General features: G+C 64.2%; 42 protein-coding genes, 1 tRNA gene and 1 pseudogene (1 of these 44 running past the window's edge). 31 read left to right on the forward strand and 13 right to left on the reverse strand.

The window, feature by feature from the left end; all coding sequences use genetic code 11:
- The 11 genes from ACFPO9_RS22635 to ACFPO9_RS22685 all read left to right on the forward strand — a co-directional run.
- Positions 1 to 68 (forward strand): EF-Tu C-terminal domain-related protein (locus ACFPO9_RS22635; protein WP_199734358.1); only part of this gene is annotated, 68 nt, incomplete at its 5' end.
- A 108-nt stretch (positions 69 to 176) separates the two neighbouring features.
- Positions 177 to 252, forward strand: a tRNA-Trp gene (locus ACFPO9_RS22640).
- 37 nt (positions 253 to 289) lie between these two features.
- The gene (gene secE, locus ACFPO9_RS22645) at positions 290 to 679 is read left to right on the forward strand and encodes a preprotein translocase subunit SecE (RefSeq protein ID WP_379775271.1); all 390 of its coding nucleotides are present in this window, start codon (positions 290 to 292) and stop codon (positions 677 to 679) included.
- Entirely contained in the window at positions 679 to 1,293 is a 615-nt protein-coding gene (gene nusG, locus ACFPO9_RS22650) for a transcription termination/antitermination protein NusG (protein WP_379775273.1), read from the forward strand. The genes secE and nusG overlap by 1 nt, the downstream gene beginning before the upstream one ends.
- Before the next feature lie 111 nt (positions 1,294 to 1,404).
- A complete protein-coding gene (gene rplK / locus ACFPO9_RS22655; protein ID WP_230029707.1) occupies positions 1,405 to 1,836 on the forward strand; it encodes a 50S ribosomal protein L11 in 432 nt (143 codons plus the stop codon).
- Entirely contained in the window at positions 1,837 to 2,532 is a 696-nt protein-coding gene (gene rplA, locus ACFPO9_RS22660) for a 50S ribosomal protein L1 (RefSeq protein ID WP_230029708.1), read from the forward strand.
- Between the two features lie 246 nt (positions 2,533 to 2,778).
- A complete protein-coding gene (gene rplJ / locus ACFPO9_RS22665) occupies positions 2,779 to 3,315 on the forward strand; it encodes a 50S ribosomal protein L10 (RefSeq protein ID WP_379775276.1) in 537 nt (178 codons plus the stop codon).
- A gap of 54 nt (positions 3,316 to 3,369) precedes the next feature.
- Positions 3,370 to 3,744 carry a 50S ribosomal protein L7/L12 gene (gene rplL / locus ACFPO9_RS22670; RefSeq protein WP_056439748.1) on the forward strand — a complete coding sequence of 125 codons (375 nt, stop codon included), beginning with the start codon at positions 3,370 to 3,372 and terminating at the stop codon, positions 3,742 to 3,744.
- A 289-nt stretch (positions 3,745 to 4,033) separates the two neighbouring features.
- Positions 4,034 to 8,143, forward strand: coding sequence for a DNA-directed RNA polymerase subunit beta (rpoB, locus tag ACFPO9_RS22675; protein WP_379775278.1), 4,110 nt, complete (start codon positions 4,034 to 4,036; stop codon positions 8,141 to 8,143).
- A gap of 124 nt (positions 8,144 to 8,267) precedes the next feature.
- The gene (gene rpoC, locus ACFPO9_RS22680) at positions 8,268 to 12,515 is read left to right on the forward strand and encodes a DNA-directed RNA polymerase subunit beta' (protein WP_379775280.1); all 4,248 of its coding nucleotides are present in this window, start codon (positions 8,268 to 8,270) and stop codon (positions 12,513 to 12,515) included.
- A 145-nt stretch (positions 12,516 to 12,660) separates the two neighbouring features.
- Positions 12,661 to 13,335: a hypothetical protein gene (locus ACFPO9_RS22685; protein ID WP_379775282.1), complete on the forward strand. Its 675-nt coding sequence runs from the start codon at positions 12,661 to 12,663 to the stop codon at positions 13,333 to 13,335.
- 99 nt (positions 13,336 to 13,434) lie between these two features.
- Here the strand turns inward: ACFPO9_RS22685 and ACFPO9_RS22690 are convergent, their stop codons facing one another.
- A complete protein-coding gene (locus tag ACFPO9_RS22690; RefSeq protein ID WP_379775284.1) occupies positions 13,435 to 13,914 on the reverse strand; it encodes a hypothetical protein in 480 nt (159 codons plus the stop codon).
- On the reverse strand, positions 13,911 to 15,290 hold the full coding sequence (locus ACFPO9_RS22695) for a DUF3696 domain-containing protein (RefSeq protein WP_379775287.1): 1,380 nt from the start codon (positions 15,288 to 15,290) through the stop codon (positions 13,911 to 13,913). Before ACFPO9_RS22695 ends, ACFPO9_RS22690 begins: the two co-directional genes overlap by 4 nt.
- 101 nt (positions 15,291 to 15,391) lie before the next feature.
- Here ACFPO9_RS22695 and ACFPO9_RS22700 point away from each other — a divergent pair.
- From ACFPO9_RS22700 to ACFPO9_RS22710, 3 genes and pseudogenes are all read left to right on the forward strand, one after another.
- Positions 15,392 to 15,703 (forward strand): annotated as a pseudogene (locus ACFPO9_RS22700) (hypothetical protein); the annotation flags it as partial.
- A gap of 454 nt (positions 15,704 to 16,157) precedes the next feature.
- Positions 16,158 to 18,995 (forward strand): outer membrane beta-barrel protein, encoded by a 2,838-nt coding sequence (locus ACFPO9_RS22705; RefSeq protein WP_379775290.1) that lies wholly within the window; start codon positions 16,158 to 16,160, stop codon positions 18,993 to 18,995.
- A gap of 75 nt (positions 18,996 to 19,070) precedes the next feature.
- A complete protein-coding gene (locus ACFPO9_RS22710; RefSeq protein WP_379775292.1) occupies positions 19,071 to 19,652 on the forward strand; it encodes a cysteine hydrolase family protein in 582 nt (193 codons plus the stop codon).
- Here ACFPO9_RS22710 and ACFPO9_RS22715 read toward each other — a convergent pair.
- Entirely contained in the window at positions 19,640 to 20,122 is a 483-nt protein-coding gene (locus ACFPO9_RS22715) for a hypothetical protein (RefSeq protein WP_379775295.1), read from the reverse strand. The two genes, ACFPO9_RS22710 and ACFPO9_RS22715, sit on opposite strands and share 13 nt — an antisense overlap.
- A gap of 180 nt (positions 20,123 to 20,302) precedes the next feature.
- On the opposite strand from ACFPO9_RS22715, the gene ACFPO9_RS22720 reads away from it, so the two are divergent.
- The 5 genes from ACFPO9_RS22720 (at position 20,303) to ACFPO9_RS22740 (ending at position 26,032) form a co-directional block, all read left to right on the forward strand.
- Complete coding sequence (locus ACFPO9_RS22720) at positions 20,303 to 20,887, forward strand: helix-turn-helix domain-containing protein (RefSeq protein ID WP_379775297.1); 585 nt, start codon at positions 20,303 to 20,305, stop codon at positions 20,885 to 20,887.
- Entirely contained in the window at positions 20,884 to 21,393 is a 510-nt protein-coding gene (locus ACFPO9_RS22725; protein ID WP_379775300.1) for a GNAT family N-acetyltransferase, read from the forward strand. Before ACFPO9_RS22720 ends, ACFPO9_RS22725 begins: the two co-directional genes overlap by 4 nt.
- Before the next feature lie 71 nt (positions 21,394 to 21,464).
- Positions 21,465 to 22,022, forward strand: a complete 558-nt coding sequence (gene sodC, locus ACFPO9_RS22730) for a superoxide dismutase [Cu-Zn] SodC (RefSeq protein WP_379775302.1) — start codon at positions 21,465 to 21,467, stop codon at positions 22,020 to 22,022.
- 148 nt (positions 22,023 to 22,170) lie between these two features.
- A complete protein-coding gene (locus ACFPO9_RS22735) occupies positions 22,171 to 24,810 on the forward strand; it encodes a hybrid sensor histidine kinase/response regulator (protein ID WP_379775305.1) in 2,640 nt (879 codons plus the stop codon).
- Positions 24,811 to 25,015: 205 nt separating this feature from the next.
- A complete protein-coding gene (locus ACFPO9_RS22740) occupies positions 25,016 to 26,032 on the forward strand; it encodes a helix-turn-helix transcriptional regulator (RefSeq protein WP_379775308.1) in 1,017 nt (338 codons plus the stop codon).
- A 364-nt stretch (positions 26,033 to 26,396) separates the two neighbouring features.
- Here the strand turns inward: ACFPO9_RS22740 and ACFPO9_RS22745 are convergent, their stop codons facing one another.
- The 3 genes from ACFPO9_RS22745 to ACFPO9_RS22755 form a co-directional block, all read right to left on the reverse strand.
- On the reverse strand, positions 26,397 to 28,019 hold the full coding sequence (locus ACFPO9_RS22745; protein ID WP_379775311.1) for a M28 family peptidase: 1,623 nt from the start codon (positions 28,017 to 28,019) through the stop codon (positions 26,397 to 26,399).
- 195 nt (positions 28,020 to 28,214) lie between these two features.
- Positions 28,215 to 30,560: a M28 family peptidase gene (locus tag ACFPO9_RS22750; RefSeq protein WP_379775314.1), complete on the reverse strand. Its 2,346-nt coding sequence runs from the start codon at positions 30,558 to 30,560 to the stop codon at positions 28,215 to 28,217.
- A gap of 77 nt (positions 30,561 to 30,637) precedes the next feature.
- A complete protein-coding gene (locus ACFPO9_RS22755; protein ID WP_379775317.1) occupies positions 30,638 to 31,309 on the reverse strand; it encodes an energy transducer TonB in 672 nt (223 codons plus the stop codon).
- A 197-nt stretch (positions 31,310 to 31,506) separates the two neighbouring features.
- Here ACFPO9_RS22755 and ACFPO9_RS22760 point away from each other — a divergent pair, with 197 nt between their 5' ends.
- The 5 genes from ACFPO9_RS22760 (at position 31,507) to ACFPO9_RS22780 (ending at position 38,268) form a co-directional block, all read left to right on the forward strand.
- Entirely contained in the window at positions 31,507 to 32,157 is a 651-nt protein-coding gene (locus ACFPO9_RS22760) for a response regulator (RefSeq protein WP_379775320.1), read from the forward strand.
- Between the two features lie 73 nt (positions 32,158 to 32,230).
- Positions 32,231 to 33,109, forward strand: coding sequence for a hypothetical protein (locus tag ACFPO9_RS22765; RefSeq protein ID WP_379775323.1), 879 nt, complete (start codon positions 32,231 to 32,233; stop codon positions 33,107 to 33,109).
- Positions 33,106 to 34,611: a sensor histidine kinase gene (locus tag ACFPO9_RS22770; protein ID WP_379775327.1), complete on the forward strand. Its 1,506-nt coding sequence runs from the start codon at positions 33,106 to 33,108 to the stop codon at positions 34,609 to 34,611. Before ACFPO9_RS22765 ends, ACFPO9_RS22770 begins: the two co-directional genes overlap by 4 nt.
- A 38-nt stretch (positions 34,612 to 34,649) precedes the next feature.
- On the forward strand, positions 34,650 to 36,338 hold the full coding sequence (locus tag ACFPO9_RS22775) for a M14 family zinc carboxypeptidase (protein WP_379775330.1): 1,689 nt from the start codon (positions 34,650 to 34,652) through the stop codon (positions 36,336 to 36,338).
- 220 nt (positions 36,339 to 36,558) lie between these two features.
- On the forward strand, positions 36,559 to 38,268 hold the full coding sequence (locus ACFPO9_RS22780) for a PQQ-dependent sugar dehydrogenase (protein WP_379775333.1): 1,710 nt from the start codon (positions 36,559 to 36,561) through the stop codon (positions 38,266 to 38,268).
- 117 nt (positions 38,269 to 38,385) lie between these two features.
- Here the strand turns inward: ACFPO9_RS22780 and ACFPO9_RS22785 are convergent, their stop codons facing one another.
- The 3 genes from ACFPO9_RS22785 to ACFPO9_RS22795 form a co-directional block, all read right to left on the reverse strand.
- Positions 38,386 to 40,200: a DUF885 domain-containing protein gene (locus tag ACFPO9_RS22785; RefSeq protein WP_379775336.1), complete on the reverse strand. Its 1,815-nt coding sequence runs from the start codon at positions 40,198 to 40,200 to the stop codon at positions 38,386 to 38,388.
- An 80-nt stretch (positions 40,201 to 40,280) separates the two neighbouring features.
- Positions 40,281 to 41,420, reverse strand: a complete 1,140-nt coding sequence (locus ACFPO9_RS22790; protein WP_379775339.1) for a branched-chain amino acid ABC transporter substrate-binding protein — start codon at positions 41,418 to 41,420, stop codon at positions 40,281 to 40,283.
- 52 nt (positions 41,421 to 41,472) lie between these two features.
- Positions 41,473 to 41,958 carry an Lrp/AsnC family transcriptional regulator gene (locus ACFPO9_RS22795; protein WP_230029733.1) on the reverse strand — a complete coding sequence of 162 codons (486 nt, stop codon included), beginning with the start codon at positions 41,956 to 41,958 and terminating at the stop codon, positions 41,473 to 41,475.
- Positions 41,959 to 42,121: 163 nt separating this feature from the next.
- On the opposite strand from ACFPO9_RS22795, the gene ACFPO9_RS22800 reads away from it, so the two are divergent.
- Both ACFPO9_RS22800 and ACFPO9_RS22805 read left to right on the forward strand, forming a co-directional pair.
- Positions 42,122 to 44,212 carry an aminotransferase class V-fold PLP-dependent enzyme gene (locus tag ACFPO9_RS22800; protein WP_379775341.1) on the forward strand — a complete coding sequence of 697 codons (2,091 nt, stop codon included), beginning with the start codon at positions 42,122 to 42,124 and terminating at the stop codon, positions 44,210 to 44,212.
- Positions 44,213 to 44,363: 151 nt separating this feature from the next.
- The gene (locus tag ACFPO9_RS22805; protein ID WP_379775343.1) at positions 44,364 to 45,251 is read left to right on the forward strand and encodes an outer envelope protein; all 888 of its coding nucleotides are present in this window, start codon (positions 44,364 to 44,366) and stop codon (positions 45,249 to 45,251) included.
- Here ACFPO9_RS22805 and ACFPO9_RS22810 read toward each other — a convergent pair whose 3' ends face one another.
- Complete coding sequence (locus tag ACFPO9_RS22810; protein ID WP_379775345.1) at positions 45,252 to 45,737, reverse strand: Lrp/AsnC family transcriptional regulator; 486 nt, start codon at positions 45,735 to 45,737, stop codon at positions 45,252 to 45,254.
- 75 nt (positions 45,738 to 45,812) lie between these two features.
- Here ACFPO9_RS22810 and ilvB point away from each other — a divergent pair, with 75 nt between their 5' ends.
- From ilvB to ACFPO9_RS22825, 3 genes are all read left to right on the forward strand, one after another.
- Positions 45,813 to 47,549: a biosynthetic-type acetolactate synthase large subunit gene (gene ilvB, locus ACFPO9_RS22815; protein ID WP_379775347.1), complete on the forward strand. Its 1,737-nt coding sequence runs from the start codon at positions 45,813 to 45,815 to the stop codon at positions 47,547 to 47,549.
- Between the two features lie 117 nt (positions 47,550 to 47,666).
- Positions 47,667 to 49,316 carry a CehA/McbA family metallohydrolase gene (locus tag ACFPO9_RS22820; protein WP_379775350.1) on the forward strand — a complete coding sequence of 550 codons (1,650 nt, stop codon included), beginning with the start codon at positions 47,667 to 47,669 and terminating at the stop codon, positions 49,314 to 49,316.
- Between the two features lie 106 nt (positions 49,317 to 49,422).
- Positions 49,423 to 51,063 (forward strand): serine hydrolase, encoded by a 1,641-nt coding sequence (locus tag ACFPO9_RS22825; protein ID WP_379775353.1) that lies wholly within the window; start codon positions 49,423 to 49,425, stop codon positions 51,061 to 51,063.
- Here ACFPO9_RS22825 and ACFPO9_RS22830 read toward each other — a convergent pair.
- The 3 genes from ACFPO9_RS22830 to ACFPO9_RS22840 form a co-directional block, all read right to left on the reverse strand.
- Positions 51,041 to 51,949 carry a hypothetical protein gene (locus tag ACFPO9_RS22830; protein ID WP_379775355.1) on the reverse strand — a complete coding sequence of 303 codons (909 nt, stop codon included), beginning with the start codon at positions 51,947 to 51,949 and terminating at the stop codon, positions 51,041 to 51,043. The two genes, ACFPO9_RS22825 and ACFPO9_RS22830, sit on opposite strands and share 23 nt — an antisense overlap.
- A 2-nt stretch (positions 51,950 to 51,951) precedes the next feature.
- Positions 51,952 to 53,487 (reverse strand): S1C family serine protease, encoded by a 1,536-nt coding sequence (locus tag ACFPO9_RS22835; RefSeq protein ID WP_379775357.1) that lies wholly within the window; start codon positions 53,485 to 53,487, stop codon positions 51,952 to 51,954.
- 86 nt (positions 53,488 to 53,573) lie between these two features.
- Complete coding sequence (locus tag ACFPO9_RS22840; RefSeq protein ID WP_379775360.1) at positions 53,574 to 54,347, reverse strand: class I SAM-dependent methyltransferase; 774 nt, start codon at positions 54,345 to 54,347, stop codon at positions 53,574 to 53,576.
- Positions 54,348 to 54,748: 401 nt separating this feature from the next.
- Between ACFPO9_RS22840 and ACFPO9_RS22845 the strand changes: the two genes are divergently transcribed.
- Together ACFPO9_RS22845 and ACFPO9_RS22850 are read left to right on the forward strand one after the other, a co-directional pair.
- Complete coding sequence (locus tag ACFPO9_RS22845; protein WP_379775362.1) at positions 54,749 to 56,386, forward strand: TldD/PmbA family protein; 1,638 nt, start codon at positions 54,749 to 54,751, stop codon at positions 56,384 to 56,386.
- Between the two features lie 18 nt (positions 56,387 to 56,404).
- Positions 56,405 to 57,671 carry the 5' portion of a TldD/PmbA family protein gene (locus tag ACFPO9_RS22850; protein WP_379775364.1) on the forward strand. Its footprint extends 71 nt past the window's final position, so the window shows 1,267 of its 1,338 coding nt (coding positions 1-1,267); its start codon is at positions 56,405 to 56,407; the stop codon falls past the right edge of the window.

The raw sequence follows: 57,671 nt of genomic DNA on the forward strand, positions 1-57,671 counted from the left end.
TGCGCTTCGCAATCCGCGAAGGCGGCCGTACCGTCGGCGCCGGCGTGGTTGCCAAGATCATCGCCTAAGTAACAAGCAGCACCCTCGGGAGGAACGATTCTGTTCCTCCCAACAACAGAGTATTGCGCGGTGCAAGCGCACCGCGTATAATGCTCGATTCAGCTAGAAGTTTATGTAGGGGAGTAGCTCAATTGGCAGAGCGTCGGTCTCCAAAACCGAAGGTCGCGGGTTCGATTCCCTCCTCCCCTGCCACCGAATTCGGTGCCCAGCACCCGAAAGTAAATTAAGTATGTCTAATCAATCCGTGCAAACCGTCAGCACCTCGAATGACAAGTTCAAGGTAGCGCTGGCAGTGGTTGCTACGATTGCAGGCGTGGTTGGCTTTTTCATTCTGAAAAGCCAGAACAAACCAGCTCTGGTGTGCGCAGGCGCACTCGTGGCTGGTTTGGTCGTTGCCGTCCTGCTGTTGTGGACTTCCGCTACCGGCCGTGACTTCCTGGGCTTCGCCAAAGAGTCCGTGCGTGAGACGAAGAAGGTAGTCTGGCCGACCCGTAAAGAGGCAACCCAGATCACCATGGTGGTTTTCGGTTTTGTCCTCGTGATGGCGATTTTCCTGTGGGGCACGGATAAGATTCTTGAGTTCCTGATGTACGACGTGATCCTGGGGTGGAAACAATAATGAGCGATAACGTGCAGCAAGATGACGTGCCGGGCGATGCTCCGGCACAAGACGCTGGTGCGCCGCTGAGTACTCCGGTCAGCAACAAGCGCTGGTACGTCGTGCATGTCTACTCCGGCATGGAAAAGAGCGTCATGCGCGGCCTGCTGGAGCGCATCGAGCGCGGCGGCATGCAAGAGCAGTTCGGCCAGATCCTGGTCCCGACCGAAGAAGTGGTCGAGGTCAAGAACGGCACCAAGTCGGTATCCGAGCGCCGCTTCTTCCCGGGTTATGTGCTGGTCGAGATGGAAATGACCGACGAGTCCTGGCACCTCGTGAAGAACACGCCGAAAGTCACCGGCTTCATCGGCGGCAAGAGCAACAAGCCGACCCCGATCCCGGCCCGCGAAATCGACAAGATCATGCAGCAGGTGCAGGAAGGCGTCGAAAAGCCCCGCCCGAAAGTGCTGTACGAAGTGGGCGAGCAGGTGCGGATCAAGGAAGGCCCGTTCACCGACTTCAACGGCAACGTCGAGGAAGTCAACTACGAAAAATCGAAGGTGCGTGTCACTGTCACCATCTTCGGCCGCGCAACTCCGGTGGAACTGGAGTTCGGGCAGGTAGAGAAAGTCTAAAACGCCGAATCGGAGCGTCGCAGCAGCAAGGCGGAATCCGATAAGAGGAGCTCCGCCTGATAAGTGGTACAGGTGGAGCGCTACCACTCAATCGAGAGATTAGGAGCCATCATGGCAAAGAAAATCATCGGTTTTATCAAGCTGCAAGTGCCGGCTGGTAAAGCAAACCCGTCCCCTCCGATCGGCCCGGCCCTCGGCCAGCGCGGTCTGAACATCATGGAATTCTGCAAGGCGTTCAACGCCCGTACCCAAGGCGTCGAGCCGGGCATGCCGATTCCGGTGGTGATCACTGCCTTCGCGGACAAGTCCTTCACCTTCGAGATGAAGACCCCGCCGGCAACCTACCTGATCAAGAAAGCCGCTGGCATCACCAAGGGTTCGCCGAAGCCGCATACCGACAAGGTCGGCACGCTGACCCGTGCCCAGGCTGAAGAAATCGCAAAAACCAAACAGCCGGACCTGACCGCTGCCGATATGGATGCTGCCGTGCGCATCATCGCCGGCTCGGCACGTTCGATGGGCATCACGGTGGAGGGTATCTAAATGGCTAAGCTGTCCAAGCGCGTCAAAGAAATGAAAGCCAAAGTGGATCGTAACAAGGTCTACGCTTTCGACAACGCCGTTTCGATCATCAAGGAATTCGCGACCGCCAAGTTCGACGAGTCGATCGACGTCGCCGTCCAGCTGGGCGTGGATCCGAAGAAGTCGGACCAGGTCGTCCGCGGTTCCGTGGTTCTGCCGGCTGGTACCGGCAAGACCGTCCGCGTCGCCGTGTTCGCCCAGGGCGACAAGGCCGAGCAGGCGAAAGCCGCCGGCGCCGACATCGTCGGCATGGAAGACCTGGCTGAGATGGTTAAAGCCGGCAACATGCCTTTCGACATCGTGATCGCTTCGCCGGACACCATGCGTATCGTCGGTACCCTGGGTCAGATCCTGGGCCCGCGCGGCCTGATGCCGAACCCGAAGGTCGGCACCGTGACCCCGGACGTCGCTACCGCCGTCAAGAACGCCAAGGCCGGTCAGGTCCAGTACCGTACCGACAAGGCAGGTATCATCCACGCTACCATCGGCCGCAAGTCCTTCTCGGACGAGCAGCTGAAGAGCAACCTGGTCGCGCTGATCGACGCCCTGAACAAAGCCAAGCCGGCTTCGTCGAAGGGTATCTACCTGCGCAAGGTCGCTCTGTCGTCGACCATGGGCGCCGGCGTCCGTGTCGACCAGGGTACCCTGGCTGCCTAATCAGCAAGAATTTAGTCCCTACAAATTACCGTAGGGCAGATCTTTGGGCTGGCAGCGCGAGCTGCCAGGCAATCAAAGACCGTTGGGCCGAAAGCAGAAGTCGAGCCGGAGGTTAATAGATCACCCAACGCAGATGGCGAACCCGAACAAGTTTTGTAGTCGATGCTATGTCGTACTTCTTAACTTCGGACGCCGTGTTCGAACCGATGCGGGGGATGTCCCTCACATCATTTAAGGAGATTGACCGTGGGTCTTAATCTGAATGACAAAAAGGTCGTCGTCGAAGAAGTTAGCGCAAAAGTAGCAACCGCGCAAACCATCGTCGTCGCCGAGTACCGTGGCATCCAGGTTAGTGCTCTGACGAAACTCCGTGCAAATGCTCGTTCGCAGGGTGTGTACCTGCGTGTTCTGAAGAACACGCTGGCACGTCGCGCTGTGGAAGGCACCCAGTTCGCACCTCTGGCCGACAGCATGGTCGGTCCGCTGATCTACTCGATCTCGGACGACGCCGTGGCTGCCGCCAAGGTCATCAGCGACTTCTCCAAGACCAACGACAAGCTCAAGGTCAAGGGTGGTAACTACGCTGGTAAGAATCTGGATGTCGCTGGCGTCAACGCGCTGGCAAGCATCCCGAGCCGTGAAGTCCTCATCGCCCAGCTGCTGGGCGTCATGCAGGCTCCGGTTTCCGGCTTTGCACGAGTTCTGGCTGCCGTGGCAGCACAAAAAGGCGAAGGCGCCGCACCGGCTGAAGAAGCCGCAGCGGAACCGGCAGCGGCTGAATAAGCCCTGGCCTTTTTGCTCAAGTACTAATCACACACTAAATATTTGGAGTTTCAAATGGCAATTAGCAAAGAAGAGTTCCTGGACGCAGTTGGCGCAATGTCGGTCATGGAACTGAACGACCTGGTCAAGGCTTTCGAAGAGAAGTTCGGCGTGTCGGCAGCTGCAATGTCGGCACCGGCAGCTGGCGGCGGCGCTGCTGCTGCTGCTGTTGAAGAGCAGACCGAATTCAACGTCGTGCTGACCGAAGTCGGCGCGAACAAGGTCGGCGTCATCAAGGCTGTCCGCGAAATCACCGGCCTGGGCCTGAAGGAAGCCAAGGACGTGGTCGACGGCGCACCGAAGACCGTCAAGGAAGCCCTGCCGAAAGCTGACGCTGAAGCCGCCAAGAAGAAGCTGGAAGAAGCTGGCGCCAAGGCCGAGCTCAAGTAATACATACGCAATGGGCGCCGGCGACGGCGCCCAAAGCCGGAGTCAAAGCTTGCAGATCCCCGCCGGAAGGTGGGGTATGCGGCTTTGGCTCTTTTGTCGTCCCTACGACAAACATGCGGGACCCCTGCAGTAAAAAGTAGCACCAGCAGTTCGGAAGTAATCGTAACACAGCAGTACGGCGTCTTTTATTACCTGGCCGAACGTGGCGAGTTTTGAGGTCTTGCATGTGGTGGTCTCACCACTGGCAATCCCTGAAGTCTCATCCCTTTCTGTCACTCACGGAGTGTCCATGCACTACTCATTTACTGAGAAGAAACGCATTCGCAAGTCGTTCGCGAAGCGCGCCAACGTTCACAACGTTCCCTATCTCCTGGCCACGCAGCTGGAGTCCTACGAGAATTTCCTGCAAGCGGACGCAGCGCCGTCCGTGCGCAAGAACGAAGGCCTGCAGTCGGCTTTCTCCTCAATCTTCCCGATCGTGTCGCACAATGGTTTTGCGCGTCTCGAATTCCTCTCTTACGTGCTGGGTGACCCCGCTTTCGACGTCAAGGAATGCCAGCAACGCGGCCTGACCTTCGCGTCGCCGCTGCGCGCGAAAGTGCGTCTGGTGATCCTGGACAAGGAATCGCCGACCAAGCCGGTCGTGAAGGAAATGAAGGAACAGGAAGTGTACATGGGCGAACTGCCGCTCATGACCGCCAATGGCTCGTTCGTCATCAACGGCACCGAGCGCGTGATCGTCTCGCAGCTGCACCGCTCGCCGGGCGTGTTCTTCGAGCACGACCGCGGCAAGACCCACTCCTCGGGCAAGCTGCTGTTCTCGGCACGTATCATTCCTTACCGCGGCTCGTGGCTGGACTTCGAATTCGATCCGAAGGACATCCTGTTCTTCCGTGTCGACCGCCGCCGCAAGATGCCGGTGACGATCCTGCTGAAAGCCATCGGCATGACGCCGGAGCAGATCCTCGCCAACTTCTTCGTGTTCGACAATTTCAACCTGCGTTCGGAAGGCGCGGAACTGGAATTCGTGGCCGAGCGCCTGCGCGGCGAAGTCGCGCGCTTCGACATCGTCGATCCGAAGTCGGGCAAGACCCTGGTGCAGAAGGACAAGCGCATCAACGCCAAGCACGTGCGTGACATCGACGCCGCCGGCATCACCTATATCTCGGTGCCGGAAGACTACCTGGTCGGCCGCGTGCTGGCCACCAACGTGGTCGACGGCGACACCGGCGAGATCATCGCCAGCGCCAACGACGAGCTGACCGACGAGCTGCTGGGCAAGCTGCGCGACGCCAACATCTCGGCGATCCAGACCCTGTACACCAACGACCTGGACCAGGGCGGCTACATCTCGCAGACCCTGCGCACCGACGACACCGCCGACCAGACCGCCGCGCGCGTGGCGATCTACCGCATGATGCGTCCTGGCGAACCGCCGACCGAAGAATCGGTGGAAGCGCTGTTCAACGGCCTGTTCTACAGCCCGGAACGTTACGACCTGTCGGCTGTCGGCCGCATGAAGTTCAACCGCCGCATCGGCCGTGACGAACTGGTCGGCGACATGACCATGTCGAACGAAGACATCCTGGCCGTGATCAAGATCCTGGTCGAGCTGCGCAATGGCCGCGGCGAAGTCGACGACATCGACCACCTGGGCAACCGCCGCGTGCGTTGCGTGGGCGAGCTGGCCGAAAACCAGTTCCGCGCCGGTCTCGTCCGCGTCGAGCGCGCCGTCAAGGAGCGTCTGGGCCAGGCCGAAGCCGACAACCTGATGCCGCACGACCTGATCAACTCGAAGCCGATCTCGGCAGCAATCCGCGAGTTCTTCGGTTCGTCGCAGCTGTCGCAGTTCATGGACCAGACCAACCCGCTGTCGGAAATCACGCACAAGCGCCGTGTTTCCGCACTGGGCCCGGGCGGCCTGACCCGCGAACGCGCCGGCTTCGAAGTCCGCGACGTGCACCCGACCCACTACGGCCGCGTGTGCCCGATCGAAACGCCTGAAGGCCCGAACATCGGCCTGATCAACTCGCTGGCACTGTACGCCCGCCTGAACGAATACGGCTTCCTGGAAACCCCGTACCGCAAGGTCGACGGTTCGAAAGTCACCGACAAGATCGAATACCTGTCGGCGATCGAAGAAGGCCGCTACATCATCGCCCAGGCGAACGCGACGATCAGCAGCGAAGGCACCCTGAGCGACGAGCTGGTGTCGGCACGTGAAGCCGGCGAAACCATCCTGGTCTCGCCGGAACGCATCCAGTACATGGACGTGGCCCCGGGCCAGGTCGTGTCGGTGGCAGCTTCGCTGATCCCGTTCCTCGAGCACGATGACGCGAACCGTGCACTGATGGGCGCCAACATGCAGCGCCAGGCCGTGCCTTGCCTGCGTCCGGAAAAAGCCTTCGTCGGTACCGGCATCGAGCGCACCGTGGCGGTCGACTCGGGCACCACCGTGCAGGCGACCCGTGGCGGTCTCGTTGACTACGTCGACGCCGGCCGCGTGGTGATCCGCGTGAACGACGACGAGGCGCAAGCCGGCGAAGTCGGTGTGGACATCTACAACCTGATCAAGTACACCCGTTCGAACCAGAACACCAACATCAACCAGCGTCCGATCGTGAAAGTGGGCGATCGCGTGGCACGCGGCGACGTCATCGCCGACGGCGCCTCGACCGACCTGGGCGAGCTGGCACTGGGCCAGAACATGCTGGTGGCGTTCATGCCGTGGAACGGCCTGAACTTCGAGGACTCGATCCTGATCTCGGAGAACGTCGTCAAGGACGACCGCTACACCTCGATCCACATCGAGGAACTGTCGGTGGTTGCCCGCGACACCAAGCTGGGCCCTGAAGAAATCACCCGCGACATCTCGAACCTGGCTGAGAACCAGCTGGCCCGTCTGGATGAATCCGGCATCGTCTACATCGGCGCCGAAGTGCAGGCCGGCGACGTGCTGGTCGGTAAGGTGACCCCGAAAGGCGAAACCCAGCTGACCCCGGAAGAGAAGCTGCTGCGCGCGATCTTCGGCGAAAAGGCGTCCGACGTGAAGGACACCTCGCTGCGCGTGCCGTCGGGCATGGTCGGTACCGTGATCGACGTGCAGGTCTTCACCCGTGAAGGCATCGTCCGCGACAAGCGCGCCCAGCAGATCATCGACGACGAGCTGAAGCGCTTCCGCCTGGACCTGAACGACCAGCTGCGCATCGTCGAAGGCGACGCCTTCCAGCGTCTGGAACGCCTGCTGGTCAACAAGACCGTCAACGGCGGTCCGAAGAAGCTGAACAAAGGCGCGGTCATCACCAAGGAATACCTGGCTGACCTCGACAAGTTCCACTGGTTCGACATCCGTCCGGCCGACGACGAAACCGCCAACGCACTGGAGGCGATGAAGGAGTCGATCAACGAGAAGCGCCACCAGTTCGACCTGGCCTTCGAAGAGAAGCGCAAGAAGCTGACCCAGGGCGACGAGCTGCAGCCTGGCGTGCAGAAGATGGTCAAGGTCTACCTGGCCGTCAAGCGCCGCCTGCAGTCGGGCGACAAGATGGCGGGCCGCCACGGTAACAAGGGTGTGGTCTCGCGTATCGTGCCGGTCGAAGACATGCCGTTCATGGCCGATGGTACCCCGGCCGACGTCGTGCTGAACCCGCTGGGCGTGCCGTCGCGTATGAACGTCGGCCAGATCCTCGAAACCCACCTGGGCTGGGCCGCTAAAGGTCTGGGCCTGCGTCTCGGCGAAATGATCAAGGCCAAGGCACAGACCGAGCAACTGCGCGCCTTCCTGGGCAAGATCTACAACGAGACCGGCAAGTCGGAAGACCTGGACAGCTTCAGCGATGAAGAGATCGTCGAACTGGCGAACAACCTCAAGAACGGCGTGCCGTTCGCGACCCCGGTGTTCGACGGTGCGCACGAAAGCGAAATCCGCCGCATGCTGGACCTGGCTTTCCCTGACGAGATCGCGGCCCACCTGGGCATGACCCCGTCGAAGAACCAGGTCACGATGTACGACGGCCGCACCGGCGAAGCGTTCGAGCGCAAGGTCACCGTCGGCTTCATGCACATGCTGAAGCTGCACCACCTGGTCGACGACAAGATGCACGCCCGTTCGACCGGCCCGTACTCGCTGGTGACGCAGCAGCCGCTGGGTGGTAAAGCCCAGTTCGGCGGCCAGCGCTTCGGTGAGATGGAGGTGTGGGCACTGGAAGCCTACGGCGCCTCGTACGTGCTGCAGGAAATGCTGACCGTGAAGTCGGATGACGTGAACGGCCGTACCAAGGTGTACGAGAACCTGGTCAAAGGCGACCACGTGATCGACGCGGGTATGCCGGAGTCGTTCAACGTGCTGGTGAAAGAGATTCGTTCGCTGGGTATCGACATCGATCTCGAGCGTAATTAAGAGCCAGTACCCCCGTCGCCCCCGCGCAGGCGGGGGTCCAAGTTTGCGGCGTATTAAAAAACTTGGATTCCCGCCTTCGCGGGAATGACGACGAAGTAAAGAATTCAATCACCCGGAGTGATAAATGAAAGCACTGCTCGATCTATTCAAGCAAGTTCAGCAAAACGAGAGCTTCGACGCCATCAAGATTGGCCTGGCGTCGCCCGAGAAAATCCGTTCGTGGTCCTACGGCGAAGTCAAGAAGCCGGAGACCATCAACTACCGTACCTTCAAGCCGGAGCGTGACGGCCTGTTCTGCGCCAAGATCTTTGGCCCGATCAAGGACTACGAATGCCTGTGCGGCAAGTACAAGCGCCTGAAGCACCGCGGCGTGATCTGCGAGAAGTGCGGCGTCGAAGTCACCCTGGCCAAGGTGCGCCGTGAGCGCATGGGCCACATCGAGCTGGCTTCGCCGGTCGCCCACATCTGGTTCCTGAAATCGCTGCCGTCGCGTCTGGGCATGGTCCTGGACATGACCCTGCGCGATATCGAACGCGTTCTGTACTTCGAAGCATACGTCGTGACCGATCCGGGCATGACCCCGCTGAAGAAGTGCCAGATCATGTCGGAAGACGACTACGCCGCCAAGTACGAAGAGTACGGCGACGACTTCACCGCATTCATGGGCGCCGAAGGCATCCGTGAACTGCTGCGCTCGATCGACATCGACCGCGAAGCCGAAGCGCTGCGCGTCGAACTGAAAGAGTCGAAGTCCGAAGCGAAGATCAAGAAATACGCCAAGCGCCTGAAAGTGCTCGAGGCATTCCAGCGTTCGGGCATCAAGCCCGAGTGGATGATCATGGAAGTGCTCCCGGTCCTGCCGCCGGAGCTGCGTCCGCTCGTCCCGCTGGACGGCGGCCGTTTCGCGACCTCCGACCTGAACGACCTGTACCGCCGCGTCATCAACCGTAATAACCGCCTGAAGCGCCTGATGGAACTGCGCGCGCCGGAAATCATTACGCGTAACGAGAAGCGCATGCTGCAGGAAGCAGTGGACTCGCTGCTGGACAACGGCCGTCGCGGCAAAGCGATGACCGGCGCCAACAAGCGTCCGCTGAAGTCGCTGGCTGAAATGATCAAGGGTAAGGGCGGCCGTTTCCGTCAGAACCTGCTGGGCAAGCGCGTCGACTACTCGGGCCGTTCGGTCATCGTGGTGGGTCCGCAGCTGAAACTGCACCAGTGCGGCCTGCCGAAGCTGATGGCCCTCGAGCTGTTTAAACCATTTATCTTCAACAAGCTGGAACTGATGGGTCTCGCGACCACCATCAAGGCGGCGAAGAAACTGGTCGAGCAGCAAGAGCCGGTCGTGTGGGACATCCTGGAAGAAGTCATCAAGGAACACCCGGTCATGCTGAACCGTGCGCCGACCCTGCACCGTCTGGGTATCCAGGCGTTCGAGCCGGTGCTGATCGAAGGCAAAGCGATCCAGCTGCACCCGCTGGTCTGCGCGGCGTTCAACGCCGACTTCGACGGTGACCAGATGGCAGTCCACGTCCCGCTGTCGATCGAAGCGCAGATGGAAGCCCGCACCCTGATGCTGGCTTCGAACAACATCCTGTTCCCGTCGAACGGCGAGCCGTCGATCGTCCCGTCGCAGGATATCGTGCTGGGTCTGTACTACGCGACCCGCGAAGCGATCAACGCCAAGGGCGAAGGCATGCTGTTCCCGGACGTGTCGGAAGTCATCCGCGCGTACGACAACAAGGAAGTCGAGCTGGCGACCCGCATCACCGTGCGTATCGTCGAGTTCCCGAAGAACGAGCAGGGCGGCTTCGACCAGACCCTGACCCGCTACGAGACCACGGTCGGCCGTGCGATCCTGTCCGAGATCCTGCCGAAAGGCCTGCCGTTCTCGGTGCTGAACCGCGCGCTGAAGAAGAAGGAAATCTCGAAGCTGATCAACACCTCGTTCCGCAAGTGCGGCCTGCGTGCCACCGTCGTGTTTGCCGACAAGCTGATGCAGTCGGGCTTCCGCCTGGCGACCCGCGCCGGTATCTCGATCGCCGTGGACGACATGCTGATCCCGGACGTCAAGAAGACCATGATCGCGACCGCCGAAGCGGAAGTGAAGCAGATCGAGCAGCAGTACGCTTCGGGTCTGGTCACCGCCGGCGAGCGTTACAACAAGGTCGTCGACATCTGGGGCAAGACCTCGGACGAAGTCGGCAAGGCGATGATGGACCAGCTGAAAGTGGAACCGGTCGTCAAGCGCGACGGCACCCACGGCACCCAGGAATCGTTCAACGCGATTTACATGATGGCCGACTCGGGCGCCCGCGGTTCGGCAGCCCAGATCCGCCAGCTGGCCGGTATGCGAGGCCTGATGGCGAAGCCGGACGGTTCGATTATCGAAACGCCGATTACCGCGAACTTCCGCGAAGGCCTGAACGTTCTGCAGTACTTCATCTCGACGCACGGCGCCCGTAAGGGTCTGGCCGACACCGCGCTGAAGACCGCGAACTCGGGTTACCTGACCCGCCGCCTGGTCGACGTGACCCAGGACCTGGTGGTGATCGAGGACGATTGCGGCACCACCAACGGCACGCACATGAAGGCGATGGTCGAAGGCGGTGAAGTGATCGAGCCGCTGCGCGACCGTATCCTCGGCCGTGTCGCAGGCACCGACATCGTCAATCCGGAAACGCAAGAGACCCTGTTCGAAGCCGGCACCCTGCTGGACGAAGACATGGTGGAAGAGATCGAGCGCGTCGGTATCGACGAAGTCAAGGTCCGCACCCCGCTGAACTGCGACACCCGCTATGGCCTGTGCGCGAAGTGCTACGGCCGTGACCTGGGCCGCGGCATGCTGGTCAACTCCGGCGAAGCAGTCGGCGTGGTGGCGGCACAGTCGATCGGTGAGCCGGGTACCCAGCTGACCATGCGTACCTTCCACATCGGTGGTGCGGCATCGCGTGCAGCGGTGGCATCGTCGGTCGAAGCCAAGTCGAACGGTACGGTCCGCTTCACCGCGACCATGCGTTACGTCACCAACGGCAAGGGCGCGCAGATCGTCATTTCCCGTTCGGGCGAAGTGCTGATCACCGACGACCACGGCCGTGAGCGCGAGCGTCACAAGGTGCCGTACGGCGCGACCCTGACCGTCCATGACGGCATGATGGTGAAGGCCGGCGTGGCGCTGGCAACCTGGGATCCGCTGACCCGTCCGATCATCACGGAATACGGCGGCACGATCAAGTTCGAAAACGTGGAAGAGGGCGTCACCGTCGCTCGCCAGGTGGACGAAGTGACCGGCCTGTCGACCCTGGTGGCGATCGATCCGAAGCGCCGCGGTTCGGGCAAGACCCTGCGTCCGCAGGTCAAGCTGCTGAACGAAGAAGGCCAGGAAGTCAAGATCGCCGGCACCGAGCACGCCGTGACGATCGGCTTCCAGGTCGGCGCGCTGATCATGGTGAAGGACGGCCAGCAGGCGTCGGTGGGTGAAGTGCTTGCACGTATCCCGACCGAGTCGCAGAAGACCCGTGACATTACCGGTGGTCTGCCGCGCGTTGCCGAGCTGTTCGAAGCCCGTTCGCCGAAAGATGCCGGCATGCTGGCGGAAGTCACCGGTACGGTCGCCTTCGGTAAGGAAACCAAGGGCAAGCAGCGCCTGGAAATCACCGACATGGACGGCAACAAGCACGAGTTCCTGATTACCAAGGACAAGCAAGTGCTGGTGCACGACGGCCAGGTGGTGAACAAGGGCGAGATGATCGTGGACGGCCCGGCCGATCCGCAAGACATCCTGCGCCTGCTGGGTATCGAAGCGCTGGCCCGCTACATCGTCGACGAAGTGCAGGACGTGTACCGTCTGCAGGGCGTGAAGATCAACGACAAGCACATCGAGGTGATCGTTCGCCAGATGCTGCGCCGTGTCCAGATCGTCGAAGCCGGCGACACCGACTACATCGTCGGCGAGCAGGTCGAGCGTTCGGAACTGCTGGAAGAGAACGACCGCGTGAACGCAGCGAACAAGCTGCCGGCGACCTACGAAAACGTGCTGCTGGGTATTACCAAGGCATCGCTGTCGACCGACTCGTTCATCTCGGCCGCATCGTTCCAGGAAACCACCCGCGTGCTGACCGAAGCGGCAATCATGGGCAAGCGCGATGGTCTGCGCGGCCTGAAGGAAAACGTCATCGTCGGCCGCCTGATCCCTGGCGGTACCGGCCTGGCCTTCCACCGCGCACGCAAAGAGAAAGAGGCGTGGGAAGCGGAAGAGCGCCAGCAGCTGCTGCAGCAGGAAAAGGCCAACATGGCCGCCGAGCTGCAGGCGATGGAAGACCAGCAGAATGCTGCGGCTTCGATCGAACAGCACCACGGCGACGGCGAGTGATTTTTACTCGAGCTTGAGCTTCTAGCCGCTAACAACGGCTGATGAGAACGGCACCTTCGGGTGCCGTTTTTTTTAAATTTCTCTTATATAAATATACTACTTAGTAAGAACTTCTAGATAAATTGAATTTTCATTGAGGAATAGAATGCAAGACGACTATGCAGTGAAGGAGATTGTAGAGCCCTACTCTGGCAAAGTGCATCGGCTTTACACATATAAAAAGAAGCCATGTCGGCGAATCCTGCTGCGCAGTCGACTTTGCGATCAACTTGCCGGATATACGTTAATAGAAAAAGATTTGCGCAGTGTTATCGTTTGGCTTTCCGAGATTGAAAAGTTACAAGCGAAATGGCCTCTGCCAAAAGGCGCGCGAGCTTGGAAATCACCTGATCGAGACACTTACAATATCGTAAAAGGTCTTTTTGTTGCAGCGCTCACGTTCTACGGTAAATGTTTTTCGAAGTGCGAGGGCAGACCAGTAAAGCTCGAGCGTGCTCAATTGACGACATCATTCCATGCAGCGCACGATCGGTGCATCCGATTTCGGCATAATTTTGCGGCGCATAGCGGGGCCGAACGTCTTGAATATGTGGAAATAGCGTTGGTTTTTCCTATAAAAATAAAGCGCCCTCTTGCGCCAAAATTATATACGGAATTATTCCAGCCAGACATGGCGCTACCTGTTCCGGGAGATATAACTCTAATTGAACTTGTTGAGCATGTTCGTTTAATTGCGATAAAAAAAATTCAAAATTTACATCAAAAAATAATAGGCGAGGAAGTTTTGCCGAAGGGGCGCGACTATTGGATGAATAAATAAGTTTTCGGCTTCTATTTTGGTTGAGGAAATAATTTTCCTAAACGGAAAATAGGTTTTCATCGCGAAATATTTTTTGTGTGAGGTTCGTCTTTCTATCATTTAGGCGGGACAGTGGTCTGGGCAGAGCTGTTTGATTGTGATGTTCGTTTGATCAAACAGAGCTTTTGCCTCCTGCCAATCTGTGTCTAAAGCATTGTATATGTCGGCACCTGTTACCACGGCTAGTGCGGCAAATTTTCTATCACTTTTGTCTAACTGATTTTTTGGAAGTTCTTCAAAGCCACGATTATCGTCATCAATCGGTGTAATTGTGCCAACGATAACTCTCGTGCCAGAGTACATATTATCGTGTAAATATTTAAAAAACTGGTCTCCAACCCCTGGAGCTCCACGATGGAAGAGATATTTACTATACTCTTCCAAAATTACCCCTCCAGCATCAACGGCAGTTTTCGCTTTAGACGAAAAAGAAACTAAACTTTGAAGAAATTCGATACAATTCAATTGGCATTGTAAGCTGGCGTGTGTATCTCTTCCATTAGCAGAAATTGCGACGTTTGTATCCACAATCACTTTCATTGCGCCGCGACCTCCATTTTTCTTTTGATAATCTCCTTGCGTGTTTCTGCAATTTCTGTCATTTCATCGCCGAAGAAATCCTGAGGCCAATTTTTGATTTCGCCGAACATATCAATGTCTAGATCACATAGTTTTGACTTTCCATCACTGCTGTCGCAAAAATAAAGTCTCATATCTGCTGCGGGATAAGATTTGTCTGCAACTCGTCGCTGGAATCGTCGTAATAAATGTTCGCTATGACTTTCAATGATTACTTGGAGATTTCGAGATTTGGCGACTGTTAGAATTGCGTCTGCAAGCCCACTTTGTACGGATGGATGTAAATGTATCTCTGGCTGTTCCATAAGGATTGTACTTCCTTCAGGAACATAATATAGCAATACTAATGCGGGCAGAACTTGTGAAACACCGAAGCCCACATCAGTTAACAATGCTTGAGCACTTTTGCTGTCTCGCTTAACCATTGCTCTGTACAGGTTCGCACCGGATCCAATTTCTTCAATTTTGAATTCATGAATCAGGCGAAGTTCTTTAAGCCAATACGCTATCATCTCTTGGAAAGGTTTATGTGGCGAACGATATCGTAGATTTCTGGTTTCTTTGCGTGCGGTTGCTGATAAAATTGCTTCGATGGTCCGTTCTCCTCGTAGACCTACATCTAAGGGACTTGTGCCCGACCATGGATATTCTCTTTTAGGATACTCGCGCAGTGGGCCGAGATAGTAAATAGAATCCATCATGGATTCATACTCTGATTCAAATAGACTGAGAAATTCGGCGTTTTGGTAATAAGTCTTTGCTTGATCCGGGAACAGATGCGTTTTAATTGGTCCCGGAAGTGCCCATGCTCGCTGTTTGTTTCTCACGAAGCGAAAATCCGAGTCTGCTGGCTCTGTCGAGTTTAATTGAAATTCTGTACTGCCAGATTTTTTTGGTGCAATCGAAAATGTGTACCCTCCGAAGCCGTACTTAAGAGAATCGGAGAAAAGCAGATTGGCCTGTTGATGAGTGTGTGCAACAGATTCGATCGATAAGCTAGAATCAGTTGCAAGTACATCTGTCCGCTTCTTTGTCGGGTCCGATATGCTAGTTTTTTGAGGAAGTGTCCAGTTAAGGCACCACTTGAGGCTTTCCTCGGTTTTATGCGCATGAATAACGTCCTTGTAACTTCCAAGATTTACTAACTGCGCAGGCCCACCGAAATCAAGGACGATGCCACGATCAGTCGCGTTCTTGGTTTGCTTCAGCATTAGCAAGAACTGAAGCAAGCTGCTTTTCCCGGAGCTATTCGTTCCAAATAATCCTACGACACGCCCGAACTCAATGTCGAGGTTCTTCCAAGCTTTAAAATTTTCTACGTGTAGATGGGTTAACATATGCTTCCCTGCCGCTTTGGGTTAAATATAGGTATCTGGAGTGTACCTGCCGCATGTCAGTGATAGCAACGTGAAATATTGCTCGTTGACATACAGGGTTTATTTCGACCGACTCGTTCATCTCGGCCGCATCGTTCCAGGAAACCACCCGCGTGCTGACCGAAGCGGCGATCATGGGCAAGCGCGATGGTCTGCGCGGCCTGAAGGAAAACGTCATCGTCGGCCGCCTGATCCCTGGCGGTACCGGTCTGGCCTTCCACCGCGCACGCAAAGAGAAAGAAGCGTGGGAAGCGGAAGAGCGTCAGGCGCTGCTGCAGCAGGAGAAGGCCAACATGGCTGCCGAGCTGCAGGCGATGGAAGACCAGCAGCAGGCTGCGGCTTCGCTGGAACAGCACCACGGCGACGGCGAGTGATTTTTACTCGAGCTTGAGCTTCTAGCCGCTAACAACGGCTAATGAGAACGGCACCTTCGGGTGCCGTTTTTTTTCGTCCAGTCAATTCGATATGCATATCTCGTGCATATCTCATGCATACGTTGTATGTATGCCACCCTTAGCAAAATTGCATTTGACGCAAGTTTGCTAAGAGTGTTCTTATTGCCAGCCGAGCTTTCCTAATGGAAAAGAAAGCAAGGTCCGATACGGTTTTTTTCACCTGTAAAGAGTTGTAAAGAAACGATTGGTTTGCCGGGAAGGCTTGTGAGTTGCTTGTTCGCTTGTTGCATCGCTCTGATTCAAAAAAACACATTCAAGATTCAAGGGAGAGATATGTTGCACACAGTAAAACAAACGTCGAAGATGACCGCGCTGCGCCGGTCCGCCGTGTCGGTTGCCATCGGCATGTGCTTTATGGGTGACCAAGACCGCCGTGACCGAAGCTGACGGCTCGGTCCGCGTTGCGGGCCTGGACCCGGCAACCGACTACAAGATCGAAGTGGTGGCCCCCGGCTTCTCGACCTTCAACGCGACCGACGTCTCGGTGGTCAGCGGCGCGAACCCCAGTGTGACCTACTCCCTTGCATCGGGCGCAGGCGAAGGCCAGCGCGTGGTCGTGACCGGCTCGCGCGTGGTACAGGTCGACACGACCTCCGCCACCGTCGGCACCATCCTGAACCTGGCCACCGTGGAAGCGCTGCCGACCGGCCGCAGCTACCAGAGCTACCTCCAGCTGGTGCCGGGCGTGAAACCTTCCGCGGGCGGCAATCCGGCCTCGAAGTCGGGCGTCAACTACTCGGACATCGGCGGCGCCACCGGTACCTCGACCGACAACGTCTACATCCTCGACGGCGTCGACGTCACCGACTCGAATACCGGTACCTTCGGTTCGAACATCAACTCCGAGATCATCCAGGAGCAGCAGATCCTGACCGGCGGCATCCCGGCCGAGTACGCGGGTGGTACGGGCCTGGTGTCGAAGGTGATCACCAAGTCGGGCGGTAACGAGTTCCACGGCTCCGCCAACTACTACTTCCAGAACGACAAGCTGGTCGCGAAGAACAAGCACAACACCGCCTCGGCTTTCTCGACCTACGATTCGGCGGTCACGCTCGGCGGCCCGATCATCAAGGACCAGCTGTGGTTCTTCGGTTCGTTCCAGAAAAAGGGCCGCGACACCGACGTGGTCCAGTCGGGCACCGGCGAATTCATGCGTACGGTCAAGCGCGACGACAAGCTGGGCTTCATGAAGCTCACCTGGCAGCCGACCGATGCCGACCGCATCACGGCGTCCTTCTTCAACGACCCGACCACCATCAGCGGTTCGACGACCCCGTCGACGCTCAACAACCGCGACCGCAGCACCAAGCAGGGCGGCAACAACTACAAGGTCGAGTACTCGCGCGACATGGAGAACCTGCGCCTGAATGCGTATGCGTTCCGCCACGAAGGCGAGGTGTCGAATTTTGCGGCCGACCAAACGACATCCAACAACGTCGTGTATTGCGCGGGCACTGCATGCGCGATCCGCATTCCTGCACTGAGCATCGCACAGAGCAGCCTGGGCGGATTCGGCTCGGACGTCATCTCGACGCGTAACCGTGACGAAATCGGCGGCAGCGGCGAGTATTTCCTCGAAACCGCCTCGGCCGGTACCCACACCTTCAAGGCCGGCTTCCTGAAGTCCGAAAACGAGTATTTCAGGGACTCCCGCGTGAGCGGCCCGGAGAAGGCGACCTATACCTCGATCGCGGCGGGCAATGCCGGCGTCACCTTTGCCCAGTTCATCGGTAGTGGCTGGACGGGTTCGAGGCAGATGGGCGCTGTCGATATTCCGCGCATCATCACGGCCATCAACGGCAGCCCGGACAAGGCCTACTTCGTCAATCTGCTCGATTCCAACAAGGATGGTGTCGTTTCCGACCCCGAGATCCGCGCCTACAAGTTCAGCAGCACGACCGGCAACCCGGGCGGACAGGTGAACAACTACCGCAGCCGTGAAGCCCAGGCAGCGCCCTACGTCGTGAAGGCCACCGGCAAGGCGGCCTACCTCCAGGATACCTGGACGCTCAAGCAATTGACCGTGAATGCAGGCGTGCGTGCCGAAGAGTGGGTGCACAGGGATTCGAAAGGCGCCGAATCCGCCAAGTTCAAGTGGGAACTGGCGCCGCGCCTGAGCGTGGTGTACGACCCGGTTGGCGACGGCCGCAGCAAGGTGTGGGGTTTCCTCGGCCGTTACTACGACCCGATCCGCACCAACATGTCCGACTTCGCCGGCAACCTGTCCGGTCCGGTGCTCGAAGAGCAGGTCTTCCTCGGCGACAAATGGCTGACTTTCCGTACCCGTGGCGGCGACAAGACCCCGGATGCGGTGTTCTCGCCGTCGACCAAGACGCCGTACACCGACGAGTTCATGCTCGGCTATGCGATGAACATCGGCAAGGACTGGACCGTATCGGCTACCTACACCAAGCGCCGTACCCGCGACGTGCTGGAAGACTACGACCTGACCCTGTATTCGGACCCGAGCCTGACCGTCGCCACCGCGCCTGAAGGTTATGCGGCGCCCGGCTCCGCCTACTACCTGCCGTATTCCTACTTCGGCTACTCGTCGAAGCCGAATTCGAACTACGTCCTCGGTACCCTCGCAGGCGGCAAGCGCGACTACCAGGGTATCGAACTCAGCTTCAGCAAGGCGAAGCGCGACAACTGGATGGCGGGCGGCTCGTACACCTTCAACCAGGCCAAGGGCAACACCAACTCGGATAGTAACGCCGACTTCCAGGGTGACTGGATTGCACTGGATCCGCGCGCACCGAATGCCTACGGCCCGCAGCCCGGCAACATCAAGCACCAGGCCAAGGCCTATGGCGCCTACTTCTTCGACAATGGCCTGGAGCTGAGCGGTGTGTTCAATTGGAACAGCGGCATCCTGTATAGCCGTACCGCCCTGAATTCCGGCCGCAACCTGCCGGAAATGGGCGATCCGTACCTGAACGGCGGCGTGGTCGATACCTTCATCCTGCCGGGCGCCATCGGCAGCCAGACCGCGCCGTCGTACTACACCCTCGACATCCGCGCGAAGTACGTCTACAAGCTGACCGCCAGCCAGAAGATCGAGTTCTTCGTCGACGTGTTCAACCTGCTCGACAAGCAGTCGGTGAATGCGGTGCAGTCCCTGGTGGCCGGCAGCGCAGCCTTCAAGTTTGGCGAAGGCACCGGCTGGGTCGAACCGCGCCGCCTGTACCTGGGCGCGCGTTACACCTTCTGATCGCATGATCTGAAGTAGTAGTAGAAGTAGTAGTATTCTTGAGCTTTTGCCGGCCCCTCGCGGGCCGGTTTTTTTATGACACCGACCGCACTGATCATCATCGATATGCAGAAGGGCATGCACAGCCCGAGCCTGCCTCCCCGTAACAACACTGGCGCGGAAGACAATATCGCGCGCCTGCACGCGGCCTGGCGCCAAGCCGGGCAGCCGGTGGTCAGCGTGCGCCACATCAGCCGCTCGCCTTCGTCCGTGTTCGCGCCAGGCCAGCAGGGCGTCGAATTCCAGGCGCGCTTCATCCCGCTGGCGCACGAACACGTGGTCGAGAAGAACGTCCCCGACGCCTTCGTCAACACCGGCCTCGAACGCTGGCTGCACGCGCGCGGCATCCGGCGCCTGGTAGTCGCCGGCGTCAGCACGAACAATTCGGTCGAGGCGACGGCGCGCACGGCCGGCAACCTGGGCTTCGAGACGGTGGTGGTGGCGGATGCCTGCTTCACCTTCGAGAAGCGGGACTTCGGCGGCACCCTGCGCAGCGCCGAGGAAGTGCATTTGATGGCGCTGGCCAATCTGGATGGCGAATATGCCCGCGTTCTCTCCACCGAACAGCTTCTGCGTGAAGGGCTTTGCGAACGCGGGGCGGCGGGTCAGGACTTGTAATAGCGGACCGTGCTGGATGCAAGGCCGGATCCTTCCAGCTTGATCGTCGAGTCCAGGGGCAGGTAGAAGGTGTTGGCAGAGCCGGTCACCGTCACCGTCGTGTCGACGCCCGGCATGAAGACGACCGTATTCAGGTCGCCGCTGACGACGACGCTGCCGCCGGATCTGGATGCGCTCAGCCAGATGCCGTCGAGCCTGCCGGACAGCGTGAGATTCGCTGCGCCGGTAAAGCTCACAATCGCATTTTGCGCGCTGCCTCCCTGCGTGAAGTTGCCACCGACGCTCATTTTCAGCGCCGTGACCGGCGGTGCCGGCGCCTCGACGACCTGGTCTTTCGATCCGGGCTGCGATATGACGCCGGCCGGCGGCGGCGTTGGCGCGCGCGTTGAAACGGGCTGGCCGGTGCTGCCGCCACCGCCGCAAGCGGCGAGAAGTACTGTAAGGATTGCTGCAACCGACAGCGTTTTCATGGGCCGTCTACCAGTAGTTGTTCACGGGAAACCAATACTAATTTCCTTATGGCATGGCGACATTGTGCGCAGTCTCGCAAATAAAGCTCTTCCGCTCGAAAGCGGGTTTTCTTGCCTATACGCAATCTTAGCCTGTAAAATCCAGTTTACAGGATATAAAAATCCACTATACTGGATGTCATGGACATCAACCAACGCATTGCCCAGCGCCTGCGCGAACTGCGCGACGCCCAGGGCCTCTCGCTCGCGCTGCTTTCCGAACGCAGCGGCGTCAGCAAATCGAATATCTCGCTGATCGAACGCGGCGAAAGCAGCGCCACCGCCACCGTGCTGGACAAGCTCAGCGCCGCGCTGGGGGTCACGGTCGCTTCGCTGTTCGAGAAGCCGGCCGGGGATGCGCCGTCGCCGGTCTCGCGCCTTGCCGACCAGCCGGTGTGGACCGATCCGGGCTCCGGCTATGTGCGCCGCAACCTGTCGCCGGCCATGTACTCACCGAACCAGCTGGTCGAAGTGAGCTTCCCGGCGGGGCAGCGCGTGGCCTACGAAACCAGCACCCGCGACGTCGACGTCCACCAGCAGGTCTGGATCATCGAAGGCAGGATGGAAGTCAGCGTCGGCGACACGCTGTGGACGCTCGAACAGGGCGACTGCCTGGCGATGCGCCTCGACCAGCCGATCGCCTACCACAACCCGACCAATCAAGCCGCGCGCTACCTGGTCTCGCTGGTCACGCAGGCGCACAGGGCGCCGAGGAGGGAAGCATGAAGGTGCGCAGCCTGGATGCCCATGAAGCGGCCGAACGCATCGATCAGCTGGCCGAAGTCCTGCTCGATTGCGTCGAGGGCGGCGCCTCGGTCAGCTTCATGCTGCCGATGGCGCGCGAAACGGCCGCCGATTTCTGGCGCAAGGTGGCCGATGGCATCGCGCGCGGCGAGCGCACCTTGCTGGTGGCCGAAGATGAGGAAGGCATCGCCGGCACCGTGCAGCTGATCACCGACATGCCCGAGAACCAGCCGCACCGCGCCGACGTCGCCAAGCTGCTGGTGCACCGGCGCGCGCGCGGCGCGGGGACCGGCCAGCGCCTGATGGAAGCGGTGGAAGAAGCGGCGCGCGGGCAGGGCAGGCGGGTGCTGGTGCTCGATACCGCCAGTCCCACCGCCGAACGTCTGTACGAGCGCCTCGGCTGGCAGCGGGTGGGCGTGGTGCCGGATTATGCGTACCTGCCGGATGGGGCGCTGTGTGCGACGAGCTTCTATTACAAACACGTCTAGCGTCCGCCCTTGTCCATATCCTTGACATACACTGTCTCCGCTTCCTCATCCAAACCTTGTAAGGAGACGGCATGAAAACGAAGACCATCCTCGCCGCAGCGGCAATTGCAGCAGTAACGGCAGCGGCCAGCGCCCAGACGCACACCCAGGCCACCCAGGCCGGCAACAAGCTGCAGGCCCCGATGACCCTGGTGACCCCCGCCGGCACCGGCAAGATGATCGGCACGGTGACGATCACCGAGTCCGGCAAGGGCCTGGTGTTCACGCCCAACCTGAGCGATCTGCCGGCCGGCCCGCACGGCTACCATGTGCACGAGAACGACAGCTGCGGCGCGAATGAAAAGGATGGGAAAAAGGTGGCGGCGGGCGCCGCCGGCAGCCACTACGACCCGGCCGGCAGCAAGCAGCACCTCGGCCCCACCGGCAACGGCCACCTGGGCGACCTGCCGCCGCTGGTGGTGGGCGGCGATGGCCGCGCCATCGTGCCGGTGACGGCGCCGCGCCTGAAGACCCTGGCCGACGTCAAGGGCAAGGCGCTGATGATCCACGCCGGCGGCGACAACTACGCCGACAAGCCGGCGCCGCTCGGCGGCGGGGGCGAGCGCATTGCCTGCGGGGTGATCCAGTAAAGAAACATTTATTTAACAATGCCTGCTATGATGGGCAGCTGAGCCACTGTCCGGCTCGGACCTGTTCGTGAGCACTATGCCCTGGCCTTTCGATTCCGCCGTTTCCGGAGACACCCCGCCAAAGAAGCTGAGTGGGATGGAGCTGCGCATGCAGCGCCATCCCTGGGAAAAGACCGCCGTCGGTCCGGCCACGTCCTGGCCCTTCAGCCTCAAGCTCGCCGTGCGCACCCTGCTCGACTGCCAGCTGCCGATGTGCCTGGCCTGGGGCGAAGAGCAGCTCCAGTTCTTCAACGACGCCTATCTGGGCATCCTCGGCAACAAGCAGGAAGGGGCGCTGGGCGTCGACGCGCGCGTGGTCTGGGCGGACATCTGGCCGGTAATGCGCCCGCAATGGGAACGCGCCTGGCAGGGCGAACCCGTCGGCGAGGACAACCTGGAAGTGGTCGCGGACCGTCACGGCGTGCCGGAGACCTCCTGGTTCCACTATTCGTATAGTCCGGTCTACAACGACGCGTACGAGGTCGGCGGCGTGCTGGTGACCCTGGTCGAGAACACCGCCGCCGTCAAGGCGGAGCGGCGCAACGCCTTCCAGGCTGCGCTGACCCGCATCCTGCGCCGCGAGCTGGAGGGCGAAGCGCTGATGCAGGCCATCGGCCGCTATCTCAGCGAGTATGCCGCCGGCGCGCTGGCGATCCATGCGACGGTCGACCACGCGGCCCAGGCGGCCGTGATCCGCGAGCAGTGGCGCCAGGGCGCGCCGGACGGCGAGCCGGGACGCGCGCTGCCGCTCGAGATGCTGGCCTTCGGCCGCGCCGCCCAGCTGCTGCGCGGCGAGACCGTGTGCGTGCCGGACGTCGGCAAGGAAGCGGACCTTCCCGGCGCCGGCGCCTGGCTGGCGCAGGGCATCGTCTCCGGGCTGGTGGTGCCGCTGATGGATGGCGATCGCCTGGAGGGCGTGATGGCGCTGCACGCGCCTGTCGCCCAGCGCTGGGAAAGCGCCGAAGTGCAGCTGCTCGAAGACGGCGCGCGCCGCGGCTGGGAAGCGCTGCGCCGCATCCGCGCCGAACAGGCGCTGCGCGACGAGACCCGCATCCTGGAACTGATGCGCGAGGCGAGCGGGGAACTGGCATCGACCCTCGACCTCGAGCCGCTGATGCAGGCGATCACCGACACCGCGACCCAGCTGACCGGCGCCGAATTCGGGTCCTTCTTCTACAACAACACCGACGGCAACGGCGACGCCTACCTGCTCTACACCCTGAGCGGGGCGCCGCGCGAAGCCTTCCAGAACTTCGGCCAGCCGCGTCCCACCAAGGTGTTCGGCCCGACCTTCTACGGCAGCGCGCCGATCCGCAGCGACGACATCACCAAGGATCCACGCTACGGTTCGATGGCGCCGCACCACGGCATGCCGCCCGGCCACCTGCCGGTGCGCAGCTACCTGGCGGCGTCGGTGGTGTCGCGTTCGGGCGAGGTGATCGGCGGCCTGTTTTTCGGCCACTCGACCCCGGGCATGTTCAGCGCCCGCACCGAGGAGCTGATCGGCACCTTTGCCGGCCAGGCCGCGATCGCGATCGACAACGCGCGCCTGTACGACCTGGCGCAGAAGGCGGCCCAGGAGCGCGAAAGCCTGCTGGCCAGCGAACGCGCCGCGCGCGCCGAGGCCGAGCGCCACAACAAGATGAAGGACGAGTTCCTGGCGATGCTGGCGCACGAGCTGAGGAATCCGCTGGCGCCGATCACCAGCGCGGCCCAGCTGCTGCGCCTGCCCGAGGTGAACGAGGGCCTGCGTCTCAAAGCCAGCAACATCATCTCGCGCCAGGTGCGCCACATGACGGAGCTGGTCGACGACCTGCTCGACGTCTCGCGCGTCACCCGCGGCCTGATCAAGCTGGAGACCGAGGTGCTGGACCTGAACAAGGTCGCGATGGCGGCCGTCGAACAGGCCCGCCCGCACATCGAGGAGCGCCGCCACACGCTGACGGTCGACCTGCCGGGCGACCAGGTGCCGGTCGAAGGCGACCGCACGCGCCTGATCCAGGTGCTGGTCAACCTGCTCAACAACTCGGCCAAGTACACGCCGGCCGGCGGCCGCATCGCCCTGTCCGTGACCCGCGACGGCGCCGCCAGCGCGGTGAGCGTGCGCGACAACGGCAGCGGCATCGACGCCCAGCTGCTGCCGCATATCTTCGACCTCTTCACCCAGGCCGACCGCGCGCCCGACCGTTCGCAGGGCGGACTTGGCATCGGCCTGGCGCTGGTGAAGAGCATCGTGCGCATGCACGAAGGCAGCGTGTCCGCGCACAGCGACGGCCCGCAGCAGGGCACCACGATGACGGTTTCTCTGCCGCTCGCGCAGGCCCGGGCCGGCGAGACGCCGCGCGCCCAGCTGGCCGCCGAGACCCGGCCGGTGCTGGTCACCATCGTCGACGACAATCTCGACGCCGGCCAGTCGCTGGCGGTGCTGCTGCGCGCCCACGGCCACACGGTGCGGGTTTACGAGGACGCCTCGACCACGCTGCGCGCGCCGGAGGCCGAGGGCACCGAAGTCTTCATCCTCGACATCGGCCTGCCCGACATGACCGGCTACGAACTGGCGCGCCGCCTGCGCCGCCAGCCGGTCCACGCCGGCGCGGTGTTCGTGGCGCTGACCGGCTACGGCCAGGAGCGCGACCGCGAGCTGTCGCGCCAGGCCGGCTTCGATCATCACCTGGTCAAGCCGGTCGACATTGCGAAGCTGGCGCAGATCCTGGCGCGGGCCGGTGCACCGGTGGCGCCGGCGCACTAGCCGTCGTTCCCGCGCCTTAAGCGTCGTCCCCCCTGCTTCCTCCGTCATCCCCGCTGCTTCCTCCGTCGTCCCCGCGCAGGCGGGGACCCAAGTTCTGTCAGCGTCACGTTAACGCAACCGAACTTGGACCCCCGCCTGCGCGGGGGCGACGAATCGGCGGCAGTGATATGTTGACAATTAATTGCCAACCAATCAGTATTCGACCATGTCCCGCAAAAAGAACAGCCGTCAGTGGGCCCGCCTGCGCATCCTGTGCTATGCGGGTCTCGACCTGATGACGATCGTCCCGGACGCTTTCGGGCTGGTGCGTGAGCTCATCCCGAATGCCTCCGCCCACCTGGTGCTGCGTCCGCAACTGCCGGCGCAGCCGGTGCCGGAGGCCGTCCAGGACGGCGCCGTCTTTTCCCAGGTGCTGCCACCGCCGGAAGGCTATTTCTACAGCGACCACGCCAACTTCACCGCGCCCACCGCGCCGCCGGTCCACGTGCTGGAGACGGCGCTGGAAATCGGCGGCCGCAAGCGCGGCGAGATCGTGTTGTGGCGCGAAGAAGGCCCGGCCTTCGACCACCATGACGAAGAAGACCTGGAGCGCGTCGCCGGCTACTTCGCGCAGGTGCTGCGCAATGCGCCGGAACTGGGCGCGGGCGGGGCCGGCGTGATCGAAGACGAAGCCATGCTGCTGGCCACCGGCGACGGCCAGATCCTTTACCTGAGCGACTCCGCCGGCGCGCTGCTGGACCAGCTGGCGGCGCAGGAGCGCCAGACTTTCGACCGCCGCACCGTGCCGCCGTTCTGCATGCGGCTGGTGGAGTCGGTGGTGCACGGCGACCGCTATCCCTGGCTGCTGCCGCTGGGGACCCTGGCGATGGGCGGCGGCATTCTCGAAGCGCGCGCCCAGTGGATGAGCGTGGGCGGCGCCGCGGCCCTGCACGCGGACGGCGATGCCGGCGCGGCCAGCCGCACGGTCGGCATCTTCATGAAGTTCGTGGTGCCGCTGCCGCTGCGCATCTGGCGCGCGATCGGCTCGGTCGAACTGTCGCCGCAGCAGGCGGAGGTGGCGTTCTGGATGGGCGTGGGCGGCGGCCGCGAATCGGCGCGCGCGAACATGGAAGTCAGCGACGCCGTGCTGCGCGACTGCGTGAAGGCGGTCTACGAAAAATTCGGCTGCTCGTCCGAAGCAGGCCTGCTGGAACAGCTGCGTCCCGCCATCTCCCGCATGTAAATCAACGGTAACCCCACCCGTGGGGGTGGGAACTTGTTGCCCCAGCAATTACTATTTTTCCTGAGCGGAAACACGAAAAGGGCCGACCCCGGACCGTGTTTCCCGATGATTGACGCTTCAAGATCAGTACGGGCTCAATCCCAGCCAGACCACCGAACCGGCCAGCGCTGCTGCTGCTCTGCGGCCTGGGCATGCTGGCGATCGCCAGGCGCCGCCGCCTGGTGTGAGAAGCGGCGCACGCGACAGACTGGTTTTTCCTTGCAACGAATGAAAGGAGGCTCTATCGAGGTGATCAAAGACAGCTAGCTTGCACACAAAGACGGGTGATCCCGCGCAGCTTTTCCGGGCTGCGCGGGATTTCTATTTATTTGTTTGCAGCGCGGGCTTTCGCAAACTGGTCACCCGGTTTCCAGGCCGGCATCGCCGGCGCATCGGCCACCATGCGGCCCAGGTTCAGCGTGTACTGCGCCTGCTGCACCATGCCGGACAGGTCCCAGTTCGGATCGTATTCGTCGCTGGCCTGGTGGTAGCGTGCCGAATAAGCTTTGCGTTTGGCGTCGCTGGCCTCCTTGTCCTTCACCCAGTCATGGCCGCTGCCGACCGAGAAGGCCGGCACGCCGGCCTTGGCGAAGCTGAAATGGTCGCTGCGGAAGTAGCCGCCGCTCAGGTCCGGATGGGCTGGCGCCACCGTCAGCTTCATCGCCTTGGCGGCGCCGGCGGCGGCCGCGCCCAGGGTGCTGCGTTCGCTGCCCTGCACGCTGACGTCCTTGACGGCGCCGACGAAGTTCAGGCTGTCCAGGTTGAGCGCGGCCGCGGTTTTATCGAGGGGCCACAGCGGACGGGCGGCATAGGCCGCGCTGCCCAGCAGGCCCTGTTCTTCGGCCGCCACCCACAGGAACATCTGGCTGCGCCTGGCCGGGTGGCGCACCGCCTCCTGCGCCATCGCCAGCAGGCCGGCGCTGCCCGAGGCGTTGTCGACGGCGCCGTTGAAAATCGTGTCGCCGCTGTCGCCCTGCTTGCCGAGGTGGTCCCAGTGCGCGCTGTAGATCACCAGTTCGTCCTTCAGCTTCGGATCGGTGCCCGGCACGATGCCGGCCACATTGAACTGCTCCAGCGTGCGCACCGCGGCCCTGGTCTGGCCCTGCACGCGGGCGTTCAGCGGCACCGGCTTGAAGGACTTGTCTTCGGCGGCGGCGCGCAGCTTGTCCAGGTCCTGGCCGGCGGCGCTGAACAGGGCGCGCGCGCCGGCGTCCGTGATCCAGCCCTGCATGCCGGTGCCGAGATCGGCGTCGGCCAGCTGGAAGCGCTCGGCGGTCCAGCTGTTCTGCACCACGCTCCAGCCATACGAGGCCGAGGCGTCGGTGTGGATCAGCAGCACGCCGGCGGCGCCGCGGCGCGCGGCTTCCTCGAATTTATAGGTCCAGCGGCCGTAGTAGGTCAGGCCCTTGCCATTGAAGCGGCCCGGCTCCGCGCCGGTCGGCGCCGGGTCGTTGACCAGCATGACCAATACCTTGCCCTTGACGTCGAGGCCCTTGTAATCGTCCCAGCCGCCTTCTTCGGCTGCTTGAATCCCATAACCGACGAAGACCAGTTCGGCGTCCATGTCGTGCACCGGCGTCGCATCGCCCGGCGCCCACACCCAGTCCTTGGCGAAGTCCAGCGCCAGCGGCTTGCCGCCGGCGACCAGGGCCACCGAGCTGTCCTGCGGCTGCGCCTTCACGCCGGCGATGCGTACGCTCTGGCGGTAGCTGCCCTTGTTGGCCGGCAGCAGGCCGGCGGCCAGGGCCTGGTTCTCGAGGTAGGCGACGGTCAGTTCGCCGCCGCGCTGGCCGGTGCCGCGGCCTTCGAGCAGGTCCGAGGACAGGAAGGCCAGGTGGGCGCGCAGCGGCGCCTCCTGAACGATTGCGGAAGCGGCGGGCTTGGCCGCGTGAGCGGAAAAGGCCAGCGCCAGGCTGGCGGCGATGGTCGTGTGGAAGATCTTGTGCATGGATTCCTGCCGTGTGAATTAAGAACCTACCCCGGTAGGGAATGAGTCGTTGCTGACGCGCCTGACAAGCGGGTGCTGCGTTGCTCGTCGTTGCATGGCGCGCCATGCGGCCTCCTCGCGCCTTGCCCGCGCTTGTCATGCATCGTCATCAACTTCCTCCTCCCTACCGGGATAGGTTCTGAGAGCGCAGCCATTCTAGCGGAATAAAAGCACGTCGGCGGAGATCGTGGTGGCGGTTTGCGGCAGCAGGCGCGGGAGCATGCCGGCGGGACGGGGCGGCAGGTCGCGTTCGGGCAGGCCGGGTATGCGCTCCTGGACATAGACCAGGAAACCCGGTTCGCCGATGACGTCGATGGCGAAGTGCAGGTCGCGGTCCTGCATGCCGTGCAGGTCCAGCTTCCAGCCCCGGTAGCGCCTGTCGGTCAGCACGCGGCCGTTGACGCTGGTCCTGAGCGTCTCCGCGCCGACGATGCGCAGCACCAGCTCCGGCGCCCGGTTCTTCGAGCGCAGCAGGAATTCAATGTGGCGGCCGCCGTTGACGTACTCGCTCTTCTCGACCAGCAGGTAGGGGTAGGCGACGCTGTCGTCGCGTTCGGCGGCCGCGTACCACACCGGGCTGCCGTCGGGACCGAACAGGTAGGGCAGGCGATAGGGATGCATGGTGTTGGGGAAGATCCGGCGCGTCCAGGCATCCAGCGGCGCCGGCGGATACATCCAGAAGGCTTGCCAGCTCAGGGCGTCCTTGTAGTAGACCAGGCGGTTCGGCTGCGGCAGCTCCGGCGCCGCCGGGTTGCCGCGGTGGGCCAGCACCATGCAGGCCCACACGCCCAGCAGCAGCGGCCGCACCACCAGGCGCGCGCCGACTTCCGCCAGCAGCGGGCCGCACAGGGCCGGCAGGCAGCAGGCCAGGCTTGAGGGCAGCACCAGCCAGGCCGGGGACACGAACAGCAGGCTGTCGCGCGCCGCCGGCACGATCAGCAGCGCGGCCGGCAGCGCCGCCAGCAGCAGCACGCTGCGCCGGCGCGCCGTCGTCCAGTCCTGGGCGCGGCGGCTGGACAGGACCAGCCAGGCCGCCTGCGCCGCCATCAGCGGCCAGGCCAGCACGTAGCTCGCGCCCGGCGCGAACCAGCTGACGACCAGCAGGGCGATGGTGAGCAGGCCGATCGCGCCCAGCGTGGCCGCGTGGACGCCGATCCGCCGCTGCAGGAGGCGCTGCAGGCCGATGAAGACGGCCACCGGCAGTAGCGTGAAGGCCAGCAGCTGCCAGCGCACGCCGGCATCCAGCGCGGGGCCGTCGGCCAGCAGGCCGGCGGCGTAGCGCGGCGCCAGCCCGGGCAGGAAATCGCGGACGATCCAGGCGCTGGCGGTGGCCAGGATCGCCATCGCCAGGCAGCCGAAGGCGCCGTGCACGATGTCGGTGCCGTCGACGCCGCGGCGCCGGATGCCGGCGCGGCAGGCGGCCGCGCACAGCAGGCAGGCCAGCAGGCTCACCGGCCAGACCATCGGATAGCCATAGTGCAGCATGCCCAGGCCGGGCAGGGCGAAGAAGACCTGGCCGCGCGCGGCCGGTTCCGGCAGGGCGGCGGCGCCGAAATGGCGCAGCAGGGCCAGCATGGTGTCGCCTTCGTGCTGCAGGCTGGCCCGGTCCAGGCGTTCGGGCACGTCCCAGGCGCCGCCGCCCAGCGGTCCGGCGGTGGTGGCGAAGTGCAGCACCGCCGGACCGGCATCCCCGCCCGCCATCAGCGCCGCGCCCTCGTGATGCGGCAGCCTGTCATAGAGCTCGCCCATGAAGGACGAGCCCTGCGGGTCGGGCGCCAGCGCGGACCAGGCGCCGACCGTCAAGCCGTCCGCGCGGTCGGCGCCGATCAGCTGCAGCGCGCCGCGGTTGCCGGGATTGTCGAAGCGCAGCGCGACCCTGGCGCGGCGCGCCCACGGGTGCGACTGCATGAAGCCGCGCGTGCCCAGCGCCTGGGCGGCATCGCCGTCGGTGAACACCGCCAGCACATCGTTGTCGAGCGCCGGGCCGGCCTGCAGCACGCGCAGGGTTTCCAGCAGCGCCGCGCTGGAGGCGGCGCCGTCGGCCGCGCCCGGGCTGTCGGCGGCGGAATCGTAGTGGGCCAGCGCCAGCACCGCCGGCCTGGCGCCATGGCCGGCCACGATGCCGGGCTTCTTGACGACCACGTTATGGACTTCGGCCAGGGTCACGCGCACGTTGGCGGTCATATCGCCGGATGCGGTCCGCACCGTCTCGGTCTGCACCTCCGGCTCCAGCCCGATCGCGCGCAGCTGGACCAGCAGGTAGTCGCGCGCCTGCTGGTTGGACTTGCTGCCGGCCGGGCGCGGCACGCCGGCAATGGCCTGCACGTGGGCCTGGGCCCGCGCGGCGGAAAACCCGCCGGCGGCAGGGGCTCCGTTGGCCGCCGGCGGCGCGGGAAGATGGCGCGGGGCCAGCGCGAGCCAGGCCAGCAGCGCGCCGAGCAGGCATGCGGCGGCGAGACCCTGGTAGCCGGCGGCGCCGGGCAGGGTGGTTTCGTGGGACATCGATACTCCAGGCGAAAAAAAGCCCGCCAGGCCGAGAGGAGAGGGGCGGGCCGAAAGGGACGCGTTACGTGGCCGGCCTAGTCGAGCTTCCAGACATAGGCCAGCTGGGCCCAGCCGGCTTGCGGCGCGCCGTTGCTCATGGCGGGCTTGAACTTGCACAGGCTGAGCGCATTCAGGGCGGCGCGGTCCAGCACCCGCGAGCCGCTCGACTGATCGACCCGCGCCGAACTCACACGGCCGTCGACGCCGACCAGCAAGGCCAGGGTGGTGGTGCCGGTTTCGCCGTTGCGGGCCGCGCTGGACGGGTAGTCCGGCAGGGCGCAGCCGCTGGCGTCGGCGAACACCGCGGAGTGCATCTGGCCGGTATTGGCGCCGGGCTTGGTGGCCGGCGAGCCTTCGACCGCGGGCTGGGCCGGGACCGACGGCCGCGGCTGCGCCTCGGTCTGCACGGCGGCCTGGATCTGCGGCGGCACCGGCGGCGGCGCCACCTCGACTTCGACCTTCGGCACCACGATTTCCGGCGGCGCCATCTGCTGCTGCACCGGCTTCGGCGGATCGGGCGGCGGCGGCGGCTGCACGTGCTCCGGTTCGATCATCACCAGCACCTGCTCGGGCAGGCTGGAAAGCGAGATGTGCCGGGTGTTCATGCTGTGGACGAACAGGGTGCCGAGCACCACGTGCAAGCCGGCCACCAGCATGAACTTGCCGGTTTTGCTGCCACTGCCAGGGTTCGCATAAGAGAAATGCATGGCCATCCTCCTTTGTTGTTGTCGAGCACGAAGCGGTTTTGTCTAATACGTGGAATAAATATATGCTAGATGCTAGCAATGTGTAAAGCGAATTCTTGGTAAATATTTTTCCATATATTGCATGCCCGGACTTCGTTGGTATTGCCGTACTAATATGGAATAATCACACCATTCACATGCCATGGAATGGTAAGCAGATGCCTAAAGAACAAAAGCCGATCCGCGTGATGCTGGCGGACGACCACCCGATCGTGATGACCGGTTTCGCCATGTCGCTCGGGGCCCAGGGGATGGAAGTGGTGGGGCAGGCCAAGTCGCCCAGCGAGGCGGTGGCGATGTACGCCGAGCAGAAACCGGACGTGGCGGTGCTGGACATCCGCTTCGGCACCGAGCTGACCGGCATGGACGCCGCCCAGAACATCCTGAAGACCGATCCGCAGGCGAAGATCGTGTTCCTCAGCCAGTTCGACCAGGACAGCCTGATCAAGGAAACCTACCGCATGGGCGCGCACGCCTTCGTGACCAAGGACTGCGACCCGGCCGACCTGGCCGAAGCCGTGCGCCAGGCGCATGCCGGCAAGCTGTACTTCCCGCCGCAGATCGCCGAGCGCCTGGCCAGCCTTGCCGTGCGCGGCGACGTCTCGCCGCAGTCGATGCTGGACGAACGCAGCCTGGAGATCTTCAGGCTGATGGCCGAGGGCCTGACCAACAACGAAATCGCCGAGCGCCTGAATCTGTCGACTAAGACGATCAGCAATATCAGCCAGTCGGTGAAGGAGAAGCTGGGGGTGCACCGGCAGGCGTACATCACCAAGCTGGCTGTGAAGCATGGTTTGATTCAGCCGTAATTTCGTGTTCAGGAAATCGAACCTGGAGCAAAAAGTGCCAACCCCGTCGTCCCCGCGCAGGCGGGGACCCAAGTTGACTTTTCTCGCCTGCCTCCTCGCGGCGCTAAGCCTGACCGCCCAAGCCGCCAAACCCACCCAGCAACCGGCCCAGGGCTTCCGCTTCCAGATCCTCACCGCCGACGACAGCACCGTCACCCAGCGCATCGCCGAGGATCTCTATAAACGCCTGGTCCCGATCTTCTCTCCCTTCCGCACCGAGCTGGCCCAGCGCCGCCGCATGTTTTACGTTGCGGTCGGTCCGGCCGCGCTGCGCGAGGTGGCGTCGCGGCGCTGCGACTGCGTGGTGATCTCCGCCTTCACCTCGAGCCAGGTCTACCGCGCCATCATGGCCAAGGCCGCGCATGGCGGCGCCAGTCCGGTGGCCAGCACCGCGGTCTATGCGGAACCGGCGCCCACCGACCAGCTGCGCCTCGCCACCCTGATCTACCGCCGCCCGGTGCGGGTCGGCGCCATCCTCGGCGCGGACACCGCCTTCCTGCGTCCGGCGCTGGAGGCGGACAAGGTGGCGGTGCTGGAAGCCGGCGACGGCGACGACATCAACCGCCTGCTGAACCAGATCGCCCAGACCGACGTGCTGCTGGCACTGCCCGACAGCACCATCTACAGCACCGAAAGCATCCGCAACATCCTGCTCTCGACCTACCGCCACAAGCAGGGCGTGATCGGCTTTTCCGGCGACATGGTCAAGGCCGGCGCGCTGGCCACGACCTATTCCGAGATCGAGGACATCGACGCCCAGGTCGCCGAGATCGCCAACGCCTACGTGGCTGGCGGCGAGCTGGCGCCGCCGCAGTTCCCGCGCTACTTCCGCACCATCGTCAACGAGGGCGTGGCGCGCTCGCTCGACCTCAAGGTCGGCGACGAGGTGCGCAGCTTCTCCCGGCGGCCATGAAACGCCATCTGTCCTTCTGGCGCGGCTGGAGCATCGGCCTGCGCATGGCCTTCATCACCATGCTGCCGGTGGTGCTGCTGTTCACGTCCTTCGTCTGGTATTCCTGGTATTCGCACCGCGCCCAGGTCGACGAGGAGCTGGCCGAGCGCGGCCGCATCCTGGCGCGCGCGCTGGCCGAAACCAGCGAGTACAACGTCATCTCCGGCAACCTGTCCGACCTGCGCCTGACCATCAACGGCCTGGTGCAGTCGGACCGCAGCATCTACCGCATCGATGTGGTCTACTCGAATGGCGGCAATGCCGTCAGCGTCGTGTCCGAGCACCCGATCTCGGCCGAACCGCGCTACTACGAAGCGCCGATCCGCAAGCAGGTGGTGTGGATCAACCTGTTCTCGGACAACGGCACGCCGCACGTCTCCGCCTCCAGCGACACCCGCCCGCCCACGTTCACCCCCGAGGTAGTGGGGCAGGTGCGGGTGACCATGTCGCCGACCAGCATGGTGGCCAAGCAGCTGCGGCGCTTCCGCATCGAGCTGGCGATGGCGGCGCTGGCGCTGGCCGCGAGCGGCCTGCTGGCCTACATCCTGGCGCGCAGCCTGACGGTGCCGCTGCGCGAGGCGATCGCGGTGCTGCGCGCGATCCGCGGCGGCGACTACCGCGTCGTACTGCCGGTCACCACCGGCGGCGAGGTCGGCGAGCTGCAGGCCTCGATCGGCGAGATGTCGGTGGCGCTCGACCAGTCCAAGCAGGACCTCGAGAACAAGGTGGCCGAGCGTACCCGCGACCTGCTCGAGTCGCGCAACGAGGCGCTGCGCGCCGACGCCGACAAGCGCAAGCTGATCCAGAAGGTCAACAACATCATCGAGGACGAGCGCAAGACGATCGCGGTCGAGATCCACGACGAGCTGAATGCCTCCTTGATCGCGGTGCGCCTGGAATCGCAGACCATCCAGCAGCTGGCGGCCAAGGCCGTGCCCGGGCCCGAAGTCGAGCAGATCCAGTCCAAGGCGCAGGCCATCACCAAGCTGGCGCTCGACCTGTACGCCAACGGCCGGCGCCTGGTGCGCCGCCTGCGCCCGGAAGTGCTGGACATGCTGGGCCTGCACGGCGCGGTCGAAGAGATGGTCAGCCATTACCGATCGAGTTCCGGCATCGCCTTCGAATTCCACACCGAGGGCGACTTCTCGCGCCTGAACAACGAGCTCGCGATTTCCGCCTACCGCATCGTGCAGGAAGCGCTGTCGAACATCATGAAACACGCGCACGCCAGCGCGGCCCACGTCAGCCTGGTGCTGTCGGACGACGACGACGCCCTGCACATCGAGGTCGGCGACGACGGCGAAGGCTTCGATCCGGCCCTGGCCTCGGAGGGCATCGGCATCATCGGCATGCGCGAGCGCGTGTTCGCCGTCGGCGGCACGATACAGGTGCGTTCCCAGCCGGGGCGCGGCACCACGGTGGCGATCAAGCTGCCCCTCAAGGACGATACTGCGGTATCGTAACGGTCTCCGCACCATCATCACCATCACACACGCTCATCATGTCGAATGAATTGAAGACGCCTTTCGAAAAGGGCAACCAGAACCAGACCACCACCTGGGCCGATTGCATCGCCTGGTACGAGGAACTCGCCAAGCGCCACCCGCGCGTACTGCGCTTCAGCCAGATCGGCAGCTCGGACGCCGGCGTTCCGATCCACGCCGGCGTGGTCAGCGCCGACGGCGTGTTCGACCGCTTCGAGATCAAGCGCGACGGCCGCCCGGTGTTCTTCAACAATAACGGCATCCATCCGGGCGAGCCGGAAGGCGTGGACGCCTGCATGGCGCTGGTGCGCGACTTCTGCCTGGAGCCGCAGCGCCTGGCCGCGCTGGGGCGCACCGTGTTCATTTTCATCCCGCTGTACAACGTCGACGGCGCCTTCAACCGCCAGAATACCTCGCGCGTGAACCAGGACGGCCCGGAGTCCTTCGGCTTCCGCGGCAACAGCCGCCACCTGGACCTGAACCGCGACTTCGTCAAGTGCGACACCCTGACGGCGCGCGTGTTCAACGAGTTCTTCACGGCCTGGGATCCGGACGTGATGGTCGACACCCACACCTCGAACGGCGCCGACTACAGCTACACCATGACCCTGATCCAGACCCAGGCCGACAAGCTGGGCGGCGAACTGGGCGAATTCCTGCGCGGGACCATGCTGCCGGCCATGTACGCCGAGATGGACAAGCGCGGCTGGCCGACCTGCCCCTATGTGAACCCGGTCAAGGACATCCCCGACGACGGCATCGCCGACTTCCTCGAGACGCCGCGCTTCTCGACCGGCTACGCGGCCCTGCACCACACGATCGGCTTCATGCCCGAGACCCACATGCTGAAGCCCTTCGCCGACCGCTATCACTCGATGCGCGCGCTGGTCGAAACGGCGCTCGACTTCACGGTCGCCAACGGCGAGCAAATCATCGCGCTGCGCCGCGCCGCCAAAGAGCAGGGCCGTACGCGACGCGAGTGGCCGATCCACTGGGCGATGGACGAATCGAATCCGTCCAGCTTCCGTTTCAAGGGCTACGAAGCCAAATACAAGCCCAGCGTGCTGGGCGACTACCAGCGCCTGTGGTACGACCGCAGCGCGCCCTACGAGAAGGACATCGCCTGGTACACGCACTTCACGGCCGACGTGGTCGTGTGGGCGCCGCGCGCCTACGTGGTGCCGCAGCAGTGGCGCGAAGCGATCGAGCGCCTGCAGTGGAACGGCGTGCGCATGGAGCGCGTGGAAGCGGACCGCGAGCAGGAGCTGGCCTGCTACCACGTGAAGTCGGTGAGCTCGCGCCCGAACGCCTACGAAGGCCACATGTTCCATGACGACGTGCAGCTGGAACGCCGCTGCGCCACCGTGCTACTCCGCGCCGGCGACTACATCGTGCCGCTGGACCAGGACAAGGCGCGCTACGCGGTCGAGATGCTGGAGCCGCTGGGCCACGACAGCTTCTTCCGCTGGGGCCTGTTCAACAGCGTGCTGGAAAAGAAGGAAGCGTATTCGGACTATGTGTTCGAGGACGAGGCCGAGAAGCTGCTGCGCGAAGAGCCGGAACTGGCGGCCAGGTTCGCGGCGTGGAAAGCGGCCAACCCGGCGCTGCTGAACGACCAGGGCGCGGTGCTGGACTTCATCTTCGCCAACTGCGCGCGCTGGCGCGAGCCGGAGTGGCGCCGTTATCCGGTCTTCATGATCGACTGATCAGTCCATGCAGCTCAGTCCATGCACGATTCCCAGGTCCAGGCGACCTGGGTCAGCAGCTTGTTGCGGAAACTGAGGACGATCGGATCGGCGCAGCCTTCGCCCTGGCTGCGCTTCAGGACGATCGTATCGCCGTCCGATCTTCATCCGCGCCTCCTCATTGTTGATTGTTCTGGCAATATTGCGCCTATTATTTGGCGGATTCAACAAGGAGAAGAACATGCATCGCACCATCCTGGCGACCCAGCTCGCCGCGCTGGCCTGGCTGATGGCGGGCGCCGTGCCGGTAGCAACTGCGGCCGCGCCCTCGGCCGGGCAGACCTACTTCGAGCGCAACTGCGCCAGCTGCCACACGGTCGACCCGAAGCTGGGCTCGCGCGCCGGCCCGGGCCTGTACAACGTGGTGGGCCGCAAGGCCGCCGCGGTGGCCGGCTACAACTACACCGACGCGCTGGCGAAAGCCGGCGCCGCGGGTAAAACCTGGACCCGCGAGGAACTCGACGTCTTCCTGCGCGACCCGAGCAAGGACGTGCCGGGCACCGCGATGCCGATCGGGATCGCGGATAGCAAGGCGCGCGGCGCTGTGATCGACTACCTGGCTGCGCAGAGCGGGAAGGCCGCTGCGCCGGCCGCCGCCGCGGCGGGCAAAACCGCCGGTGGCGGCGAAAAAGCCGGCGCCTGGACCGAGGACAAGCCGGGCGACCTGCATCACCTCAGCGTCGACAAGCTGGTGGCACCCTTCGCCAGCGAGAGCGCCGGCAACGGCCCGAAGGTCGCCGCGCGGCCAAGCGGCGCGATGCCCGCCGTGCCCAAAGGTTTCAAGGTCTCGACCTTCGCCTTGGATGCCGGCAAGGCGCGCCTGGCGCTGCGTGCGCCGAACGGCGACATCATCCTGGCCGAAACGGGCAAGGGCCAGCTGAGCATCCTGCGCTCGAAGGACGGCGACAAGAGCGACAGCGCGAGCGTGTTCGCGACCGGCCTGTCGCGGCCCTACGGCATGGCGCTGTGGCCATCCGGCGCGAATCCGAAATACCTGTACGTCGCCAACGTCAACTCGGTGGTGCGCTTTCCGTATGCGAACGGCGACCTGAAGGCCAAAGGCGAACCGGAGACCGTCGTCGAGAAGCTCAGCGACACCACCGGCGGCCACACCACGCGCACGCTGGCGTTCTCGAAGGACGACAAGACCCTGTTCGTGTCCGTGGGCTCGGCCACCAACATCGCCAGCGGCATCGGCAACAAGCCCTCGCAGCCGCTGGCGCAGTGGGAGAAGGAGCACGGCTTGGGCGGCGCCTGGGCCGAGGAAACGGACCGCGCCACGGTGCTGGCGTTCGACGTCGACGGGAAAAATCGGCGCAACTTCGCCAACGGCCTGCGCAACTGCGTCGGCATGCTGGTGCACCCGCAGACGGGCGACCTGTTCTGCAGCGTGAACGAGCGCGACGAACTGGGCGACAACCTGCCGCCGGATTACATCACGCGCGTCAAGCAGGGCGGCTTCTACGGCTGGCCATGGTACTACCTGGGCGACCACGAAGACCCGCGCCTGAAGGGCATCCGCCCTGACCTGAAGGGCAAGGCGACGGTTCCGGACACCCTGATCCAGGCCCACTCGGCGCCGCTCGGCATGGTGGTCTACCAGGCCCCGGCCGGCGCCGGGCACGCCTTCCCGAAGGAGTACGAGGGCGACATCTTCCTGGCCCTGCACGGCTCCTGGAACCGCGGCATCCGCACCGGCTATAAAGTCATCCGCGTGATGATGAAGAACGGCGTGCCGACCGGCCAGTACCAGGACTTCATGACCGGCATGGTGCTGAGCGACCGCGACGTCTGGGGCCGCCCGGCCGCGGTGACGGTGGCGCAGGATGGGGCGCTGCTGGTGGTGGACGATGCCGGTGGGGTGGTGTGGCGGGTGACGCCGGACCGCTAACACGTCGTCCCCGCGAAGGCGGGGACCCAAGTTCTGCGGGCATCTCGACTGCTCCGGCAAAATTGGATCCCCGCCTGCGCGGGGACGACGTTGATTGATTGTGCGGTTACGCTGGCCTCACTTGCTTTCAGCAATCCACCGATCGACCTTCTTCTCCAGCAGTTCGAGCGGCAGCGTGCCTTCGCCCAGCACGATCTCGTGGAACTTCGGCAGGCTGAATTTCGAGCCGAGCGCTTTTTCGGCGCGGCTACGCAGTTCCTGGATCTTCAGCGAACCGATTTTATAGCCCAGCGCCTGGCCCGGCCAGGCCATGTAGCGCTCGGTCTCGCTGCGTGCGATCGACTCCGGATAGCCGAGGGTATCGCGCATGTACTGGATCGATTGCTCGCGGGTCCAGCCTTTCGCATGCATGCCGGTGTCGACCACGAGGCGCACGGCGCGCAGCATCTCGTCGTTCAGGTGGCCGAACCAGTCTTCCGGCTTGCCGTACAGGTTCATCTCCGTGCCCAGCGTCTCGGCGTACAGCGCCCAGCCTTCGGTGAAGGCGTTGTTGCCGCCGAATTTGCGGAAGTTCGGTAATCCCAGTTCCTGCATCAGGGCGATGTGGAAGTGGTGGCCCGGCTGGCCTTCATGCAGGAACAGCGTGACCATGCCGGGACCGCTGTACTGCGTGGGGTCGTTCACCACGGTGAAGAACGCGCCCGGACGCGAGCCGTCGGCGGCCGGCGGGGTGTAGTGGTCCGAGGCCGTGGCGCGCGTCAGCTCGGGCTCCAGGCGGATGTCGAGCGGGGTCTTGGGACGCAGCGAGAACAGCGCCGGCAGCTTGGCGTTCAGCTGGGCGTTGAGCTTGCGGTAGATCTCGATGATTTCGCCCTCGGTCTTGAAGGGCTTGTACTTGGCCTGTTCCGAGACCCAGGCCGGCAGGCCGGCGGCCGGGCCGGTGTAGCCCATCTGCGGGCCGATGCGCGCGTATTCGCCCTGGATGCGCGCCACTTCCTGCAGGCCGATCTGGTGGATCTGTTCCGGCTGCAGGCTTGTCGTGGTCTGGCTCGCCACGCGCACCAGGTACCAGTCCATGCCCTGCGGCAGGGCGCCCCAGCCGGTGCTGCTGCGGCAGGCCGGGATGTATTCCTTCTCCAGGAAATCGGCCAGGCGGACCAGGGCCGGATTCAGCTTGTTGGCGATGGTGGCGCGGTAGCCGGCCGCCAGCTTCTTCTTGTCGACGTCCGGGAACGAAGCCGGCAGCTTCTTCGCCGGCGTGTAATAGATGCTGTCTTCGGGCTTGGCGGCCACCAGCTGCTTGAACTGGGGCAGGGCGGACAGCATGATGGCCTTCGGCTGCACCACGCCGCGCTTGATCCCTTCACGCATGTTGGCGATGGCCTGGTCGATCCACGGGCCGAGCTGGTTCAGGCGGCTCAGGTAGGCCTGGTAGTCCTTCACCGTGGCCAGCGGCTGGGCGCCTTCGCCGCCGGCGTAGTTCGCCAGCGTCACCGGCAGCGCGTCCATCTGATTGAGCGGCAGCAGGTGTTCGGGGAAGGGCTCGAAGCGCAGCGCGGTGGTGAGCTCATAGTCGAGGATGTCGTAGCTGGTCTGGTCGCGCTGCGCCAGGGCGTCGCGCTTGATGGCGTGCAGGCGCTTCTGATAATCCTTGTAGCGCGCGAACTGGGCGGCGCGGTTCTTTGGCGCGATCGACATGCCGATCTGGTCGGCGAAGCGGTTGTCGCCGCTTTCGCCTGCCGAGACCGGGTCGAAGCGCGCCAGTGCATCGTAGTATTCGTCGGCCAGCTTGTTCAGGCGCTTCGATTCGGCGCTGTCGGCCGCTTTCACGGCGACGGCGTACTTGGCGGATTGCGTTTCAAGAGCGCCGGCGGGAGCGCAGGCGAGCATGGCGGCGCAAGCGATCGCGCCCAGCTTCAGGATCTGTTTCATGTGTGTTCGTGCTTCGAAATGAATAAAGGCGGCGACAAGGATACGCTTGCCGCCGCCTGGAGGGCCAGTCTTTACAAGGCTTAGTAGCTTGCCAGCGGGGCCAGCGCGCCGTTCTTGAACGTGTACACGGTCACCGCGGTCTTCTTCAGGTTACCGTTGGCGTCATAACCATAGGTGCCGGCCACGCCCTGGTAGTTCATCGTGTGCAGGGCCTTGCTCACCGCGGCCGGGTCCACCGTGTTCGTGCTCTTGATGGCCTGGGCGATGAACATGGTCTGGTCGTAGAAGGCCGGCGCGTAGACGTCCGGCTCGCGCTGGAAGCGCTGTTTATAGCGCTGCTTGAAGCCCGGGCCGCCCGGCTGCTTGTCGAGCATGGCGCCGGCCTGGGCGCACAGCACCTTGTCGCCGACGGCGTCGCCGCCCAGCTTGGCCATCTCCGGGCTGCACAAGGTGTCGCCGCCGAGCAGGCGCACGTTGGCCATGCCGAGCTGCTTCATCTGGCGCGCCATCGGGGCGCCTTGCGGCGCGTAGCCGCCGAAGAAGATCGCATCGACCTTCTTGGCGCGGAAGGCGGTGAGGATGGCGGCGAAGTCGCTGGCCTTGTCGTTGGTGAACTCGCGGCCGGCCACGTTCAGGCCGGAGGCGCGCGCCTGCTTCGCGAATTCTTCGGCGATGCCCTGGCCGAAGGCGGTGCGGTCGTCGATCACGCCGACCGTCTTGATTTTCAATTCCCTGGCCGCGTAGGCCGCCATCGAGCCGCCGACCTGGTTGTCGCTGGCGACGATGCGGAACACGTTCGGGTAGCGCGACTGCGTGATCTTGGGATTGGTGCCGACCGTGGACATCAACATGCCGGCCTCGTTGTACACGCGCGAAGCGGGAATCGCGACGCCCGAGTTGTAGGGGCCGAGCACGAACTTGACGCCGGCGTCGGCCAACTTCTGGGCCACGTTCACGCCGGCTTTCGGGTCGCCCTGGTCGTCTTCGGACACCAGTTCGAAGCGGAGCAGCTTGCCGCCCGCCTTGAGCTTTTGCGCGTTGAGTTCTTCGACCGCCAGGCGCACGCCGTTCTCGTTGTCCTTGCCGGCAAAGGCGTTCGCGCCCGACAGCGGGCCGCTCACGCCGATGCGCACCACTTGGTCCTGGGCTTGCGCGGAAGCGCCGGGCGTCACCAGCGAGGCGGCCAGCGCCAGCGGCGCAATCTTGAAAATCGATGGCATTCTTGCTTGTCTCCGTTATGTTCCAACGGGCGCCATCATCGCACGAATTATTTCACGCGGCGAGTCCGTGCGAGATCAGTTCCAGCGGCAGCGCGGTGGTGCACTTGATCTGCTCCATCGAGAAGGCCGAGGAGACGCCGGCCAGCTGGGCGGTCTTGATCAGCTTCTTGTAGAAGCGGTCGTAGCCTTCGATGTCGGTGGTGACCACTTTCAGCAGATAGTCGATGTCGCCGCTCATGCGGTGGAATTCGAGCACTTCGGGCAGGGAGATCACGGCCGAGGCGAAGCGTTCCAGCCATTTTTCGTCGTGCTCCTTGGCGCGCACGCTGACGAAGACCGTGACCGGCAGGCCGACCTTGTTGCGGTTGACGATGCTGACCCGGCTCTCGATATAGCCCTCTTCCTCCAGGCGCTTGACGCGCTTCCAGCACGGGGTGCTGGACAAGCCGACTTTTTCGCTTAGCCCGGAGATCGACAGGGTAGCGTCCGCTTGCAGAGCGGCAAGAATCGCGCAATCGTACTTGTCGAGTGAGTTCATTTTATTTATGCAGTAAGAATGAGAATGCCAGTTCTTCTTTGAGGCGAAAACAAAGGAATTTTAGTACATCTTAACCTGCGTCAGTCCGTAACATATTACTCAAGTATGAGACCTTGTGCGCATATTATTTTTTGTTTTTAGCAATTTTTTCGGCACTTAATTCATGAGTCACGATATCTACCTCGACGCCAACGCCACATCAAAGGTGCTGCCCGCCGCCGCCAGCGCCGCGCTCGAGGCGATGCAGGCCTGCTTCGGCAACCCGAGCAGCAGCCATGCGACCGGCCTGCGCGCCAAAGCCACCCTCGACGACGTGCGGGCGCGCGCGCGGCGCGTGCTGGGCGCGCCAGGCGGCCGGGTGATGTTCACCAGCGGCGCCACCGAAGGTATCCAGACCGCGGTGCTGTCGGCGCTGTGCGCGGTGCGCGAACGGCGCGCGGCGGGACTGGATGCCGGCGACCTGCTGATCTACGGCGCCACCGAGCACAAGGCGGTGTCGGAAAGCCTGGCGCACTGGAACCGCCTGCTGGATACCAATTTGACCCTGTGCGCGCTGCCGGTCGACGGCGCCGGCAGGCATCGCCTGGATTTGCTGCGCGAACTGGCGCCGCGCGCGGCCATGGTCTGCACCATGGCCGCGAATAACGAGACCGGCGTGATCTCCGACCTGGACGGCATCGCCGCCGTGCTGCGCGAGCGCGCCCCGCACGCGTACTGGATGGTCGACTGCGTGCAGGCATTGGGCAAGCTGCCGCTGGATCTGGCCAACTCGCGCATCGACTATGCGCCCTTCTCGGGCCACAAGCTGTATGCGCCGAAGGGCGTCGGCATGCTCTACGTGAAGGAAGGAACGCCCTACACCCCGCTGATGATCGGCGGCGGCCAGGAAGCGGGCCAGCGCTCGGGCACCGAGAACATGGCCGGCATCGCGGCGCTGGGCGCCGTGCTGGCCGCGCTGGAAGAAGGCGCTACCTTCCGCAGCCACGCCGAACTGGCCGCGATGCGCGCGCGCGTGGCGGCGGCGCTGGAAGAGGCCTTCCCCGGCATCGTCTACAACGCGCCTTTCGAACTGGCGCTGCCGACCACCCTGAACTTTGCGGTGCCGGACATGGCGAGCAAGGAGCTGCTCGACCTGTTCGACGCCGCCGGCGTGCGCGTCAGCGCGGGTTCGGCCTGTTCCGCGGCCAAGGCCGCGCCCAGCTACGTGCTGGAGGCGATGGGCCTGCCGCGCTGGCGCACCAGCGGCGCCGTGCGCTTGTCCTTCGGGCCGCTGGCGACCGAAGACTTCATCGACGAGGCTTGCGCGCGCATCCGCCGCTGCGGCCAGGCGGCGCGTCATCCGGCGCTGGCCGCATCAAGACTCAGCGGCGACCGGCGCGGCCTGCTGCAGCTCAGCAGCGAGGGACGCCATGGCTGGGTCCTGTTCGACCTGGATGCCAACACCTGCGTGGCGATCGACCCGCCGGCCGGCATGGCGGCGCGGCTCGCGGCCCAGGTCCGTGACAGCGGCCTGCGCATGCTGGCCGTGCTGGGTACCGGCGGCGATGCGGCCGGCATGGATGCCCGCGCCACGCTGCGCGCCGCCCTCGGCCTGGACGCCGGCGAACAGGGCACGCTCGGCTGGCCGCGCGACGGCGGCATGGTGACGCTGGCCGATGGCAGCGCGGCGCCCGCCATTGCGCTCGGCACCGAAATGCTGGTGCGGGTGGCGGACGAGGATGGCAGCGGCGCCGCCTACCTGCTGGGCCGCGCGGCCGGCGGCCGGCTGGAGGCAGCCGCGGTGCGCCTGGCCTTCACCGGCGGGACCGTCATGGCGGACGCCGAGGCCCAGGGCCTGGCGCGCCTGATCGATGGCGGCACGGTGCTGTGCCATGGCCTCGATATCGGCGGCGCACCCTGCACCACGGCGGAAGGCTTGCGCAAGGCTGGGCACACGCCGGGCGAGGCGCGGCAGCTGCGGCCGGAAGGGCTGGACGACTTCCTGCGCACGCACGCGGATGCGCTGCTGGTGGACGTGCGCGAAGCCTGCGAGCTGGAAGCGGGCGGCATCCGCCTGTGCGGCCGCGAGGCGCAGGCCTTGCCGCTGTCGCGCCTGGCCGAGCATCTCGGGCAGCTGCTGGCGGCCCGGCGTCCACTGGTGTTCGTCTGCCGCAGCGGCAACCGCAGCGCGCGGGCGGCGTCCTGCCTGCAGCGCCTGGGCCATCCGCAAGCCTGGACCCTGACAGGGGGCGTGGCGCTGGCCGGCGCCCGCTGAATCCGGACCGATTTTTCCCGAATCGTCGCCTGCCGTGCCGCGCGCCGGCGGGCCTTTGGCGCGCACGCCACAAGCGCCCGCCGGCTGTGGCGGCTTCCCGCTACACTGGCGCTATCCCGGCATTTCCTCACTCGTTTAAATAGGAAAAAAGATGAGCGAACGCAGCAACGCCGCGGCCTTGGCCGCCCTTGGATTCCTGGCCATCGGCGCGAGCGCCGCGCTGCCCGTGAGCGCCGCCGACTGGAGCGACACGGCCATCAGCTGGCGCTACGGACAGCGCTTCCGCGAGCCCTATAACCCGGCCGACATCAAGAAGCACATCTTCGCGCTGACCCACGCCAGCGGCTACAAGTACGGCTCGAACTACTTCAACGTCGACCTGCTGCAGTCGGACAGCAATGATCCCGGTTCGCTGAACCAGACGGACGGCGCCCAGGAAGCGTATATCGTCTACCGCCACACGCTCGACATCGGCGCGCTGCGCGGCGCACCCATCGCCTATGGGCCGGTGAAGGGACTGGGCCTGGTGCTGGGCTTCGACTGGAATACCAAGAACGACGTCGGCTACAACTCGCGCAAGCGCATGCTGGTGGCCGGGCCGACCCTGATGTGGGACGTGCCGGGTTTCCTCAGCACCGGCGTCCTGCTGCTCCGCGAGAGCAATGCGCCGAGCGGCGCCTTCCCGCCGATCTCCGAAGTGCGCAGCCGCTACACCTACGACTATCACCCGATGTTCTCGGCCAGCTGGGGCATTCCGGTCCCCGACAGCTGGGCCTCCGGCTGGTCCTTTGAAGGCTACCTGAACTACATCGCCGCCAAGGGCCGCGACGAAGTCGGCAACCCGACCGGCGCCGAGACCAACCTCGACATGCAGCTGATGTACGACCTGGGGAGCCGCTTCGGCCAGCCGAAGAACCGCTTCCGCATCGGCCTCGAGTACCAGTTCTGGAACAATAAATTCGGCAACACGGCGGCCACCACCGGCAACCGCGGCCAGCGCGCCAGCACGCCCATGGTGCGCGCTGAATACCACTTCTGATCAGCCGGTCAGCGGCGTATCCGCCTTCTTCAGCGTCCGCAGCACGAAGCTGGATTTGCTGTGGCGGATACCCGGAATCTGGTACAGCTGTTCGCGCAACAGGCGCTCGTAGTCGCGCGTGTCCTTGACCGCGATCCGGATGAAGTAGTCGTAGTCGCCTGAAATCAGGAAGGCTTCCAGGACTTCGGGAATGGATTCCAGGGCACGCGCGAAGGCGTTCAGGGTCTCCTGGTTATGGCTGTCCAGCGTCACCTGGACGATCACCGTGTCCTGGTAGCCGATCTGCGCGAGGTCCACTTTCACCGTATAGCCCTGGATCGCGCCGCTGTCCGTCATGCGCTTGATCCGGTTCCAGCAGGAGGTGGTCGACAGCCCGACCGCCTTGCCGATCTCCTGTAGCGGCGTGCGCGAATCCTCGAGCAGGATGCGCAGGATGGCGCGGTCGTGGCTGTCGAAAATTTTTCCGTGATTATCAATATTATCCATAAATTTTTCAGAATTCAGGCGTAATTAGCTGAAATTATGAAGCACTTTCAGTCTCTGCGCCGATAATATTCATGGATGAAAAATGACTTCCCGAGCGGTGCGCAGCGATTGTTGCGCACCCTGATCGACGCCGGCGTCGATACCGTCTTCGGTTATCCCGGCGGGGCGGTGCTGCCGCTCTACGACGCCCTGTACCAGGAACCGCGCCTGCGCCATGTGCTGGTCAGGCACGAGCAGGCGGCGCTGCATGCCGCCGAAGGCTATGCGCGCTCGACCGGGCGCCTGGGCGTGGTCTTCGTCACCTCCGGACCGGGCATGGCGAATACGACCTCCGGCCTGCTCGATGCCCTGTGCGACTCGATCCCGGTCCTGTGCATCAGCGGCCAGGTCGCCACCGCGCTGATCGGCACCAGCGCCTTCCAGGAATGCGACGCGCTCGGCATTTCACGCGCGGTCACGAAGTGGAATGCGCAGGTCCGCAGCGCCGACGCCATCGCGGACACGATCCGCGCCGCCATCCGGCAGGCCACGCAGGGCAGGCCGGGGCCGGTGCTGGTCGATGTGCCGAAGGACCTCCAGCTGGCGCGCACCGCGCCGCCCGAGTCCCGCGCCGTGACTGAAGCCGCGATGCAGGCCGCATCCTTGCCGCCGGTTGCCGATGCGCTGCTCGACCGGGCCGCGGGATTGATCGCCGGCGCCCGGCAGCCGGTCTTCTACGGCGGGGGAGGGCTTGTCAACGCCGGCGAGGAAGCCTGCGCCGGCTTCGCCGCGCTGGTGCGCATGAAGAACGCGCCGTGCACGCTCACCCTGATGGGACTCGGCGCCTTTCCCGCATCGGATCCGCGCTGGCTGGGCATGCTGGGCATGCACGGCACGCTGGAAGCCAACCTGGCGATGCACGAGGCCGACCTGGTGGTCTGCGTGGGCGCCCGCTTCGACGACAGGGTCACCGGCAAGCTCGCGCATTTCTGCCCCGGCGCGCGCATCGTCCACATCGATATCGACCCCGCATCGATCGGGAAGATCGTACGCGCCGACGTCGGCCTGGCCGGCGATTGCAAGCAGGTGCTGGCGGCCCTGGCGCGCAGGCTGGCGGCGATGGAGGCGCAGATCGTGCCGACGCTGCAGTGGTGGCGGCGCATCGAGAAATGGCGCAAGGTGGATAGCCTCGGCTTCAGCGCCACCGCGCCGGCGATCGTGCCGCAACAGCTGATGACGGCGCTGGCCGATGGCCTGGCGGGGCGCGACGCCATCGTCTCCACGGACGTGGGCCAGCACCAGATGTGGGCGGCGCAATACCTGCGTTTCGACGCGCCGCGGCGCTGGCTGACCTCGGGCGGCGCGGGGACCATGGGTTACGGCATACCGGCGGCGATCGGCGCCCAGGTCGCGCATCCGGACAAGACGGTCGTGTGCGTGAGCGGCGACGCCTCGATCCTGATGAATATCCAGGAGCTCGCCACCGCGGTCCAGCATCGCTGTCCCATCAAGGTGGTCCTGTCGAACAACGGCTGCATGGGCATGGTGCGGCAATGGCAGGAGCTGCACCATGGCGCCCGCTACAGCCACAGTTATTCGGAGGCGCTGCCGGATTTCGTCGCGCTGGCGCGCGCTTTCGGCTGGCAGGCGCGCAGGGTCGAGCATGCGGAGCAGCTCGAGGCCGCGCTCGCCGAATGCCTGTCTTCCAGCGGTCCCTTCCTGCTCGACGTGGTGGTCCAGCAGACCGAAAACTGCTTCCCCATGATTCCGGCGGGGCGCGGGCACCATGAGGTCATGCTGGCCAAGGACCGCTTCTACGACAGCGGGGCATGAGGATTCAGCCAGGATATTCGCACTGGCTATATTTTTGTCAATTAATTAATAACAATTTCATATCGGTAGGCTTCGGTAATCAAGATGGGGGCGGGATGCAATTGCAAAAATTGCATCATGAAAACCTCATCCTTCACCTCATCCCTGGCCTGGACCCGCTGCTTCGTGTTCGCAGCGGCCAGCTTCCTCCACCTTGCCGCCGGCGCAGCGCCGACAGCCGCTCCACACGAGCACCAGGAATTCGAAGCCATGCTGGCCGCGCCCTATCACGGCGAGAACCGCGCCGAGGCGCGTACCTTCACGCTGTCCTTCGATTACCCGGGGTTGCAGGGGCGGCGCAGCGTGCACTGGCGGCTCGAGCTGGTGGCGCCGGATGGCCGCCAGGTCGCACGCTGGCAGGGGCAGGCGACCCTGTCCGGCCGGCCGCTCGACGTGCCGGTGCGCTGGCAGGGGCGCGTGGCGAACCGGCCGCCCGCGCCCGGCGTGTACAAGGTGCGCCTGCGCGCGGCAAGCGGCAGCGAAGAGGTCGAGCAGGCCTGGGACATCGCGGTCGGCAGCCTGCCGGCGCCGGCCTTGCCGTCCTTCGCGCCGCTTCCCGGCCGGCGCGGCCAGCTGCAGGCGGCGCCGGCGCCGGGTGCGCTGCCCTATACCGTCTATTACGGCAACCTGCACAGCCAGACCCGCGACAGCGACGGCGGCGGCGCCCTCGATGCCTGCCGCGGCGCGCAGGACCCGCAGACCGCGCCCTTCGGCCCGGACGCCGCCTTTCCCTACGCGCGCGCGCACGGCCTCGACATGCTGATGGTCTCGGAGCACAACCACATGTACGACGGCTCGGACGGCACCAGGGCGGACGCCGACCCGGCCGCGGCCAGGGTCCTGTACCAGACCGGCCTGCAGACGGCGCGCGCCTTCAACGAAGCGCACAAGGATTTCCTGGCCCTGTACGGCATGGAGTGGGGCGTGATCAGCAACGGCGGCCACCTGAACATCTTCAACAGCGACGAGCTGCTGGGCTGGGAAAAGAACGGCAAGGGCGAGCTGCTGGCCGATACCCTCACCCCGCGCAACGACTACGGCGCGCTGTATTCGCTGATGCGCCAGCGCGGCTGGATCGGCCAGTTCAACCATCCCTCGCTGAAGGACCAGTTCAAGGTCAACGGCGTGCCGCTGGCGTACACGGCGGACGGCGACGAGGCGATGGCGCTGTGCGAAGTGATGAACAGCACGGCCTTCTCCACCAACGACAAGGAAGGCGAGACCCGGCGCAGCAACTTCGAGGCCGCCTGCAACAAGCTGCTCGAAGCCGGCTACCACCTCGCTTTCAGCAGCAACCAGGACAACCACTGCGCCAACTGGGGCGCATCCTATACCAACCGTACCGCGGTATTGCTGCCGGCCGGCGCAGCCCTCAGCCGCGACAGCTTCGTCGCCGCCCTGAAAGCGCGGCGCGTGTTCGCGACCATGGACAAGGCGTCGCAGCTGATTTTCACGGCCAACGGCAGGCTGATGGGCGAGCGCTTCGACAATCGCGGGCCGCTGCAGCTGTCGGTGCAGTTCGCGAACGGCGCAGGACGGACGGCGGCCACGGTGGCGATCATGGAAGGGGTGCCGGGCCGGAACGGCATGGTGACGCAGATGGCATCGGCGGCGGTGGTGAGCATCGTGCCCTCGGCGGGGCCGCACTTTTATTATGCGAAGCTGACCCAGGACGACGGCAAGGTGCTGTGGTCGGCGCCGGTGTGGGTCGACCAGGCGGCGGATTAGAAGCCGAGACTGCGTCCTGCGCCGAGCAGGGTGGCGCGCTTGCATCTTTCGGCCGCCAACGCTAAGTGCTATCCTGCTCGCGCCTGTTTACCCTGCAAGGAAATCCATGAACCGCATCGCAGCAGCCCTCCTGATCGCCTTCTCCGGCGCCGCACTGGCGCAGACCCCGGCCGCCGTCGCGCCGGCAGCGCCCGTCGCCGCCAGCACCGCGCCGCTCCAGCTTACGAACCTGTCCGCCGACGTCGAGCGCGTCATGAAGCAGTTCGACGTGCCGGGCATCGCCATCGCCATCGTCAAGGACGGCCAGGTGCTGGCCACGCGCGGCTTCGGCGTGCGCAAGCTCGGATCGCCCGAAAAGGTCGATGCCAAGACCCTGTTCGAAGTCGCCTCGAACTCGAAGGCCTTCACCGCCGCGGCGCTGGCGATGCTGGTCGACGAGGGCAAGCTGGCCTGGGACGACCCGGTCACCAAGCACCTGCCGGACTTCCAGATGTACGACGCCTACGTGACCCACGAGATGACGGTGCGCGACCTGCTGACCCACCGCAGCGGCCTGGGACTGGGCGCCGGCGACCTGCTGTGGTGGCCGACCACCAGCTTCACGACCGACGAGATCATCCACAAGCTGCGCTTCATCGCGCCGAGCACCAGCTTCCGCAGCAGCTACGCCTACGACAACCTGCTGTACATCGTGGCCGGCAAGATCATCGCCGCGAAATCCGGCAAGAACTGGGGCGAGACCATCCACGAGCGCATCCTTGCTCCGGTCGGCATGGCGACGACGACGACCAGCCTGGCCGAGAATGAAGGCAATCCGAACGTCGCCAACGCCCACAGCAAGATCAACGACAAGATCGCGGCCGTGAAGGCGATGCCGGTGCCGAACGCGGTCGGCGCGGTCGGCATCAACACCAACGCCGAGGACATCGCGCGCTGGATGAACGTGCTGCTGGCGGGCGGCAAGCTGCCGCATGCGGGCGCCGACGGCAAGGAAGCGCGCCTGTTCAGCGAAAAGCAGGCGCGCGAACTGTGGACCGCGCAGACGCCGATGCGCACCGGCACCCCGAACGCGAAACTGGCCGGCACGAAGGCCAACTTCGCCGCCTACGGCCTCGGCTTCCAGCTGCGCGACTACCACGGCCGCCTGCTGGCGCTGCACAGCGGCGCGCTGCAGGGCTTCTATTCGAAGGTGGTGCTGGTGCCGGAAGAGAAGCTGGGCATCGCGATCCTGACGAATGCGGAAAGCGGCGGCTCGCTGAACGCACTGCAGTGGCAACTGCTGGGCCGCCTGGTGGACAGGGACGACAAGACCGACTGGATCGGCGCCGTTGCCGCGGTCGAGGACGAGATGCACGCCAAGGAAAAGGCGCGCCTGGCCAAGAACTCGGCCGCCCGCGCCGCCAAGTCCCAGCCCTCGCTGGCGCGCACCGCCTACGACGGCGACTACCAGGACCTGTGGTACGGCATCGCGACCATCAAGCACGTGGGCGGCAGGCAGGTGCTGTCGCTGTCGCGCACGCCGGACCTGACCGGGGAACTGGAGCACTACCAGCACGACACCTTCATCGTGCGCTGGAAGGAGCGCAACTTCAACGCCGACGCCTACGTCACCTTCGCGCTGAACCCGGACGGCAGCATCGAACGCATGAAGATGCAGCCGATTTCGACCGAGACGGATTTCAGCTATGACTTCCAGGATCTGAATTTCACGCCGGTGAAAAAGCCTAAATCGGCGGCACCGGATTAAACCCCGAAACCGCCCGATACTTCCCTCCGCCATACCGCAGCACCTGCCGCTGGTCGATCGCGACCGGCGGCGCCGCATAGGCGTCGGCGCGGCTGATCGCGCCCTGGTAGCGGATCGTGAAGTCGCCCGGCTGCTCGCGCGTGGCGTCGACCGTCCAGCTGCTCTCGATCGCGTAGCAGTCGTGGCTGTTGGCGGCGGTGTGGTCGTCCTTCGCCGCCGGATCCTGCGGATGCGGCTTGATCAGCGGCTGCAGGCGGCGCGCGCAGTCGGCGCTGCTGTCGACGTTGATGCCGGACAGCGCCATCTCGAGCGCCGGCTCATGCCGCACCAATCCCTTGTCCAGTTCATACATCGCCAGCCAGGTGCCGCAATAGCCTTGCCAGCAGCTGCCGTATTCGACCGCGATCGCCTGGCGCTGGCCGGCGAGCGGCACCGCGCGCAGGCTCGCTTCGCCGTAAAAGCCGCGCAGCCCGAACACGCCCTGGCTCCCGCTCAGCTTCCAGGCGCCGCCGCGCTGCTCGAACTGGTAGGCGGCCAGCGCCATCGGCGTGCCGTGGTTGGCGGCGCTCTTGTCGTCGTCCGCGGGGACCAGGCCGGCGACCAGGGTCAGGTGAGTGGCGTCGATGCGCAGCACCAGCCTGGGTTCGACCAGCACCTGGTTCGCGCCCACGGTCCAGGCGCTGCGCGCGGGATTGGTGGTGACCCCGGGCATGCGCGGCAGGGTGACGGTCTGCAGCCGGCCGGCCGCGCCCTCGCTCCAGCCGGGGAAGGCCAGCGCCGCCAGCTGGGCCGGCGTCACGCCGGCCGATGCGGGCGCGGGCTGCTGCGGCGCCGCCAGCGCAAGGCCGGCCATGAACGCGGCGGCGATAGAAAAAGCGCGGCGCATGCTCAGCTCGTCTTGCCGTTCCAGACCGCCATCATGTCCGGCGAGCCCTGCGAGCGGATGCCGTTGTCGGACAGGATGTCTTCGGTGGCTTCGACCAGCGTCTTGCGCGGCAGGACCATGGTCTCGCCCTCGCGCTGGTCGAAGCGCAGCACCACCAGCTCGTCCTTCAGGTCGCGCAGCAGGGCCACCAGGTGGCGCAGGCTGCGCACCGGCACGCCGTTGACCGATTCCACCACCGAGCCGAAGCGGTTGCTGTAGCCGGCCACCAGCTTGTGCGGGAAGAAGGGCGAGCTGACCACCACCAGTTCCTCGTGGCGGCTGCTGGGCGCTTCGCCGCGGCGCGTCACCAGCGGGCTGCCGTTGAAGCCGTAGGCGTTCAGGGTCGAGGCGTTCGCGCTGATGAAGGACAGGTACTCTTCGGTGGCGCGCGAGAACACGATCGGGCCGTAGATGAAGTACGAGGGATAGCCGCCGTCCAGGTCCGGAATCAGCAGCGGGCGCTTGCCGGCGACGGGTACTTGCACCTGCAGCGTCTTGCCGTCGCGGATGATGGTCAGCGGCACCTTGCCGTCCTTCGCCACCTGCTGCACGCGGTACTGGAAGCGCACGCGCAGGTTCGGCCCCAGCTTGACCATGCCCTGGTCGTCTACGGGAAAGTCGCCGATCCTGGTGATCAGGTCCCATTCCCTGAGCGGATAGGCGGGGTCGCTGCCGGTGGGCCGGTGCACCACCACGCCGCGCACCGACTTGTCGATCTTCAGGTACTGGCGCAGCACCGGGTTCTCCAGCGTCTGGGTGTCGTCGCGCAGCTGCGGCTTGCCGTCGTAGCGGCCGTCGGCCACGTCGCGCAGGAACAGCTCGACCTCTTCGTTCGGGATCACGTAGCCGATGTTGTTGGCGCTGGCGACGATGGAGAAAGCCAGGCCGACCATGCGCTCGCCGGCCACGATCGGGCCGCCGCTGTTGCCCGGGTTGATCGGGGCGTCGATCTGCACGCGCAGGCCCGAGGCGCCGTAGAAGTAGGGGACGAATTCGACGCGCGAGACGATGCCCTTGGTGATCGACAGCGAGTTGCCGCCCATCGGGTAGCCGTAGGCCAGCACGGCGTCGCGCACGTCGGGCAGCACGCTGGCGCGCTTCAATGCGGGGTGTTCGTCGAAGAAGGATTCGTCGTCGAGCTTGAGGACGGCGAGGTCGATCCCGCGCGCGATCGCGACCACGGTGGCGCCGACCTTGTCGCCTTCCTCGCTGGCCTGCACCTGCACCTGGCTGGCATAGCCGACCACGTGGGCATTGGTGAGGATGCGCTTGCCCTCGATGACCACGCCGGAGCCGGTGGCTTCCTGCGGCGTCGCCTTGGTCCAGGGCCGGTAGGGGTCGGGACGGCGCATGGTCGTGAAGATCTTGACGACCGATTTTTCGATGCTGGAGCTGTTCGCGGGCTTGGTGGGCGGCGCCTTGGCGTCGAGGTCCTGGGCCTGGGCGGCGAGGGCGGAGGCGGCAAGCAGGGCCGCGGCGGCGATACGGAGCAATGTCATGCGCCGACTATACACTGCCGGGCCGCGCAAAAATTCACAAATACTCACTGCGGCTTCACATTTGCCGCAGTGAGCGGCGCACGTATTTACGGCTTCACGAACTTCAGCGTCATGCGGTCGCTTTCGCCGATCGCCTGGTACTTGTCGCGGTCAACCGCGCCGTTGGTCAGGGTCGGCGGCAGCGCCCACACGCCGCCCTTGTGGTCGGCCTTGTCCTTCGGGTTGGCGTTGATCTCGGATTTCGCGGCCAGCTTGAAGCCAGCGCTTTCCGCCATCTTGATCACGTAGGACTCGTGGACGTAGCCGCTCTTGGCCTCGGCATCCTGCGGCATGGATTCCGGCAGGCGGTGGTCGGTCACGCCCAGCACGCCGCCCGGCTTCAGGCTGGCGTAGATGGCCTTGAACATGTCCTTGACCTTGTCATCGCCCAAGTCGACAAAGTTGTGCACGTTGCGGAAGGTGAGCACCATGTCGACGCTGTTTGGCGGGGCGAAGTTGTAGATGCCCTTTGGCGGATTGAAGCCGGCCCGCACGACCTTGTCATAGACCGCCGGCTTGGACTCCAGCAGCGTTTTGGAGATCATGCCGCCGGCGATCAGCTTGCCGTCCTGGCGCAGGTAGGGCGCCAGGATCTCGGTGTACCAGCCGCCTTCCGGCAGCACTTCGACCACCGTCATGGTCGGCTTGATGCCGAAGAAGCTGAGGGTTTCGTAGGGGTGGCGGTACTGGTCGCGCGCGACGTTGGCGGCAGTGCGATGGCTGCCGCCGATGGCTGCACGCAGCTGGGCGTCGTCGGCGGCCTGCGCGGTGCCGGCCAGGCTGCTCGCCAGCAGGGCGGCGGCCAGGATGAATCGTTTCATTGTGTCGTCTCCGGGGTCGATGGCATCGGCGCCATGCCGTGCCGCCCGGCGATGATCGGCCACGCCTCAGTTGTCGTCAAGTAAAGATGTGTATGTATCGGGCGCGTCCGAGCGGACAGTGCCCGGACACGGCGCGGACACGCTTCAGCCGGACACTGGGCAGCCGCGTGCGCCGCAAACGGGGGCGCAAGCGCTTGGCATAAAGATTGCCTATTCAAAAACTTTACTTGCTGATATGTTTAGCAGCTCTACATAAAAGCGCGGAACAAAGCGCCCAGGGCCAGGCGCATCGTCGAAGACAGTACCTTGGTACGGCGAGACGAATGCAACGCAGCCATGGGGCGTTTTGTTCAAACAAGAGCGGTCCGTCCGCCGGGCCACTGTCCACTTCAGGAGACGTCATGGAACGCCGTACCTTCCTCAACATCAGCGGCCTGGCTTTCGGCTCGATGCTGGTTCCCGTCTTCGGCCGCGCGATCGCCGCCGAAGAGCTGCTCAACCCGATGCCGCTCGCGGCCAAGAAGATGCTGGCCGATACCGCGCTGAGCGCCGCCACCAAGGCCGGCGCCAGCTACTGCGACGTGCGCATCGGCCGCTACCTCAATCAGTACGTGATCACCCGCGACCTGAACGTCGAGAACGTGGTCAACACCGAGTCGGCCGGCATCGGCGTGCGCGTGGTCTGCAACGGCGCCTACGGCTTTGCCGCCACCAACGACATGAGCCCGGACGGCGTGGCCGGCGCGGCGCGCCAGGCGGTGGCGATCGCCAAGGCCAACGCCAAGCTGCAGTCCGAACCGGTGCAGCTCGCACCAGTGAAGGGCGTGGGCGAGGTGGCGTGGTCGACCCCGGTGGTGAAGGACTGGCGCACGGTGCCGATCAAGGAGAAGGCCGAGCTGCTGATCGCCGCCAACAAGGCCGGCATGGAAGGCGGCGCCAACTTCATGCAGTCGATGCTGTTCCAGGTGAACCAGCAGAAGTACTTCGCCTCCACCGACGGCTCCTACATCGACCAGGACATCCAGCGCCTGTGGGCGCCGCTGACCGCCACCGCGGTCGACAAGGCCAGCGGCAAATTCCGTTCGCGCCAGGGCCTGTCGGCGCCGGTCGGCATGGGCTACGAATACCTGGCCGCGCGCAAGGAAGACAAGATCAAGGCCGCCGGCGGCGTCGCCACCCTGTACACGAAGTCCTATGACATCATCGAGGACGCGCGCGCCGCCGGCCGCGACGCCAAGCGCAAGCTGACCGCCAAGTCTGTCACGCCGGGCAAGTACGACCTGATGCTCTCGCCCGAACACCTGTTCCTGACCATCCACGAATCGGTGGGCCACCCGACGGAACTGGACCGCGTGCTGGGCTACGAGGCCAACTACGCCGGCACCAGCTTCGCCACACTGGACAAGTGGGAGTCGAAGAAATTCAACTACGGCTCGCCGCTGGTGAACATCGTGGCCGACAAGACCACCCCGGGCTCGCTCGGCAACGTGGGCTACGACGACGAAGGCGTCCAGTGCAAGCGCTGGGACATCATCAAGGACGGCACCCTGGTCAGCTACCAGGCCACGCGCGACCAGGCCCACATCATCGGCAAGACCGAATCGGACGGCTGCTCGTACGCGGACAGCTGGAGCAACGTGCAGTTCCAGCGCATGCCGAACGTGTCGCTCCAGGCGGGCAAGAAGCGCTTGACGCCGGACGAGATGGTCAAGGACATCAAGAAGGGCATCTACATCGTCGGCGACGGTTCGTTCTCGATCGACCAGCAGCGCTACAACTTCCAGTTCGGCGGCCAGCTGTTCTACGAGATCAACAACGGCAAGATCGGCCAGATGCTGGAAGACGTCGCCTACCAGGCCAACACCCAGGAATTCTGGAACGCCTGCACGGCCATCTGCGATGAGCGCGACTGGCGCATGGGCGGCTCCTTCTTCGACGGCAAGGGCCAGCCTCCGCAGATTTCCATCGTCTCGCACGGATCGGCTACCAGCCGCTTCAACGGCATCAATGTCATCAACACCGCCCGCAAGATCGGCTAAGGCAGGAGCACAACGACCATGACCATCCTGACCCAGGAACAAACCAAGCATATCTGCGACCGCGTGCTGTCGCTGTCCAAGGCCGACGAATGCAGCGTGACCGTCGGCGGCAGCCGCCAGGGCAATATCCGCTTCGCGCGCAATGCCGTCTCCACCGCCGGCCTGGCGGAAGACACCAACATCGCCGTGCAGGTCGCCTTCGGCAAGCGCCAGGGCACCGCCACCATCAACGAGTACGACGACAAGTCGCTGGAAAAAGTCCTGCGCCGCGCCGAGGACCTGGCGAAGCTGGCGCCGGAAAATCCGGAGTTCATGCCGGCCGTCGGCAAGCAGAACTACCGCGCGTCCGAAACCTTCAGCAAGAAGACCGCCGCCATCGATCCGGAATTCCGCGCCCAGTCCGCGGCCTACGCGATCGAAGCCTGCCGCAAGAACAAGCTGGTGGCCGCCGGCTTCTTCAGCGACAGCACCTCCTTCACCAGCGTCGCCAATTCGAACGGCGTGTACGGCCACCAGAACGAAACCGGCCTCGATTTCACCTGCACCGTGCGCACCGAAGACGGCCGCGGCTCCGGCTGGGTCAAGCGCTCGGCCACCGACGCCGCCCGCTTCGACCCGCGCGAAGCAGCCGACGTGGCGATCGAGAAGGCGCTGCGCTCGGTCGACGCGAAAGCCCTGGAGCCGGGCCGCTACACCGTGATCCTGGAGCCGGCCGCGACCTCCGAGCTGCTCGGCTTCATGCTGTTCGGCTTCGACGCACGCCAGACCGACGAAGGCCGCAGCTTCCTGTCGAAGAAGGGCGGCGCCTCGCGCCTGGGCGACAAGCTGTTCGACAGCCAGGTCAACATCTGGGCCGACCCCTGGAACCCGGACGTGCCGGTGCTGCCCTGGGACACCCAGAACCTGATCGCGCGCGAACGCATGGACATCATCAAGGACGGCAAGGTCAACGCCTTGCAGTACTCGCAGTACTGGGCCAAGAAGAAGGGCGTGAAGCCGACCGCGACCCCGGGCAACATCATCATGGCCGGCACGGATAAAACCACCGCCGACCTGATCGCCAGCACCAAGAAGGGCATCCTGGTCACCCGCACCTGGTACATCCGCATGGTCGACCCGCAATCGGTGCTGCTGACCGGCCTGACCCGCGACGGCACCTTCTACATCGAGAACGGCAAGATCAAGTACCCGATCAAGAACTTCCGCTTCAACGAGAGCCCGGTGACCATGCTGAACAACATCGAGGAAATCGGCAAGCCGGTGATCATCGGCGGGGACGAGGTGC

Origin of the sequence: Massilia aerilata (assembly GCF_042656905.1) — a bacterium.
Taxonomy (GTDB): Bacteria; Pseudomonadota; Gammaproteobacteria; order Burkholderiales; family Burkholderiaceae_D; genus Telluria; species Telluria aerilata.

Bases quoted from the DNA above. Each gene is read 5' to 3' on its own strand.
- secE (WP_379775271.1), top strand. From the start codon at position 290: ATGTCTAATCAATCCGTGCAAACCGTCAGCACCTCGAATGACAAGTTC.
- nusG (WP_379775273.1), top strand. From the start codon at position 679: ATGAGCGATAACGTGCAGCAAGATGACGTGCCGGGCGATGCTCCGGCA.
- rplK (WP_230029707.1), top strand. From the start codon at position 1,405: ATGGCAAAGAAAATCATCGGTTTTATCAAGCTGCAAGTGCCGGCTGGT.
- rplA (WP_230029708.1), top strand. From the start codon at position 1,837: ATGGCTAAGCTGTCCAAGCGCGTCAAAGAAATGAAAGCCAAAGTGGAT.
- rplL (WP_056439748.1), top strand. From the start codon at position 3,370: ATGGCAATTAGCAAAGAAGAGTTCCTGGACGCAGTTGGCGCAATGTCG.
- rpoB (WP_379775278.1), top strand. From the start codon at position 4,034: ATGCACTACTCATTTACTGAGAAGAAACGCATTCGCAAGTCGTTCGCG.
- rpoC (WP_379775280.1), top strand. From the start codon at position 8,268: ATGAAAGCACTGCTCGATCTATTCAAGCAAGTTCAGCAAAACGAGAGC.
- ACFPO9_RS22685 (WP_379775282.1), top strand. From the start codon at position 12,661: ATGCAAGACGACTATGCAGTGAAGGAGATTGTAGAGCCCTACTCTGGC.
- ACFPO9_RS22690 (WP_379775284.1), bottom strand. From the start codon at position 13,914: ATGAAAGTGATTGTGGATACAAACGTCGCAATTTCTGCTAATGGAAGA.
- ACFPO9_RS22695 (WP_379775287.1), bottom strand. From the start codon at position 15,290: ATGTTAACCCATCTACACGTAGAAAATTTTAAAGCTTGGAAGAACCTC.
- ACFPO9_RS22710 (WP_379775292.1), top strand. From the start codon at position 19,071: ATGACACCGACCGCACTGATCATCATCGATATGCAGAAGGGCATGCAC.
- ACFPO9_RS22715 (WP_379775295.1), bottom strand. From the start codon at position 20,122: ATGAAAACGCTGTCGGTTGCAGCAATCCTTACAGTACTTCTCGCCGCT.
- ACFPO9_RS22720 (WP_379775297.1), top strand. From the start codon at position 20,303: ATGGACATCAACCAACGCATTGCCCAGCGCCTGCGCGAACTGCGCGAC.
- ACFPO9_RS22725 (WP_379775300.1), top strand. From the start codon at position 20,884: ATGAAGGTGCGCAGCCTGGATGCCCATGAAGCGGCCGAACGCATCGAT.
- sodC (WP_379775302.1), top strand. From the start codon at position 21,465: ATGAAAACGAAGACCATCCTCGCCGCAGCGGCAATTGCAGCAGTAACG.
- ACFPO9_RS22735 (WP_379775305.1), top strand. From the start codon at position 22,171: ATGCAGCGCCATCCCTGGGAAAAGACCGCCGTCGGTCCGGCCACGTCC.
- ACFPO9_RS22740 (WP_379775308.1), top strand. From the start codon at position 25,016: ATGTCCCGCAAAAAGAACAGCCGTCAGTGGGCCCGCCTGCGCATCCTG.
- ACFPO9_RS22745 (WP_379775311.1), bottom strand. From the start codon at position 28,019: ATGCACAAGATCTTCCACACGACCATCGCCGCCAGCCTGGCGCTGGCC.
- ACFPO9_RS22750 (WP_379775314.1), bottom strand. From the start codon at position 30,560: ATGTCCCACGAAACCACCCTGCCCGGCGCCGCCGGCTACCAGGGTCTC.
- ACFPO9_RS22755 (WP_379775317.1), bottom strand. From the start codon at position 31,309: ATGCATTTCTCTTATGCGAACCCTGGCAGTGGCAGCAAAACCGGCAAG.
- ACFPO9_RS22760 (WP_379775320.1), top strand. From the start codon at position 31,507: ATGCCTAAAGAACAAAAGCCGATCCGCGTGATGCTGGCGGACGACCAC.
- ACFPO9_RS22770 (WP_379775327.1), top strand. From the start codon at position 33,106: ATGAAACGCCATCTGTCCTTCTGGCGCGGCTGGAGCATCGGCCTGCGC.
- ACFPO9_RS22775 (WP_379775330.1), top strand. From the start codon at position 34,650: ATGTCGAATGAATTGAAGACGCCTTTCGAAAAGGGCAACCAGAACCAG.
- ACFPO9_RS22780 (WP_379775333.1), top strand. From the start codon at position 36,559: ATGCATCGCACCATCCTGGCGACCCAGCTCGCCGCGCTGGCCTGGCTG.
- ACFPO9_RS22785 (WP_379775336.1), bottom strand. From the start codon at position 40,200: ATGAAACAGATCCTGAAGCTGGGCGCGATCGCTTGCGCCGCCATGCTC.
- ACFPO9_RS22790 (WP_379775339.1), bottom strand. From the start codon at position 41,420: ATGCCATCGATTTTCAAGATTGCGCCGCTGGCGCTGGCCGCCTCGCTG.
- ACFPO9_RS22795 (WP_230029733.1), bottom strand. From the start codon at position 41,958: ATGAACTCACTCGACAAGTACGATTGCGCGATTCTTGCCGCTCTGCAA.
- ACFPO9_RS22800 (WP_379775341.1), top strand. From the start codon at position 42,122: ATGAGTCACGATATCTACCTCGACGCCAACGCCACATCAAAGGTGCTG.
- ACFPO9_RS22805 (WP_379775343.1), top strand. From the start codon at position 44,364: ATGAGCGAACGCAGCAACGCCGCGGCCTTGGCCGCCCTTGGATTCCTG.
- ACFPO9_RS22810 (WP_379775345.1), bottom strand. From the start codon at position 45,737: ATGGATAATATTGATAATCACGGAAAAATTTTCGACAGCCACGACCGC.
- ilvB (WP_379775347.1), top strand. From the start codon at position 45,813: ATGAAAAATGACTTCCCGAGCGGTGCGCAGCGATTGTTGCGCACCCTG.
- ACFPO9_RS22820 (WP_379775350.1), top strand. From the start codon at position 47,667: ATGAAAACCTCATCCTTCACCTCATCCCTGGCCTGGACCCGCTGCTTC.
- ACFPO9_RS22825 (WP_379775353.1), top strand. From the start codon at position 49,423: ATGAACCGCATCGCAGCAGCCCTCCTGATCGCCTTCTCCGGCGCCGCA.
- ACFPO9_RS22830 (WP_379775355.1), bottom strand. From the start codon at position 51,949: ATGCGCCGCGCTTTTTCTATCGCCGCCGCGTTCATGGCCGGCCTTGCG.
- ACFPO9_RS22835 (WP_379775357.1), bottom strand. From the start codon at position 53,487: ATGACATTGCTCCGTATCGCCGCCGCGGCCCTGCTTGCCGCCTCCGCC.
- ACFPO9_RS22840 (WP_379775360.1), bottom strand. From the start codon at position 54,347: ATGAAACGATTCATCCTGGCCGCCGCCCTGCTGGCGAGCAGCCTGGCC.
- ACFPO9_RS22845 (WP_379775362.1), top strand. From the start codon at position 54,749: ATGGAACGCCGTACCTTCCTCAACATCAGCGGCCTGGCTTTCGGCTCG.